Origin of the sequence: Bartonella sp. AU16XJBT (assembly GCF_028618665.1) — a bacterium.
Classification (GTDB): Bacteria; Pseudomonadota; Alphaproteobacteria; order Rhizobiales; family Rhizobiaceae; genus Bartonella.
In genome coordinates, this window is record NZ_JAQITF010000005.1 from 115,343 (window position 1) to 161,516 (window position 46,174).

Here is a 46,174-nt window from a genome sequence, read left to right on the forward strand (position 1 = left end):
ATTATTCTCAATGATTGATTATAAAATATAGGGCGTAAGGGACAGTAAGGAACCCATTGTGGAATATTGCTGATGAAGCTTTGTGTGGTTAAAATTTTAAGATTCGCTTCCTATCATCTATTTTTCATATAGTATTCTATTGCCTATGGAATTTTTTCTAAACTTGTTTTCTTCAAGGAGGGAAAAGCGCTCTATCTATAGAATGCTTTTATCCAATCAAATAAAAGAGATTGTTTTTATGATAAATGATGGATACAGCCTTAATGGCAACAGGGGAAGAAGAATTGATGATAAGGTAAAAGTTTTAGTCTAAACCGTAAATGCGATCATTTGAGATAAGAGACATCTAAAGGGGCGGTGCATGATATCGTTCACGGAGTATAATGATGAGTAAGTTGCGATTTTATAATACGCTAACACGTAGAAAAGAAAATTTTATACCAATAGATCCAACAAAAGTACGTCTTTATGTTTGTGGCCCAACAGTTTATGATTATGCGCATATAGGAAATGCACGCCCTGTCATTGTTTTTGATATTTTATTTCGCTTATTGCGTCATGTGTATGGCAATGATCATGTTCTATATGCGCGTAATATTACAGATGTTGATGATAAAATTAATGCACGAGCCGCTTGTGAATATCCAAACTTGTCACTGAATGACGCTATTCGTCAATTAACAGAACGCACATATTCTCAGTTTCAACAAGATACAATAGCTCTTGGTTGTTTATTGCCAACCAGCCAGCCGCGCGCAACCGAGCATTTAGAGGAGATGCGCGCGCTCATCGAAAGATTGCTTGAAAAGGGGCACGCTTATAAAGCGGAAAATCATATATTATTTTCTATAAGTAGCATAAAAAATCCTCCCCATTATGGGGCATTTGCAAATCGTTCTTTAGATGAAATGAGGGCAGGGGCACGTATCGATGTTGCTGCTTATAAAAGGGAGGAGATGGATTTTGTTTTATGGAAGCCTTCTGTGGAAGGAGAGCCAGGTTGGGAATCGCCGGGCGGAATTCCTGTGTTAGGTCGTCCAGGTTGGCATATTGAATGTTCTGCCATGTCAATGGCAAAGTTATTAGCACCCTATGGTGGTGGTTTAACTTGTGATGATCCGATCGCGAATATTTTTGATATCCATGGTGGTGGACTTGATTTAATTTTTCCTCACCATGAAAATGAGATTGCACAAAGTTGTTCAGCTTTTGGGACGGAGCGAATGGCTAATTTTTGGATGCATAACGGCTTTTTACAAGTTGAAGGCAAAAAGATGTCGAAAAGCTTTGGCAATTTCATAACCATTCGCTCTGTTTTAGAGAATAATTTTTTGGAATTTAATGGTGTTTTAGCCGATGAGATGAAGGAAAATTGGGCGGGTTTGTCTGCACGTTTTTCAATGCTTCAAACCCATTATCGTGAACCGTTAAATTGGACAGCGCAGCGTTTAATACAATCGAGCAGTGAACTGTATCGTTGGTATGAATTGCTTCGCAGTCAAAAGAGTATGATGGAAAACAATGAGGCGATTGATGATACGTTAATAGATGCCCTCAGTGATGATCTTAATACGCCAAAAGCATTAACTCTTTTACGAAAGTTCTATAAAGCAGGAGATGCTTTAGCTCTTGCTAATGGCATGAATTTATTAGGACTATTACGACAAGAATGGATTAAAGAAATAGACTGTCCATTATTTGTAAAAAAAACCTCTCTTGATTCAAAATTTATTGATCAGCGCATTGCCGAAAGACTGCGGCTTATCCATAATAAAGAGTGGGAAGCTGCGGATAAAATTCGCAATGAGCTTGCAGCCGAGGGGATTCTCTTAAAAGATAGTAAGGATCCGCAGAGTGGTGAGCGCATAACCGTGTGGGAAATAAAACGACTTTAATTTCTCTATTCCAGCAGTTCTCATAAATTAAAGGGAGAATATGATGGAATTTTTATATCATTACGGATATATCGCGCTTAAGCTAGCTGTAGGTCTTATTGCCTTCCTATTTATTTTAAGAACGACAGGTCGTGGGAGTCTTAGTCAGATGACACCTGTTGATTTGGTCAGCAATTTTGTTATGGGAGGTATTATTGGAGGAGTCATTTATAATCAGAATATTAGCAGTATTCAATTATTGCTTGTTTTACTGATTTGGCAAACCTTGATTACCTCTTTTAATTTTTTTGCACGCTATTCAGTTTTTTTTCGCCGTCTTATTGCAGGGCGGAATGTCACATTGGTTTTAGATGGGGTCTTTCAAATGGATAAGATTAAGAATTTAGGGATCAATGTTAATGATCTCATTGCGATGTTGCGTCTTAAAGGGTGTCACTTACATGAAGCTGCTTTTGTGCGTTTGGAAACCAATGGTGATTGCACCGTTATTAAAAAGGAAGAGGGGAAGAAATCGACGATTGTCGTAGAAAATGGTGAAGTTATTGATGATGGCCTTAAAGAGATTGGTAAAACAAAAAAGTGGCTTCAGGCAGAATTGAAAAAAAAGCATGTAAAAGTTGAAAATTTATTTGCAGCAGAGTGGTATGAGAATACAGATCAAAATAATAAACCGCATAGTGGATTATTTCTTGTTCCTTTTTCAAAAACAGTCTAACCTCGAACAACGAGTAGGTATAGCTTATTGAAAAGCGTAAGAAACTTATAAACAACCACAGGGAGATGCTTTGCCTTTTTCGTGTGGATGATAGATGAAGTAAGGGCTTTATGAAACGCAATGAAATGATAAAAACTGTATCATCCGATACAGGGAAGACTCTGCACACACTTTACAATTTATGGCCTTATATGTGGCCGGTCGATCGGCGTGATCTAAAAATACGTGTACTGTGGGCAATATTTTATCTTGTTTTATCCAAGCTCGTTCTCATATCTGTGCCGTATTTCTTTAAATATTCTACGAATGTGCTTGATACAAGCTTTCAGCTCCCTGAATGGTTTCCGTCCAGTTTGATTATCCCTATCATGCTTGTTTTGGCGTACAACGTTGCACGGATTATGCAGGCTGGATTAAATCAATTGCGCGATTCTCTTTTTGCCACTGTTGGTCAATATGCTGTTCGTCAATTAGCTTATAAAACCTTTGTACATATTCATGAGTTATCTTTGCGGTTTCATTTAGAACGCCGAACTGGTGGGCTTTCTCGCGTGATTGAGCGTGGAACAAAAGGAATTGAAGCGATCGTAAGATTTTCAATTCTCAATACTGTACCGACAATTTTAGAATTTATATTAACGGCTCTTGTATTTTACATCAACTACGGATGGCATTATCTTCTCATTGTTGTTGTAACGGTTTTATTATATACTTTTTTTACCATTAAGGCGAGTGATTGGCGTATTCGCATTCGTCAACAAATGAATACAGCGGATACTGAAGCGAATACGCGCGCTGTTGATTCTCTTTTAAATTTTGAAACGGTCAAATATTTTGGCAATGAAACTCTAGAAGCCGATCGTTTCGATGCTTCTATGGCGGGTTATGAAAAAGCCGCAACAAAGATTTGGACATCATTAAGCTGGCTTAATTTTGGTCAGGCTCTTATCTTTGGTATTGGAATGACGATCATGATGCTGATGTCAGCTTATGAAGTTTTTTATAAGACACAAACTTTAGGGGATTTTGTTTTTATTAATGCCCTTTTAATGCAACTTTCCATTCCACTGAATTTTATTGGTTCAATTTATCGTGATGTTCGACAAGGTTTAACGGATATTGAAGCGATGTTCGATCTTTTAGATGTTCAGCAGGAGATCATTGATAAATCGGATGCTAAACCGTTAGAGATAAGCGATGGGACCATTCGTTTTCATCAGGTAAAGTTTTCTTATGATTCGACGCGTCAGATTCTCAGAGATATTGATTTTGAAGTCCCTGGAGGAAAAACAGTCGCCATTGTCGGTCCATCGGGTGCAGGTAAATCAACCATTTCTCGATTACTTTTTCGCTTTTATGATGTTGAGGCTGGCTCTATCACAATTGACGGGCAGGATATTCGTGACATAACACAAAAAAGTTTGCGTGAAGCGATCGGCATGGTCCCACAAGATACGGTGTTATTTAATGATACAATTGCTTATAATATTCGCTATGGGCGCCCAAGTGCTACAGATGAAGAGGTGCACAAAGCGTCTGAAATGGCACAAATATCAAAATTTATTGAGATGTTACCGGAAGGTTTTCAGTCTATGGTAGGAGAGCGTGGTCTCAAATTATCAGGGGGTGAAAAACAACGTGTGGCTATTGCACGGACACTTTTAAAAGCCCCCCCACTTCTTATTCTAGATGAAGCAACATCGGCTCTTGATACGGCAACAGAACAGGAAATTCAACAAGCATTGGATATTGTAAGTCGTGGACGTACAACATTGATTATTGCGCATCGTCTGTCCACGGTTATCAATGCTGATGAAATTTTGGTTCTTAAAAGTGGTCGTATTATTGAAAATGGAACGCATACAGAGCTCTTACGAAAGAAAGGTCTTTATGCTTCAATGTGGAATAAGCAGCTTGAAGCATCACAAGCTGAAGAAAAATTACGTAAAATGCGTGAAGAAGATGAGACGGGTATTGTTAATCGTAAAAAATAAGGTGGGCAAAATGTAATCTATATCTTTATATGGAGCGATTGATTAAATACATAAAAAGAGACAAGAGGAACAAAAAGATTTATTGCTTGTTTAGGTTTATGATGAATAGGAAATTATATGAGTATTTTACAATCTGTCCATAATAGCTTTGTACCGATTCATAAAGAAGGTTATCCTTTTATTGTAGCGTTTTTTGTTATTTCACTCATTTTGGGTTGGATGTGGAGTCCGCTATTTTGGTGTGGTCTTATTCTTACAGTGTGGTGTATATACTTTTTTCGTGATCCAGATCGTGTGATCCCTTTGAATTCAAATTGGGTTATGTCGCCTGCAGATGGGCGTATTTCATTTGTGGAATCATGTATTCCACCTGAAGAATTAGGCTTAGGAAAAGATGAAATGATCCGTATTTCCATTTTTATGGATATCTTTTCATGCCATATCAACCGTATTCCTATCAGTGGTACAGTAGAGTCTATCGTTTATCAGCCAGGTCGGTTTACCAATGCGGAGTTTGATAAGGCTAGTCAGTTTAATGAGCGTAATGGGGTGGTCATTGATAGCAAGCATGGGAAAATTGGTATCGTACAAATAGCGGGGATGTTTGCCCGTCGGATTGTTTGTTGGTCAAAAGAAAACGATGCTGTTATCATGGGAGAGCGATTTGGATTGATTCGTTTTGGTTCTCGCCTTGATATTTATATGCCAGCTGAAATGAGATTACGTGTTGCAGTTGGGCAAACAGCAATTGCTGGGGAGACAGTTTTGGGTTCTTTTGATGATAAGAGTGCCACAACGGACTTCAGATACGATTAGGACCGTACAATGAAAAATTTTTCGCCATTTTCTTCATTCAATCCTGAGGGGCAGCATGATGATGCTGCAAATCGGCGACGTTCACCGACATCGATGCGGTATGTTATTCCCAATATTATTACTATTTTGGCAATTTGTGCAGGGATGAGCAGCATTCGTTTGGCTTTTGAGAATCGCTATGAGGCTGCTATTTTAATGGTGCTTTTGGCTGCAGTTTTAGATGGTGCTGATGGTCGCATTGCGCGTTTAATAGATGGGAGTTCATCTTTTGGGGCACAGATGGATTCTCTTGCTGATATTGTAAATTTTGGTGTTACTCCTGCACTTATTGTTTATTCCTTTATCTTGAATCAAGCATACCACATTGGTTGGGTTGCAGCTCTTGTTTATTGTGTTGCTTGTTGTTTGCGATTAGCGCGTTTTAATGTGATGTTGGATAACACTGATATACCTCAATGGCAGAAAAGTTATTTTGTTGGTGTTCCTGCACCTGCAGGAGCGTTACTCCTTTTATTTCCTACCTATTTAGGCGCTCTTGGTTTGGTCCCCAATTGGGGGTGGGCATTGTTTTTTAGTCTTTATACTGTAATTATTGCTTTTCTTTTGATTAGTCGCCTACCAGTGTGGAATGCAAAGTCCATTGATCACAATTTGAGGCGTGATATCGTTATACCTTGCATGTTGGTCATTGTTATTTATGTCGGTTTTCTTGCGACTTACACATGGAAAACTTTATTGATTACCGCTGTTAGCTATATGATTTTTCTCCCCTGTAGTTTTGTCGCTTATAATAAACGCGCTGCTTTAGAAGAGAAAAAGGCTGATGCTAAAGCTATCCAAGAATCATAAAGTGCTTCATTCTTCTGTTGAGAAGCACAGGAAAAAGAGAGAGATTCAACTATTTACGTTTCAGATGATGATCAATGAGGGATATGATAATCCACAAACTGATTTTTATGGACATTAAAGAGCTTTCCAGTTTCCTTTAAATCTGGGGATAGCAAATGGACTATTTTTTTTGCAACCTCTTGTGGTGAGGGGAGTGTTTGTGGATCTTCACCAGGCATAGCTTCAGCGCGCATGGCCGTGCGTGTGGCTCCAGGGTTGACACAATTAATCTTAATAGGGGTTTGTTTGAGTTCTTCTGCCCAACAGCGGGCAATCATTTCTAAAGCTGCTTTAGAGGCTGCATAAGCCCCCCAGAAAGGGCGTGCAACATGTGCAACGCTTGAGGATAACAGGATAGCTCGTCCAGCATCAGATTCACGTAATAAAGGCTCAACGGCTTTCATTAAGCGCCATTGGCTGAAAAGATTGATTTGAAAGACATCTTCAAATACCGCGTTTTCTATATGCGCTATTGGTGAGAGTGTTCCAAGGATTCCAGCATTTGCAACGATAATATCGAGTTTTTTCCAGCGTTTAGCAATTGAGAGTGCAAGAGCATCGATGTTTTCCATATGATGCAAGTCGAGTGGAACGAGGGTTGCATGAGCCCCTTTTTCTCGGATTTGATTGTCCAATTCAGTAAGTCCACTGACTGTTCGTGCAAGAGCAATAATATGAGCGCCGCGTGCAGCGAGTTCAAGGGCTAAATAATAGCCAATCCCCCTTGATGCACCAGTAACAAGTGCAACACACCCATGGAGACTAAAGTCACGTTTCATCATCAATTAATCTCTTGTTTTAAGAACAGATGATTGATGAATTTTGGAGAGATTTTCTTGATCAATCAGATGCGTAGGATAATATCCAGTAAAATAATGGTCAGTAAATTGAGGATTGGCATTATTTCGTTTTTCCCCTGCTACAGCAAGATATAATCCATCCGTTGAAAGAAATTCTAAAGAGTCCGCTCCAATAAAATAGCACATAGATTTCAAATCTGGATATTGATTTGCTAAAAGACTCTCAACTTTAGGTGTATCAATACCATAAAAGTCGGGATAGAAGATCATAGGGCTAGAAATGCGCATATGAACTTCTTTTGCTCCTGCATCGCGAAGCATTCGCACAATTTTAAGAGATGTTGTTCCCCGCACAATGGAGTCATCAACCAGAATAACACGTTTTCCTTCAATCACAGGACGGTTTGCAGAATGTTTTAACTTAACGCCAAAAGCGCGAATTTGTTGTGTTGGTTCGATAAAAGTGCGGCCAACATAGTGATTACGAATAATACCAAGCTCGAAGGGAATTCCAATTTCTTGCGCATAGCCAATTGCGGCAGGTGTCCCTCCATCAGGAACAGGAACCACAACATCACCCTCACAAGGGGCTTCCTGTGCTAAACGAATCCCCATATTTTTGCGTGTTGTATAAACACTCCGTCCTCCAACGATGGAGTCCGGACGGGCAAAATAAACATATTCAAACAAGCAAAGTTTTTCTGGTTTTTCATTTTCTGGTTTTATAATTTTTTTAGTAATTTCCCCATTTTTTTGTATTTCACATATGACGATTTCTCCATTTTTAACATCACGGACATATTTTGCTCCAATAATATCAAGAGCACAAGTTTCAGAACAAAAGATAGGCTTACCATCAAGTTCCCCCATCACGAGAGGTCTAATTCCTGTTGGATCGCGTGCCGCAATAAGCTTTGTACGTGTGAGCGCTAACATAGCATACCCACCTTCTACTTGCCGAATCGCATCAACAAAACGATCAGAGGACGATTCATGACGTGAGCGGGCAATAAGATGAAGAAAAACTTCTGAATCTGACGTTGATTGACAGATAGCACCAGAAGCGATGAGTTCACGGCGCAATGTAAGACCATTGGTAAGATTACCATTATGAGCAATAGCAATACCGCCAACTTTTAATTCAGCAAAAAGGGGTTGAACATTGCGTAATGCCACTTCTCCAGTTGTTGAATAACGGGTATGTCCAATAGCGCGATTTCCTGGTAAGCGTGCAAGTGTTGCAGGGTTTGTATAGTGATCACCAACAAGACCTAAATGCTTTTCTTGATGAAACATTTTATTATGGTAAGAAACAATACCAGCTGCTTCTTGTCCACGATGCTGGAGTGCGTGGAGTCCAAGAGCTGTTAATGTTGCAGCATCTTCATGCCCAAGAATGCCAAAAACCCCACATTCTTCATGAAGGGTATCATCATCTAATGAAAACTCTTGACAGGAAATATCACTTTTTATCATCATATTCTTTCAGTTGTGATAGAGGGGAATCATTAATATCACATTTTACATCATTTAGTTCTCTGTCCACATGAAAAGCTATTCTCCATTTTTTAGAAGTGTCTTTTCATGAGAGTTTTGCTTATGCGTATGTTTATCACTGTCTTTAAACAAACTTTCCGCCTTTTCGAGAACAGATCCAAGATCTTTTGGGAGTATTTCCCAAACTTTTTGTCCCAGTGAATCTAACATAGGCCTCATTTTAGCATCTTTTAACCAGTTCGCTTGGTGCTCAGGCTTAATTAAGGCATTAATCAGCAACATACCGATGACCATAATCAGTAAACCGCGAAGTGCTCCAAAAATAAAACCAATAGTGCGGTCAAGAATACCAATTCGGCTATCAATAATAAAATCAGAGATTTTCATTGTAATAATTGAAGTAATAATGAGAACAACAATAAAAATTGTGACCAATGTTGTGATCAATGCAATCATTTTATTAGAGAGATATTGTTCAAAGAAAGGTAAGACAGGCTTGAATAAAAACAGTGTCGTAACAGCTGCAACTGCCCAAGAAATCAACGATAACACTTCACGTGAAAATCCTCGAAGCATAGCAAGAAAAGCGGACAACAGGATGATTACTACGACAATTCCATCAAGGATTGTTATGATCATTTGTTTGTTCCTTATACATAAATTTGTGTTCTTTAAGTCTGTGCGCAAATATATTTTTTGTTACGCCATTTTTTATTCTTATAGCAAGGATATTTTGTATTTTATAGGTTTTTTTCTATATTATCCTGCCTATGGTGCGGACAATTTTTTACTTGCGGTAAGCGTGGCAACAAGTTCGGGAAGGTCGGAGAAAGTTTTTTGTTGAAAATTGAGCGACTTCATCATTTCGGTTGTTGTCGTGGGATGAAAGGCTCCCTGAAAGCCGAGTTTTTTTGCTTCATTGATGCGTTGGGCTGAATGTGCAACAGCGCGGGTAGCTCCTGAAAGACTGACTTCCCCAAAATATACATAATCCGTTGGCAGAGGGATATTGGCAAGAGAAGATACCAAAGCAGCCGCTACAGCTAAATCGGCAGCAGGTTCAGATATACGATATCCACCTGCCACGTTCAGATAAACATCATGCTGCCCAAAACGAATGCCACAATGGGCTTCTAAAACGGCAAGAATCATAGAAAGACGATTTCCATCCCATCCGACAACCGCACGTCGTGGTGTTCCAAGAGAAGAGGGAGCAACAAGTGCTTGAATTTCTACCAATATCGGGCGTGTTCCTTCCATGCCGGCGAAAACAGCAGCACCTGGTGCTTTTTCATTGCGTTCCCCTAGAAACAATTCGGATGGATTAATCACTTCGCGTAATCCTTTATCAGACATTTCAAAGACACCAATTTCATCTGTTGGCCCGAAGCGATTTTTTACAGTTCTAAGAATGCGATAATGATGCCCTCCTTCACCCTCAAAATAGAGAACGCCATCAACCATATGTTCAACGACCCGAGGGCCAGCAATTTGTCCATCTTTTGTAACATGACCAACAAGAACAACAGCAGCGCCTGTTTTCTTGGCAAAGCGTATCATAGCTTGAGCACCAATACGGACTTGTGTGACAGTGCCCGGTGCTGAATCTGCTGTATCTGACCATAGGGTTTGAATCGAATCGATAATCACCATATCAAGGTTTTTATGCTCGCTTAAGGTTGCTAGAATATCTTCAACATTGGTTTCAGCAGCAAGTTTCACCTCTGTATTATGAGCGCCAAGCCTTTGCGCGCGCAGACAAATCTGCGCAATAGCCTCTTCACCTGAGACATAGATGACATTATGTCCTTTGCGAGATAAAGCCGCAGCTGTTTGTGTGAGCAATGTTGATTTTCCAATACCTGGATCACCCCCAACAAGAAGTGCTGATCCACGGACAAAGCCCCCACCGGTAACACGATCAAGTTCAGCAATACCAGAATGAATACGTGGAGCATCTTGGAGATTTCCGGAAAGAGATGTTAGGGCGACGATGCGTCCTTTACGAGTATTTTGCTTAGGGCCACTTCCTATGCCACCATCTATATTTTCTTCAACAAGAGAATTCCATTCACCACAAGCGCTACATTTCCCTGCCCAACGAGAATGGATGGTTCCACAATTTTGACAGATAAATTGAACACGAGTGCGTGCCATGGTGATTTAACCAATTTGTTCTGGAAGATAATTGCTATCTGCCAGATCGCTAAAGCGCGTGAAATCAGCTTGAAAAGCAAGTTGCACAGTTCCTGTTGGACCGTGACGTTGTTTCGCAACAATAACATCAGCTTTTCCCATAATTTTATCCATTTCATCTTGCCATTTTGCATGTTCAAGACTACCGATCTTTGGTTCTTCATTTCTGAGATAATATTCTTCACGATAGATAAATAGAACGATGTCGGCATCTTGCTCAATAGAACCGGATCCACCTAAATCTAAAAGTTTTGGGCGTTTGTCTGTTCTGTTTTCAACTTGATGTGAAAGTTGTGAAAGAGCAATAATAGGGATATTTAATTCTTTAGCTAACGCTTTTAATTTTACAGTAATTTCTTGCATACGATATTCAGATGTGTATTTTAAATCACTCGTCATGAGTTGGATATAATCGATAATTAAAATATCTAAACCATGTTTTTTCTTGAGATGTCGAGCACGGGCCACCAGTTGTGAAACTGATATTCCTCCAGTTTGATCAATATAAAGGGGGGCCCTTTTGAGCTGCTTCATCGTACGAATAATTTTTGAAAATTGTTCTTCTGAAATACGACCACGTCGAATATCAGAAGAAGAGACTTCCGTTTGTTCAGAAATAATACGTGTTGCAAGCTGTTCTGAGGACATTTCAAGTGAGAAGAATCCTACAATGCCACCTTCATTTTCTTCGGTATTGCTATTGTGTTCTTCGGCATTACTATTATGATTATAAGCATTGGCAATATTAAAGGCAATGTTGGTTGCCAGAGATGTTTTCCCCATACCAGGGCGTCCGGCAAGGATAATTAAGTCGGATGGTTGTAATCCTCCTATTTTTTCATCAAGTGTTTGAATGTAAGTCGCTACCCCTGATATTTGCGAAGAGCGCTCTTTTGCAGCACTTGCTATATCAATAACTCTTTTGATAGCTTCATCAAGACTGTCAAATTTACTATCGCAGTCTTCTTTTTTTTCTAGCATAATTATATACTTTCCCTTTGTTAGATATCAATTTTTATACAATTTTATATCAAGAATATTTTGCATGTTATAGAATTGTCTCTGTACTGTAGTATTTAAAACACAGCTTGTTTTTTATATGCGGTAATGAGGGTCGTTTTTTCATACAGATTAAAAAGTATTTTTGTTATAAAGATTAGAGATTGTTTTACGAAGTAGAAATTTTCTGATATTTTACATAATAGCTTACCTTGCGCAACAGTCGCAATTATTTTTGAATTTAATAACAAGAAAATGAGTGTCTTATGAGAAGGATTTTTTTAAAAGAAGGAACAATATAGCAACATTTAAAGTAGCTATGAATTTTAGATATATGTATCCTACTTGCAATACTAAAAGATATATTATTAAGATTAATCTTATTCAAGAGCTTTTTAGATGTCAAATAATGACAGCCGAAATCATCGAAAAATAACTCTTTAATAAGAAATATCATTCTCCACAGGCGCTACATTTTCTGCCCAGCGGGAATGGACCGTTCCGCAATTTTGACAGATAAATTTAAGTCGGTTCCGTACCATGGTGATTTAACCAATTTGTTCTGGAAGATAATTGCTATCTGCCAAATCACTAAAGCGTGTGAAATCAGATTGAAAGGCAAGGGATACGATTCCTGTTGGTCCGTGACGTTGTTTTGCAACAATAACATCAGCTTTTCCCATAATTTTATCCATTTCATCTTGCCATTTTTGATGTTCCAAAGTGCCTAATTTTGGTTCTTCATTTTTGAAATAATATTCTTCACGATAGACAAATAGAACGATGTCGGCATCTTGCTCAATAGAACCAGATTCACGTAAGTCAGAGAGTTGTGGACGTTTATCTGTTCTATTTTCGACTTGACGTGAAAGTTGAGAGAGAGCGATAATAGGAACATTCAATTCTTTCGCTAATGCTTTTAACCCTGTAGTAATTTCTGTAATTTCTTGAACACGATTTTCAGATGAACGCTTTGAGCTACTTGTCATGAGTTGGATATAATCAATAAACAAGACATCCAAGCCATGTTGTCGCTTGAGACGCCGGGCACGGGCAGCCAGTTGCGTAATTGATATTCCTCCAGTTTGATCAATATAAAGGGGGGCTTTTTGGAGCTGGTTCACCGCACGGATGATTTTTGAAAATTGTTCATCTGAAATATTACCACGTCGAATATCAGAAGAAGAGACTTCTGTTTGTTCAGAAATAATACGTGTTGCAAGCTGCTCTGAGGACATTTCAAGTGAGAAGAACCCTACAACGCCGCCTTCATTGTCTTGGATATTACCATTATGATTATAAGCATTGGCAATATTAAAGGCAATGTTGGTTGCTAGTGAAGTTTTACCCATACCAGGGCGTCCCGCAAGGATAATTAAGTCAGATGCTTGTAATCCCCCCATTTTTTCATCAAGTGTTTTAATATGGGTGGCTATCCCTGATAATTGTGAAGAACGCTGTTTCGCAGCACTTGCCATATCGAGTGCTTTTTTGACAGCCTCATTAAAATTTTCAAATCCGCCTCCATATTTCCCTTTTTCTGCGAGCTCAAATAACTGATTTTCAACAGTTTCAATTTGTTGGGTAGGCGTAAGCTCTACAGGAGCATCAAAGGCCGTATTGACAACTTGAGTTCCAAGGTTAATCAAAGAACGACGGATAAAAAGGTCGTAAATAACGCGTCCATAATCTTCAGCGTTAATAATGGTGACCGCTTCTTTGGCTAAGCGAACAACATACTGGTATACAGTAATATCTCCAATTTTCTCTTCCATTTGGATATAAGGCTTGATCGTAACCGGATCTACAAGTTTTCCTGTTTTAATAAGGTGAGATAAAACAGCATAAATCTTTTGATGCAACGGTTCAAAAAAATGTTCTGGTTTTAGAAAATCCGAAACGCGGTCGAGAGAATCATTGTTGATAAAGATAGCACCAAGTAATGCCTGTTCAGCTTCAATATTATGTGGAAGTTGCCGAAAAGAAGGGGAATCTTCTTTTTTCGAAGAGCTGATATTAACAATACTAGTTTCTTCCATAATATTTTCCCACTAAAATTCCAAGTCTAGCTACTTTAGGCGATAAATTTAAAATCGTACATTAAAAGAATAGAGCTACAAAGCTTCATTTTAAGTTAAAATCATATAATTTTTAAAAACTCTCTTCTAATTGCTCATTTATCATTCGTGTATTATTAATATAACATCTATTTCGTATGTTCTATTTTTATAATATATGATTTTTAAAGTGGAGCTTTAGGCACTCTAAATTTAAGTATTTTGAAATTATGTGATTTTAAAATTCTAATACCAGTGTCAGTGGAATGACTTCTTTGTCATTGAAATCATTGTAGATCACATGAGGATATAATTAACTTACCGCTCGTACAAAACTTACCCTTAAGGAGAGAGCTTTAAATTATTTTTTCTTTTATACTGGAAAACAAAAACATTGCCTCTTAAGTGATATTATCATTTTAGGCATGCAATAGCTTTAGATAATATATTTCTAATTCTTCACAAAATTAGATTCTTTACGTATGATAGCCATAAAATACTCAGTTTTAAAGCGTGAGTATTTTATGACCAATATTTAAATGGAATAAAAGATATAAAACAGAAAGCAAAAGAAGCAATTAAACTTCTTGATGAGAATTGTTTATATCGTTGTCATTAATTTCTTCTCCCAATAATTCTTCCTGATTTTCTTCTAATATTTCTTCTTGAATATTATATATTTCTTCAGAAGAAGTAAGAGTTTCACCTTCTGCTTGGCGTTGCGCTTCACTGGTGGAACGTGCAACGTTAATAACCACAGAAATTTGAACTTCAGGATGGAGGCTAAGAGTAATCGTATGAAGACCGATCATTTTTATTGGATGATTAAGTTCAATTTGATTTCGCCCAATAGAGAATCCTTCATCTGTTATGATTTCAGCAATATCACGCGTTGACACAGATCCATAAAGTTGTCCTGTTTCACCAGCAGAACGAACAGCAATAAATGATTGACCATCAAGTTTTTCAGCAATTTTTTGTGCTTCGCTTTTGCGTTCAAGATTACGTGCTTCAAGTTGTGCACGTTGAATCTCAAAATGTTTTTTATTAGCTTCATTTGCGCGTAAAGCTTTACCTTGAGGCAAGAGAAAATTACGTGCATAACCATCTTTCACTGAGACAATATCACCCATCTGACCAAGACGAGGAATGCGCTCAAGTAGAATAATATCCATAGTTTTTTCCTTTCGAACAAATAAATTTAGGGAAGTCTTTTGCGTGATTGAAAGTTGTATTGAATAGCAGCCCAAATACCCATCAAAATCATCAAGACAGAAATAGGCGGGAAAAAAACGACAGTTAAAATAGCAATATAAACAAGAGAAAGTATAATAATCCGACCGTTGACGCCTTTTGTGATATTGTGAAGATAGGCTAGACCGCTAATTAATATGATGACAGTATAGGCAGAACTAAAGACACATGTCCCCAAATTAAGAGAACCACTCAATTCAGTCATTGATGCGATGGAAACAACAATGAAAATAACAATTCCAGAAATTGGCAGGCGAAAAGTTGTACTCCAATCATCTCGAGGTCTTTTCAGCCACTTCATGTACTGGGCTGTTATCATTGAAAAATAAAGATTACCAATGAGAAAAATCAAACTATAAACTATCAGAGCGATAGCTGCTAAAGTTGCAGCATGCGCCATTAAAAACTCACGAACATTAAGTATATTATCTTCTTTTAATAACTGCAATTGTTGTAGAGCTTGTATTATGTTTTCAATGATCCCTTGTGCAATGAGGGAGGTGTCTGTCGCAGCTTTCACATAGAGTCCAATGAAGGTGACAATAAGAGCAATAAAGTTGGTTAAATGAAAAATAACGGATGATAATGGGTACCATATCAGTGTGTTTTCCTTTTGCGCTGGTCGCGCAAGTCCAAGGAGCCAAGAGGCATAAACAGCGGGAAGAAAAGATAACAGCATAAGCCCAAGAGCAATATAGATATCCGTGGCTATGACAAGAATAACAGTCGCACTTATTAAGGCAACAAAGCTGGCAAATGTTCCTTGACCAAATGCAACAATAAAAATTGGCAATGAAAGAAAGCAGCCAAGAAGAAGAGAAAAAGCGGGAGCTATATTGGCAACACTGAAGATTGCCATGCCTATCACAACAGCAAACAATCCAGCTAAAACACCGGTTAATATCTCATAAGTACGATTTTCTTTCATTTATTGCTGTCCTGCTTTCTGCAGTTAGAGGCATATCACTACCTCAACTTTTATATTTAAGAGCTTAACATAGGATACAATAAGCTATTTTTCTAAACCATAAAAGAAAAGCAACTGGAGAATTTCTCCAATTGCTAGAATGTCTTGATTGTTTACTTTATAACGTATGGAAGTAAGCCTAAAAAGCGAGCGCGTTTGATAGCGTTAGCTAATTCACGCTGTTTTTTCTGACTAACAGCCGTAATTCGTGAAGGAACAATTTTCCCACGTTCAGAAATATAACGTTGTAACAATTTGATATCTTTATAATCAATTTTGGGCGCATTAGCCCCCGAAAAAGGACATGTTTTACGACGACGATGAAAAGGGCGACGTGCAGAGTTTTGATTCGTATCAGTCATCATTCTACCCCTTCTATAGCATTTTCACGTTGACGACGTGGGGAACGGGAGCGCTCTTCATCTTGACCACTATGCGCATTGCGATCAAGATGTGAAAGCATTGCAGATTTTTCTTTTTCGTGTTTTTCTACACGAATGGTCATGTAGCGCAAAATATCTTCATTGATTCGCATTTGACGCTCCATTTCAGCAATTGCTGCAGCTGGTGCATCAATATTGACCAATACATAATAAGCTTTACGGTTTTTACGAATACGATAAGCAAGAGGACGAAGTCCCCAATTTTCTACGCGCCCAACTTTTCCACCGTGCGTTTCAATGACACCTTTGTAAAGACTTAAAAGTTCATCAACTTGCTGCGGTGCAATGTCTTGTCGGGCAAGGAACATATGTTCATAAAGAGCCATTGTTTTGCCTTTCTTCAATTAAATCTTACCGGTTTTAGCGCAAAGCCTCTGCGACTTGTCTTTTTGGGAGATCCAAAGAAGAAAGGACGCGTTTACGATTTGAGACATCTCAGAGCGGAGACACGGGAGGCCGGAAACATTGTATTTCCTACTGATATTTTACAGCCCTCCGTTCAACCTCCAGCTAAAGTGCCGGCAACGAACATTTCATATCTACAAGTTATCTTTTAAAATAGCAAGTTTATACACATAAAAAAATAGATTTATTAAATCTTGATATATTTTCAATATATTTCCCTCTTCTATAAAGAGATAGTGCTGTAACATACAGCTAAAGGAGAGAAAAATGGATTTTTTAAACCAGATTGATGTGACACTTTTTAAGATGTTTGTCGGTAATCATCAGTCTTGGTCAATTCTAGTTTTGTTTAGTATTTTTTGTGCAAAGTTTTTAATTTACATGATTCCTCTTCATCTTTGTGTGTTGTGGTTTTGTGGTGGAGAAAGGGAACGATGTGTCGTGCTAAGCATTTGCATGAGCATTTGTACTGCTCTTTTTATAGGTTATCTCATTTCTCTCATTTATTTTCATCCACGCCCATTCGTTGTAGGGCTGACAACACCACTGATTAAACACCGTGCAACGGCTTCTTTTCCTAGTAATCATGCCTTGACCATTGCATCTTATACAGCGAGCTTTTATTTTTACCGATACAAAGGTACTTTTAAATTTGCCGTTGTGTTTTTATGCTTGATCTCTTGGGCACGCATCTTTGTGGGTGTACATTATCCCTTTGATATTTTAGCAGGTACAATTTTAGGAAGTCTCGTAAGTTTGGGCGTTATTCAGTTTATAGCCCCCTATTTTCCTAAGTTTTTATATCAAATTCCACCCTTAAAATATAATTTGAAGAGAGATATTCGTTCTAAATAAAGCACTTTATCTTGACTTTTTGCGGAAGAATAAGGTCAAAAGAAAATCATTTAATGGCACAATTGAGGAGTCGATTAATGGGTGCAGCTTTTATTTTTCCAGGGCAAGGGAGTCAACTTGTTGGGATGGGGAAGGCGCTTACAGAGCAATTTTTGGTGGCGCGAATGGTTTTCGAGGAAGTTGATGATGCTTTGGGTGAGAAATTATCAGAGATCATTTTTGAAGGTCCAGCAGATGTTTTAATGTTAACAGCCAATGCACAACCAGCATTAATGGCTGTATCCATGGCTGTCATTCGTGTGATGGAACAATTAGGGCTTCGTATAGAAGAAAAGGTAAAGTTTGTTGCCGGTCATTCTTTAGGCGAATATTCGGCTCTTTGTGCTGCTGGTGCATTGAGTCTCACCGATACGGCAAAGCTTTTGCGCATTCGTGGCAATGCCATGCAGGCTGCTGTTGCGGTTGGTGAAGGCTCTATGGCAGCACTTATCGGTTTGGAAGAGCACGTTGTGGAAGAAATTTGCAAAATTGTTTCTGGAGAAGGACTATGCCAGATTGCTAATGATAATGGTGGTGGGCAAATTGTTATTTCAGGTGAAGCAAAAGCCGTTGAGGCAGCGGTAGAGCTTGCATCAACAAAAGGTGCAAAACGTGCACTTCTCCTTCCGGTGTCTGCTCCTTTTCATTCGTCTTTAATGCAGCCTGCTGCGGATGCCATGAAGAAAGCACTTTTGACTGTTAACAAAAACGCCCCTATTGTTCCTTTGATTGCCAATGTTTCTGTTGCACCAGAAAGCGATCCTGAGCGTATTGCTACTCTTCTTGTTCAACAAGTGACTGGGAGGGTGCGGTGGCGTGAAACAATAGAATGGATCGGTGCTAATGGGGTTGATGCGCTTTTTGAAGTTGGTTCTGGAAAAGTATTAACAGGTTTAACGCGCCGTATTAACAAGGATATAAAGGGGGTAACAATTGGAACAGTTGATGAAATAGAATCAGCGCTAGGGATGCTTGGCGTTTAATCTATAAGGAGTTAAAAAAATGTTTAGATTAACAGGACGTAAAGCTCTTGTAACGGGGGCATCAGGAGGAATTGGTGAGGCAATTGCACGTTGTTTCCATGCACAAGGCGCCATTGTTGGGCTTCATGGAACACGTGAAGACAAGCTTAAAGAAGTGGCAGCAGAATTAGGACAGAATGTTTTTGTGTTTCCCGCTAATCTTTCTGAACGTCAATCGATTAAACAATTGGCTGAAGTTGCAGAAAAAGAAATGGATGGTGTTGATATTTTGGTCAACAATGCGGGAATCACCAGGGATGGTCTTTTTGTGCGTATGCAAGATAAAGACTGGGATGAAGTTTTAGAAGTTAATCTAACAGCTGCTTCTCTTTTGACGCGTGAATTAACACATTTTATGATGCGTCGTCGTTATGGAAGGATTATTAATATCACATCAGTTGTTGGTGTTGTGGGAAATCCTGGACAAACGAATTATTGTGCTGCAAAAGCAGGCTTGATAGGCTTTTCTAAAGCATTGGCACAAGAAATTGCTTCGCGAAACATTACTGTCAATTGTATTGCTCCAGGATTTATTAAATCTGCAATGACAGATAAGCTTAATGAAAAGCAAAAAGAAGCTATTATGGCTGCGATTCCAATGAAGCGTATGGGGAGTGGGCAAGAAATAGCCACTGCTGCTGTTTATCTAGCGAGCGATGAAGCGGCCTATATGACAGGTCAAACACTCCATATTAATGGTGGAATGGCAATGATTTAAGTATTTTCTTGTATTCCACATTGATTTATAAGCTGTATTATTTTAGATAGTAACGATTAAAATGAAAAGATGCGCTATTTCTTTAACTTGATCGTTGATCAATTGATGTCAGAATGTCAGATTGGTTCATTTTGTAGGGGATATCCACAGGATGTTTTAAATCATTGCTAAAATCTTTTAAAGGAATGCATCTATTGCTTGATTAGATGAGCCGATATAGTTAACCAAATTATAGGAAAATATAAATTCGAGGATTTCAATATGAGTGATACAGTAGAGCGCGTTAAAAAAATTATTGTGGAACATCTTGGGGTTAATGCTGATAAAGTCGTGGAAAATGCGAGCTTTATCGACGATCTAGGGGCTGATAGCCTTGATACCGTTGAACTCGTTATGGCTTTTGAAGAAGAATTTGGTGTAGAAATTCCAGATGAAGCTGCTGAAACGATTTTCACAGTTGGTGATGCAGTAAAGTTCATTGATAAAGCTTCTGCATAATTACCAAAGGGCAAAGGCACTCATTGCTTTTGCCTGTATTCTTCGGAGTTCTTTTGAAAAGAGAGCTTTGAGAGCTGAAGTTTAGTTCAAGGTTAGAAGTTATGAGACGTGTTGTTGTTACTGGTTTAGGATTGGTATCTCCATTGGCTGGTAATATTGAATATAGTTGGAAACGACTTCTTGAAGGGAGAAGTGGTGTTCGGCGTATTACTGAATTTGATGTGTCCGATTTGCCATGCCAGATTGCAGCGCGTATCCCTGTAGGGGACGGAACAGAGGGCACTTATAATGCTGATTTGTATATGGAACCTAAAGAGCAACGGAAGGTTGATGCATTTATTGTTTATGCAATGGCTGCTGCTAACCAAGCACTTGCAGATGCTGAATGGTTTCCTAAGAATGATGAAGATCAGATTTGTACAGGGGTATTAATTGGTTCGGGGATTGGGGGGATTGAGGGCATTGTTGAAGCTGGTTATACGCTTCGTGATAAAGGTCCGCGTCGTGTTTCTCCTTTTTTTATTCCAGGTCGTTTGATTAATCTTGCTTCTGGTTATGTGTCCATTCAATATGGTTTACGGGGGCCTAATCATTCGGTTGTGACGGCTTGTTCGACAGGAGCCCATGCGATCGGTGATGCGACACGTTTGATTATGTTCGGTGATGCAGATGTTATGGTGGCAGGGGGGGCCGAATCTCCGATAAATCGGATATCTCTCGCGGGCTTTTCTGCTTGTAGAGCTCTTTCTACTTGTCGCAATGATGATCCTGAACGGGCCTCACGTCCTTATGATGCTGATCGTGATGGTTTTGTGATGGGGGAGGGAGCGGCGGTTGTTGTTTTAGAAGAACTGGAACATGCTAAAAAACGAGGAGCACGTATTTATGCTGAGGTTATCGGCTATGGTTTATCGGGTGATGCTTACCACATTACAGCGCCTTCAGAAAGTGGTGAAGGGGCTCAGCGTAGTATGATGGCCGCTCTTAAGCGCGCACAAGTGAATGTGAGTGAACTTGATTATATTAATGCTCATGGTACATCAACGATGGCTGATTCCATAGAGCTAGCAGCTGTTGAGCGTGTTTTAGGGAATTATGCACCACAAGTTTCTATGTCATCAACCAAATCCTCTATCGGGCATTTACTTGGTGCAGCCGGTGCTGCTGAGGCTATTTTTTGTATTTTAGCTATACGGGATAACATAGCGCCAGCGACACTTAATCTTGACAACCCATCGATTGAAACGAAAATTGATCTTGTCCCGCACAAACCACGTGAACGAAAGATTGATACGATTCTTTCCAATTCTTTTGGATTTGGTGGGACAAATGCATCGTTGGTGATGCAGCGTTTTAGGGGATAATAAGTATTTTTATTTAATTTCTGCTTAAGAAGTTATAATATTGTCCTTAATCGCTTTTGAGGGGTTATGTCTGATGTGAAAAATGGAAAATCATTAAAGGACATAAGTGATTCCTCTTTGAATCATTGAGCAGATAGTTAGGCATGTTAACACATAAAAAACAAAAGAAATCATCTATCGTCCGTAATCCATTGGTCATTCTTGGTCATTTTTTTCTCATGCTGATTGTGATTATTCTTTTCGGCATAAGTATTCCTCTTTATATTGGAAAAAGTATTTTTGAAGAAAAGGGAAAAATTGAGGAAGAACAAGTTATTCTTATCAGTCCTGGCACAGGAATTCGTGAAATTGCTTCATTACTAGAAAAACGTGGTTTCATTCGATCATCAGATATTTTTGTTTATGGGGTTGGCTATCACAAAAACACAAGTCACCTGAAGGCTGGTGAATATTTAATTCCAGCCCATGCTTCAATGCAGGATATTATGGATATTCTTGTGAAAGGAAAATCCATTGAGTATGCCTTTACAGTACCGGAAGGTTTAACGGTTCAGCAAGTTTTCGATCGTTTAGCGGCAAATGAAATTTTGATTGGGGACCTTCCAAAAGTTTTGCCTCCAGAGGGCTATTTGATGACGGATACTGTTCGCTTTATTCGGGGGACAACACGTAAAGAAATTATAAACAGATTGTATGAGGGACAGAAAAAATTAATTCATGCGATATGGGCTACGCGTTCACTTGATTTACCCATTAAATCAATTGATGAATTTGTCATATTGGCCTCAATTGTTGAAAAAGAAACAGGTGTTGCAGCAGAGAGGCCAATGGTTGCTGCGGTATTTTATAACCGCCTTGCAAAGCATATGCGTCTTCAATCGGATCCAACGGTAATTTATGGTCTCTTTGGAGGAAAAGGAAAGCCATCGGGACGTGCGATTTACCGTTCAGATCTTGAGAAGGAAACACCCTATAATACTTATAAAATTAATGGTTTGCCCCCAACAGCTATTGCAAATCCAGGTCGCGATTCTTTGAAAGCGGTGGCACATCCACCAAGCAGTGATGCGCTTTATTTTGTTGCAGATGGTTCAGGAGGACATGTTTTCTCTCGAACCTTAGAAGAACATAATATGAATGTTCACAAATGGCGAGAATTAAAGGCAAGACATTGATTTATAATGATACCGCATTTTTTGACATCGTAAATGAAAGCCCCCAATATAGTAAGATTTTTCTACTTAAACTTTTGATGAGAATGATAAAAAATGATTTTCTTGTATGTTACAAGTAGGATGAGCGTATAGATACAAAATATTTAAGAGATAAATTAATATATTTCTGATAAATTATCTCAATAAAAGTGTAGAATAATATTGAGAACGGCTAAAAAAATTGATTAGGGAAAAGTTTAGATAATGTATCGTCCAAATTTTGAAGAAAAATTTATACAAAGTAGAGTGGTGTAATGACAGTCATTGAAAGTGAATTGAATACTCTAAAAACAAAACAACGCCGCGGTTTTTTATTTATTCTCTCTTCACCTTCAGGTGCTGGTAAATCAACAATTTCGAGGTTGCTTTTAAAAGATGGACACTTAGAGCTTTCTGTCAGTGTGACCACAAGGAAAAAGCGTTCCAGTGAAGTAAATGGACTCCACTATCACTTTATTTCCAAGGAAGAGTTTGACCATAAACGTGATAGAGATGAATTTATTGAATGGGCAGAAGTCCATGGGAATTATTATGGTACGTTACGTGAAACTGTTGAAAATACATTGAGTGTTGGCCGTGATATGCTATTTGATATTGATTATCAAGGCACCAAGCAGATGCAAAAAAAGATGCCAGGAGACACCGTATCTGTTTTTATTCTTCCACCATCAATGAAAGAGCTTGTTTCGCGTTTACATCGTCGAGCAGAAGATAGTCAAGATATCATCAATTTACGATTGGAAAATGCACGAACGGAGCTAACGCATTGGCGTTCTTATGATTATATTGTAATTAATGAGGATTTAGATCAGTCTTTATCTTTTATTAGGTCAATTTATTTAGCTGAAACCGCAAAACGCGAGAGATGTGCTTTTCTTGAAACTTTTATTAATGAACTTATTTTTGAAAAGATTGATTAATATTTTTATTATTTTAAAAAAGTTATACTTTTTAGGTTATCAAATTCGCTATAGTCACAAATTCAGAAATTGAAAGTGTTTCAGCACGGCGAGTCCCATCAATTCCTGCCTTTTTTAAAAGAATTTCACCTCCAAGAGTTCTGAAATTTTGGCGAAGCATTTTTCGTCTTTGTCCAAAAGCGGTTTTTGTAATAAAGCTTAGTTTTTGCGCAGAGCAGACAAGAGGTTGAGTTCGTGGAATGATATGAACAACGGAAGAAGTTATTTTAGGCGCTGGTATGAAGGCTTGAGGAGGAACATCAAAGGCAATTTTAGCCGTGGTACGCCAGCCAGTTAAAACACTAAGACGTCCATAATGAGAAGATTGAGGTTTAGCCGTAATTCGTTTGGCAACTTCACGTTGAAACATCAATGTCATTGATTCATAAAAAGGGGGCCATGGTTCCACTAATAGCCAATTTAATAAGAGTTGCGTTCCAATATTATAAGGAAGATTGGCGATAATGCGTGGTTTTTCTGGGCTCGTTTCAAAGAGTTTTGAAAAATCTTGTTTCAGTGCATCATTACAAATAAGTTTTAATTGGTTCGGATAGTGCTTTTCTATTTCTAAGAGAGCCGGTATGCAGCGCTCATCGCGCTCTATTGCTGTTACAATAGCGCCCTTTGCTAGCAAGGCGCGTGTGAGTCCTCCAGGACCTGGACCAATTTCAAGAACAGGTTTTCCTTCTATATTGCCTGCTTGACGAGCAATTTTAGATGTTAAATTCAGATCAAAAAGGAAATTTTGCCCTAAAGATTTATGGGCTTGTAATCCATATGTATCAATGATCTCACGCAGAGGAGGGAGATTATCTATTGGCATGGTATCGAATTATTTTTTGCAAGTTGATTTGCAAGTTTAAGGGCAGCAATAAAGCTTTCAGGAGAAGCTATGCCTTTATCAGCAATGTTAAAAGCAGTTCCGTGATCTGGAGATGTACGAATGAAAGGTAGACCTAACGTGATATTAACGGTGGTATCAAAATCTAATGTTTTAACAGGGATAAGAGCTTGATCATGATACATGCAAAGAGCAACATCATATGTTTTTCTTGCGCATTCATGGAACATTGTATCGGCAGGAAGCGGACCTGTAATATTGAGGCCTTTCTTTTTAAGATATTCAATAGCAGGAGTGATAACTTCAATATCTTCTTTTCCTATTGCACCTTCTTCTCCAGCATGAGGATTAAGACCAGCGACAGCCAGCCGAGGTGACGTTATTTGAAATCGTGTTTTTAAGTCGCATTCAGTAATGAAGGCCGTTTGAATGATTAAATGACGGGTCAGCTGTGAAGGAACATCTTTAAATGGAATATGAACAGTCATTGGTACCGTTTTTAATCGAGGCCCTGCTAACATCATAACTGGATGATAACATTTATGAAAAGCTTTATGGGCCAAATCGGCTAAAAATTCTGTATGACCTGGAAATTCAAATCCGGCGTCATAAAGATTCTTTTTGGCAATAGGACAAGTAACCAATGCGGAAGCATGTCCACTTTGAATCAATTGAACACCGCGCTCAATAGCCTCAATGATTCCAGCAGCATTGTTTGGAGAAGGAAAACCTAATTGATCACTTTGTTTGTTTTTTAACGGTATGAGAGGGAGAGCGTTTTGAAAATTTTTGACAGGATCGGTGGTTAAAACAGATTCCACCTCAACATCCATCTGTAAAAAACGAGCGCGTGAATGAATAACATCTGGATCGGCGATAAGCACAAAAGCCGGAACTTGGCGGGTAACACGCAAATTCCACGCTTTTAGAGCTATTTCAGGACCAATTCCGGCAGGATCCCCACCACTAACAACAAGAGCCGTCATTATTGAATACGTGCTACGCGCCGCAGTTCTTCTAAATACTTTTCGCTTAATTCTTCAAGTTTTTTCGGGCTTCTTTTTTTACTATCTTGAAGAGAAAATATCAGCCGAGCAACATAATCATCAGAAACCCTTTTTATTTTACAAACAGCAATGGCTTCGATTCCATCAGATGTTTCTTGCAATTTTGTCATTTTTCCAGCAGGTGTTGCAAGAATAGCTTGCTCCCATGCACTGGGAAGTTGAGGTTCCAGAAACTTTCCTAAATGACGGATCGTAACGTCTAAAATACCTTTTGCTTGATTGTGAGCATTTGCACATCCACGGAAATGTGCGCGGAAATTGCTCGCTTCTCTTTGACGTCTTTCCAAGATTTCTGAACGACGATGGGCAGGAATAACAAAAACAATGCGCTGTAATGTATATTCGTTGGTTGAAGGTTTAACACCACCATTTTTTAATATTCTGCGCACAGCTTCTTGTTCGCTAACCATACCCATTTGAGCTTGATAGCGTGCGCTAACAAGACGCCCCCATCCTATTTGTCCACGGATGTAATCTTTAAAATGTTGTACAGTGATATCATTTTGGATCAGAATTTGGTTGAGCTGATCAATTGTCATATTATTTTGCGTTGCAAAATTCTCAAAAGCTTTATCAACTTCATCATTGCTTATCTCAACATTACGGCGCTTTATTTCAATATTTTTTAGTTCTTCTTCGATAAGCTCTTTTTTAGCCTGAGCCACCAAATTGCCTTGTTTGTGTTGCAATCTGAGAAATGCAATGCGCCTTTGTATATCATAATTTGTGATAGGATTGCCATTAACTGTAACAACAATAGCAGTCTGAGCAAATGCCGACGGAATCAAAAATTCATTTATCAGCAGGCTGCTTACGCTCAAAGACGTAATACAAAATAAAGCAAGAACATGCTTTTTCAATTTATTCATGTAAATAAGCTTTTTATTCATGTAAATAAGCTTTCGCAATGTTTATTAATTCTCATCAATGACTTAAACTACACGTTTTCTTTCATAAAAACAATAATAAGTTAAATTACCTATACATTCTCTTTATAAATTTGAATTTATCTTTTTTCCGATATCTGCGATTGTACGCAATGAGAGAGAGAAATTAAAGTTTTGCAAGGGTGTTTTTCTCCCCGGATTCATTACTTGTTGATAACCGAATGTGAACCCGAAACATTCATCTATATAATTCAAGCTAATTCCTCGTTTTATGAATGTACCAGATACGAGATCATAACCGGCATTGCTATTAATGGACCAATAGTCTGCCAGTTTTAAGCCCGTTTGAAAAGAAACTTCTTGGCGCTCTCGTGGATATTCGTAATTCGGTTGGCTTGCGATATAAGCATATTGTACAGAGGCCCAAAAATTTTTCCACCTTTGTGATGCTTCGACTTCACTACGGCGGATTTTTCCTGTTTTTTTGTCAAAGCGTCCACGTGTTTCTAAGGAAAAACCATTTTTATGGGTTGCGCCAAACATTGCAACATAGTCTGAACGTTTTGCCTCTAAGCTAGAATGAATACCAACATTAACAAGGTCTTTTCCTACAAAAGAATTTTTTCCTGCCAGATGAAAGGATTGCCCAATGAGACCATAAAGAGACCAATTGTCATTAAAGCTTCCAGAATATCTTAGACCTATATTGGCTCTTGTACCACCTTCTACGCGATCATAACCAGAAAATTTATCTCGTTGAAAGAGAGTGGTTGCATCAAAGACAAAGCTTTGTGCATCTTCATTAGGAAGTTGTCCGATATATTTTTCGTTATTGCGTATAAAAATTTGTGCGGTTGGTTCTATAATATGTGTAGAATGAGCAGCTGTAATAAGGAAGGGATAGCGTGCTTCCAACCCTGCTGTTGCCATACTACGAATTGTTGAGCCACGAATCGCGGATAAGCTATTGTTTTCTACAGAAGCAGCATGATTTTCGTGTACATTGGTTGTAAGGATATCGGCCCGTAGAGAAAGAAGGGGGGTTAATATGAGGCCATTGTGCGTGTTAAAGCGCTTTTTCCATTGAAGCTCATTTGTTAAACGCAAACTATTTCCAGCCATGCCAGAAAGTCTTACAGTGTTGAGAGGATTTTCGTTCCAGTTGGGTGAACTGAAGTCGGCATGACGACGGTAAATTGATTGTATATTGCTATGGAAGATAAGCTCTCCATTATAAATGGGCTCATCTGGTATAAAAGAATAATCGATGCGTGGTAGAACCCATGCTTGCTGAGAGTGACGTTCATAATGAGGATCATTCAATATCGAATCTTGAATTTTAAAATGATAAAAACGCATATCAAAATAGTTTTTTCCTGCAAGACCATTCAGATAGATCTGGGAAAATTGTGTAGGATTGCTATAGTTTTCAAGCTTGTAGGCACGACTAAAATGCCGATCGGATTGTGCAAGAATATTCCATCCATAAGTCCAGTGTGAATTAATACGAAAATCCCCCTTTGTTGCCAGCATATAACGGTTTTTATGCTGTGCATCAATCGTATCATCATCAAATCTATGCGGTTTCATTTGATATATATGAGCAAAGCGAATGTTATAACTGCCCATTTTAAAACGCTGACGCCATTCCCCTTCGGTTAAAAGTCCTTGTTGAGTATAAACCGTAGAAGAAAGCGTAAAATCATAATGGGGAGCGAGATTCCAGAAATAAGAATTCTTCATCCCCATACCGAGATAATCAGTATAGAAAAAATTAGGCGTAAGCAGACCACTAGCACGCCTGACAGTTGGATCATAGAGCTCAAAATTTGGAAATTTTATAATCGGTACACCAAAAACTTCAAAACTGCTATTTTCAAAACGAATTTTTTTTACGCGATTATTCCATATGATTTTTCTGGCTTTAATTTTCCATAAGACATCTCTATCTGGTTTATAAGAGCAAGGTTCACAGGCTGTATAGCTTGCATTTTCAAAGATTGTTACCTGATTATTTTTGCGTGTAGCATTTTGAGCGGCAAAGTGCACATTGTTGGCTGTATCAATGCGTAAGGCGTTTACAAAACCCTCACCAAGATCTTTGGTCATATCAATTTGATTAGAATAAATCTTATTACCATCTTTTTGAGTAATTTCAACGTTTCCTTGTGCTATAAGTCGTCCTGTTTTTTGGTTGTAAATGATTTTTTGAGCGACAACTTTATTGCCATCATATTCAACTTGGACATTACCTTGGGCAGAAACAGTGTTTTCATCACGGTTGTAGATGAGTTCATCCGCAGAGAGCAAAAGAGGACGTTCTGGGTTTTGAATGCGACTTTGAGGAGGAGACATAAGGCTTTGGGCGTGTGCACAATAAGGCAACGCTCCTCCTAAAATAACCGCTATAACACTTCTGAAAGTGAGAGCACTTAATTTTGTTAAAATGATTTTCTTACGTGTTAATGCTTTCACTTAGCCATCCTCTTTATGAAGTAAAAAAGACATTCCCAAGAATAATGCAATAACAACAGGTGTCCAAGCGGCAATAATTGGTGGAATATATCCAGCATTACCAAAAGCTTGAACAAGTACGGAAATAACATAAAGCATAAATCCAGCTATTACGCCACCAAGAATCAACGTTCTAGATTGTCCAAAACGTGTAAAATTTAAAGATACAGTTGCTGCAATGAGAGTCATTGCCACAAGCAATGCCGGTAAGGCAATCAAAGATTGTAAATACATATCAAAATTATGAGCAGAATAGCCAAATGAACGTGCGATCATGATCTTTTTTGGCAATTGGTAAAATGGAATAGTTGCGGGGTTCACTAGACGTTCCGTTAAAAATTCAGGCTTTAGATTGGTTTTTATTTTCAACACGGTAAATTTTTCAGGAGGATGTCCTATTTTATAGATTGTTCCATTTGTTAATAGCCAAGCGCCATTGGTCAAGGTTGCTTTTGGGGTGTTAATCCAATTTTTGACGGTTGCGTCGTCTTTGTATTGTACAAAGGTTGCATCGAGAAGAGAAAGCCCTTGATCGGTGATAAATTTAGCTCCAATGGTTGTTCTACCTAAATCTGTACGCTGTGTTAACCAGTGGATACGCGTATTATGAAGAGATGTTAGGACATTATTATTGCGCCATTCAGTCATCATTTTTTCTGCTTGAGAAAATCCCCAGGCAGCGAGTGGATTGATGAGAAGAATTGAAAATAATCCCAAAAGAAAAGCTCCCAAACAAGCTGGCATAAGAAATTGCCATGCAGAAACACCGATTGAGCGCGTCACGACAAGTTCAAGTTTTTTATTAAGCGAGATAAGCGTTGTCATTGCAGAAAAGAGTGCAATAAAAGGGATAAGTTGTTGCATAATAAAAGGGATGCGTAAAACAGAGAGGAGAAATGCATCTTTTGCGGTATAATGCGGAAGGGAAGGCAGTCTACCGGAGTTTTCTGTAAAATCGATTAAAAGAGCAAGAACAAAAATACTCCCCCAAAAATAACAAGTTATTTTAAGGTAACGTATAAAAAAATAGCGTCCAAGTGTCCACCCAATCATGATATTTCATCCAGAGAATCTTGAGATTTTCGATGTTCAAATTTGTTCACTACTTTTTGAAAAGTGATTTGAAGTATTTCATTAAGTTTTGCGGGGAGTCCAATTTTATGATTCGTTAAAAGCATAAAAAAGACAAATAGACTTGTTCCTATGGGCGTAATATAGAGAAGGGGAACATATGCAAGATCGTTTTTTGCTTTTTCGGCGAAAAAATACCCTATCCAATAGACCAGAAAAGAAAGGGCAATCGCCGAAAAATTTGCGCAGTAGCGTGCTTGTCGATGGGAGCCTACGTTTCCCGCCGCTGCTAATGCAATAAGTGAAAAAACGATTGGATAGAGCCATTGTGTTAGTCGGCGGTGAAACTCAGCTTTATATTGGAGTGGTTTTCGTTGATAGTAGGGATCTTTTGGGTCAGGTTTTTGTAAATAAGAAAGAGACCGATCTTTTGGATAAAGAGTAGGTGTTTTATCACTGGGAATAAATTCCCCTAGGCTAAAGGTGTATGCGCTAAATTGAACGATTGAAACGCTATTATTTTCATGATTAACTCTTTCTATTTCACCGTTATTGAGGATTAAAAAGCGACCGTTTTGATTGCTTACGATAGAGGCCTTTGTTGCATAATAAAAAAGATCAGTTTTAGGGTCACGCTGGTCGGCAATGAAAAGACGTCCAAGTGTTCCGTTTGGATTCCGTTCGCCGATCTCTATGTAAAGGTTATTGGCGAGTTTTTGAAAGCTTCCTTCACTAATGAACAGATTAATAAGATCAAAATGGGCACTTGCTAGCATTTGTCGCATATGAAGACGCGCTTGAGGAACAACAAAATTAGCTATAGAAAAGGAGATACATGATGCAACAATAGCAAGAAGAAGAATAGGTTTCCAAACAGTACTCTTAGGAAAACCAGAGGCATTAATAACAGCAAGTTCTGAGTCTTGATTCATTGCTGAAAGGGTGGTTATAACTGCGATCATTAATGCAAATGGAATGACAAGAAAAATAACAGAAGGAACCAATGAGAATGAAAATTGCAAGACTGTGAGGAGTGTTTGTTTACTTGTTGTGAGAAAGTTTATCCGCGCAAGAATTTGCACCGTCCAACTAACGCCTACTGCTGCAATCATGACAGAACTAAACAAAACAAAGACACGTTTCAGGATGTAGAACTCAATAATACGCATAAATTGGGGAACATCCTCAGTCTTTAATTCGATAGCAAATATTTTTACTGCTTCCGGTTAAAATGCAATAAAATTAAAAAAACATCCTTCCATGAATTGGACATTTTTAGCAAATAAATAATATAAGGTTTCTCGTTAAATTCCCTTTAATTTTTTCACATATTATATTTTATTTTTAATGATAGTCTACAAAGAATCTAGAAAATAATTTAAAAAACTTTTTTATTAACGTTGAAAATAATTTTTTTTATCTTTTAAAGAGTCTTTTAAAACCACGGGCAAAAAGATAATGCATCTCAATTGAAAAAGAGGTTTATATCTTGAACCGTTTCCTTTTATATGAGGAGTATAGAAGTGTCTCTAAAAAAGATGTTAGCTTTTTTATAAAGAGTTATGAGGGCTTAAGAGGTTGGACATTTTATTCTATCATTTGACGCAGTCAACGCTGAAAGATATTTTGCCAACGCTTGTGGAGCGTGCATTGGCTCGTTTTGGTAAGGTAACAATACAATGCGTGAGTAAAGAACAACGCGATTCTATAGATATGCATTTATGGGTTTATGCTGATGAATCATTTATTGGACATGGAACGGAGTGTGATCAATATGCGAACCTTCAGCCTGTATTTCTGACGATAGGACAAGAAAATCCGAATGATTCAAAGATTCGTTTTCTCATAGAGGGAGCTGTTTGTTCGGATATTAATGCTTATCAACGGCTTGTCGTACTATTTGATGGTAGAAATGATGAGCAGTTGAATTTTGCTCGGGCGCAGTGGAAAAAATATAAAATGGAAAATCATAATTTAACCTATTGGCAACAGACTGAAGATCGTTGTTGGAAAAAACAAGTTTAATGCGCCTCGTATCTTTTGTTATGGTTTTGATAGGATTGGTAGGAATCGTAAACCCAGCCCTTTTTATTGTGGAAGGATCAGGGGGAGGGCGTTGGGTCTTTATTGTTATTTTTCTTTTAGGCATGCTCAAGATATGGCCTATAATTAAAAAAATGAAACGGCATGACGATGATGATTGATCGAATTTTGCTTGTTTTATGGGCTGTAATGCTGGCTTTTTTTTGCGTTTCGTGGTTGGGGACAACGCATATCCTATCAGGGGTATTTGCTGTTGCTGATATGAGCAATATTGCGGATTTTTTATTTTTCTTTTTGAGTGCATTGTTTGCGGGAATATTGTGGTGGAGTATACCGCAACCTATGTCTTTAAAAATGAGACTGGCGGCATTTTTTCTGCCAGTCTTTATTTTATTCTTCGTTATTATATTTTAGTTGGATATTTCATCATCTGTAAATCCGACAAAACAAATCAGTGAAATAAAAGAAGCAAAAAGCAAATAATAGCCGATATAAGACGTATCAAAATGTTGCACCAAGTATTCTGCAATATAAGGTGCGAGAGAGGCTCCTACGATACCAGATAAGTTGAAAGTAATAGAAGAGCCTGTGTATCGAATGGCTGTCGGGTATGGTGAAGCCAAAACAGCACCAAGAGGACTGTATATCATCCCCATGATAGACAAACCAATGACAGACATTGCAAGGACTCCTATAACTCCGGAATTTAAGAAATAAGGAATTGCGAAAGAATAGATACCGGTGATGATTGTAATCCAAATCATCAAAGTTCTTCGTCTAATACGATCAGCGAGTCTTCCAGTAATGATCGTAAAAATTCCGCAGAAAATAGCACCGACAATTTCGACTTGAAGAGCTTGATAATATGACAATTGCAAATGGTTTGTTGAATAGCTTAACAAATATGCAGTAACCAAGTAAAACAAAACAAATGTTGCCATACCAGAAAATATTCCAAGAAATAAAATTCGAGGACATTTTAAAAAGACATCGATGATAGGAACTTTGACACGTTCTTTACTTTCAAGATTTTTTTTGAATTGAACAGTTTCATTGATTGAAAGACGAACCCATAATCCTATAATCATAAAAACAACTGAAGCAATAAAAGGAATGCGCCATCCCCAAGCGACAAGTGCATCATGATCAAGGAAGTATAACAGACCTAAATAAACAGCAATGGATAAAAACAAACCGATTGGAACGCCCAATTGGGGAAACATTGCATACCAGCCCCGCTTTTCTGGAGGGGCATTTTCTGTTGCGAGCAAAACAGCGCCTCCCCATTCTCCCCCTAATCCCATTCCCTGTCCAATACGGCACAAGGTTAAGAGGAAGGGGGCAAACCATCCAGCGGTTTCATATGTGGGAAGAAAACCAATAATGACTGTTGAAAGACCCATTGTGAGAAGAGAGGCAATGAGTGTTGCTTTTCTTCCAATTTTATCTCCAAAATGTCCAAAGACAATTGATCCAAAGGGCCGAGCAAAAAAGGCTGCTCCAAAGATCAGAAAAGATTGTAAAATGGCAATCTGATCATTTTGTGTTGGAAAAAACACATGAGGAAATATAAGAGCTGCGGCAGTGGCAAAGACATAGAAATCAAAGAATTCAATTGTTGGGCCAATAAGGCTTGCAAACAAAATACGACGAGGGGAATTTCTGTTGCTTGTACCTTGCATTTCTAAGTTTATAGACATGAATAGAATGTCCCTTTCAGTATATGACAAATCAAATATGAATTAATCGACTATAATTATAAAAATTTCAAATCAGTGTCGAGTCGATATTATGAGGTTTCTTAATATATTAGAACAATGATGATAGACTGATGAACATCAATAAGTGTTTTTTAGATTATCAAAATTGAATAGAATAAAGAAACTGTTTTAAATGCTGTAAAAGATGGAAATATGTGGCCATAAAGACCGCTCTCATTCATAGTGCTATTTCCTTTAAAGTTTAAGGCCATTTTTATCATTGAGGGATCAATCTTATTCGTAGATCAGTGTTTTAGTGTCTCAAAAATATTAAAATTTTTTTTATGAATATAATTATAACACTTTTTAGTTGCATAAGTAAAAATTAAATCTTTTAGTTGTGCATACATTTAAAAACACATAGTGTGTATTTGATCTGTCAGAGCTTAATCATCGAATGCTTTATTATCTTAAAAAAATATGCGGTTGAGTCATTACAGAATGTTGTTTTGGTCTATGCACTTTTTTCTAAATGGGGGGGATTTAAATTTGGAATTATGGAGTGTGAATAATGCAACGCAAATTGAAATTAAGTTTTTGTGCGTTAATGACCAGTAGTTTTTTTGTCAAGATTGCGAATGCAGATGGAGTAGCAACACTAAAAGAAAAGCTGTTAACACCAGTAGGTATCAATGAACAGCTAGAAGAGACAAAAAAATTGTTATCAAAAGTGAGGGGATTAAAAGAGAAAAAAGAGGGGGCAAAAATGATAGCGCATGAAAAGACACTAGAAAGAAGGAAGTCTTCAGAAGAGGAAAAGAAGGGATTAGAAAATCTACTCTTTGAAGTTCTCACAAATTCAATAATAAGCGATGGGGTTGCTATTTATATTACGAATCGTGACTCTGAAGGTTCTGAAATAAATAGCTTTAGCTATGAAGATGCTGCCTATTCCATCAATAATACGGTTCAAGAGGGTGGAAAACTCTACATTGATGCAGCAAGTGTGAGTAGGGATACGATCATTGAGCATGGTGGGATTGAGTTTGTCCAAAGCTTGAGCAGTTCAGAATATGCTTTTGTTAAAAAAGGGGGACAACAAATTGTTGAAAGTGGTGCAAATGCTGAAGGGACTAAAATTCATGGTGGTGAGCAGATTATTTTTGGTAAGGGGATCCTTGGAGAAGGTTCGTCGCGTAAAGATAAGGAAAGCAGTGCTTATGGCACTGAAATTCATGCTGCTGATGGAATGCCAGGAATACAAAGTGTCTATAGTGGGGGGATAGCTGTTGACACAAGGGTTATGAAAGGAGGGGTTCAGAATCTTGATGGTAAAGAGAATTTTAATAACAGCTTCTCAGAAGATGCTGATACAGCCGATATAGAAGAGGAAGATTTTACAATCAATGAGGGGGCTTTTGCATTCAATACCGAACTTTTTAAAAATGGGATGCAGAATATCTTTTCGGGAGGGAATGCGAGTAAAGTTACTTTATACGATAGAGCTACTCAGAAGATATATGATTCTGGATATACGGATGATCTAACAATTAATCATCAAGCAAGGTCATGGGCTTTTGCGGGGGCAATATTAGACAAAGATACAAATGTCTATGACTTTGGCAGCCTCTATCTTTATGCTGGAAATGATGAAGCGGTTACGGAAGTAGAAAATCTTAATTTAAATGGAGAAGATACCAAACTCTATATTATTGCTTCTGAAGATAACAGAAAAAAAACTCATGTTAATATCCAGAATTTAAAAGGAAATGGTAGAGTTATTTTTACGTCTTTCGGGACTGATAAGCGTTACTCAGAGCTTAATATTGAGGATCTTTCAGGTTCTTTCCATTTCGATTTTAATGTTAATTTTGCCAAGCATCTTAGTGATTATCTTGTCATTAAAGAAAGTGGCTCTGGTTCTCACACAATAAGTGTGGCTGATTCTGGTCGTGAAATTACAAGTTCTTCTTACAAAAAGCTTAAATTAATTTCTGATCACAGTGGGAACGCTCATTTTACTCTAACAAACACTTTTGGTGAAAAAATCAGGGCTATTGATGCCGGAACCTATAGGTATCGTTTGAAACATAGAAACGATAAAGGCACCGGTAAAATTTGGTATTTAGATGCGAATTATGCTGTTGATGAGGCAAATACCTCTTTATTTTCTGATTTTAGCTTGCAACCATCTGTTATGGCTTCATTATCGAATGATCTCACAGACCTCACCATTGAAAAGGGAATGATTGTCACGATTACGGATCCTAGCTTTGATAGTAGCGGTGAAAAAGTTGAGAGCAATGGAGAAACTTCAATTAGTAATACAGTTAAAGATGGTGGAACGCTTTCCTTTTATAGCGGTGGTTTTAGCTTGTATACGACAATTCAAAGAGGAGGGACTGAGCTTATTGGAAAGCAGGGGCTTTCACAAGATAGTACAGTTAAGAGAGGGGGAACACAAAAGGTTGAAGATGGGGGGAAAGTTGAAGGGGCTAAAATTTACGGTGGTGAGCAGTTTGTTTCAGGAAAGTCTGATATTAAAGGGGCGATGGTAAGGAGCAGCGCTTATGACAGCGTTATTTCTGGTGAAAATGGAGTAATAGGATATCAGAATGTGTACGATGATGGAGAGGTTTTTAACACAAAGATCATGGCAGGAGGAGTACAAAATCTTTATGTAGAAGATAACCTAGACGATTATAGCAGTTTTGCATTTGATACAGAGGTCTTTTCTGGTGGAGAGCAACACGTTTTAGCGGGAGGAATAGCTCTTGGAGTTCTTTTACAAGGGAATGCTTTCCAAGCAATAGATTTAGGGGGCTATGTAAAAGATTTAATCATTAAGGATCAAGCACAATCATGGTTACATTCTGGGGCAACATTAGAAGGAAGCACCATGATTCATGATTCTGGACGAATTTATCTTTATGCTGGTGCTGATCGATCTCGTACTGAAGTAGAAACAATTGTTTTAAATGGCAAAGATACAAAATTGTACGCTATTGCTTCTAAGATGGATGGCGAAAGTTCTTTGATTGAGAATCTGAGTGGTGATGGCAGCGTTATTTTTACTTCTACCGTATTTAATCCACATTACTCTAAACTTGAGGTCGGTAATCTTTCAGGGAGTTTACATTTTAGACTAAATACCAATTTTGAGGAGCAACGCGGAGATTATCTCCTTATAAAAAAGGGCGATGGACATCACACAATAAGCGTGATTGATTCTGGTATTGAAATTGCCAATTCTTCTCTACAAACGCAAAATTTAGTTCTTGAACTTAATTTGATTAATGATCAAAGCGGAAAGGCTCATTTTGCTCTGACGGATTTTTCTGGTGAAAAGATTAGCACGATTGATGGTGGAGCTTATCTATATGTTCTAAAGGAAAAAGATTATAACGGTGGAAAAATATGGTATTTGGCTACACCACAAACAACTTCTATTCCTGTAATCCCCTCACCTCATGCGGAATCGCCTATAGATAAGCTTCCTGAAAAAGAAGAAAATATGGCATCTTCAAAAGATTTTAGTATCTCTGATGTCATTAATTTCAGTATTCGTGAGGGAGGAGGCATTTTACAAAACTTTTGGCTTGGTGATGGTAGCATAGTTTATATCTCTAATGATGGAGAGAAAGATGCTCTTAAAAAGTCCATTAACGCTACAGTTGCAGGATCTGGGACACTTTATGTTGAGGCTGGTGGCTTTAGTGAAAATACAACAATTGAAAATGGTGGTTTAGAGATTATCGGGGAACAGGGGATCTCAGAGTCTACGATTATTTACGAGGGCGGGCAACAAAAGGTAGAAGGAGGGGGAACAGCATTGCAGGCTAAAATCTACGGTGGTAATCAGCTGGTTTGGGGAGATAGTTATGTGAACGGTGGAATTGTTGGGAGCAGTGCTTATGATACGATAATTTATGGTCAAGGGGACATACCAGGACAGCAGAATGTGTATGATGATGGAATGGCAGTGGGAACAAAAGTGATGAGTGGAGGAATACAAACTCTTGCTAAATGGTTTCCTGGTGATGATAACTTTGCAGAAAAAGCTGGCGGTTTAGCCGTGAATACTGAGATTTTTGCAGGTGGTGTACAGAGAGTATTAGCAGGCGGAGAGGTGGATATTGTGACTTTACACCGCCATGCTGCTCAAGAAGTTCATGCTGGGAGCATTGTAAAAAATCTAACAATTGGAGAGGGCGCCAATTCACGGGTCTTTGCTGGTGCGATATTAGAAGGAGAAATAACGGTTCAGAATTTTGGTAGTCTCCATCTTTATGCTGGAGATGATCGTTTTTATACTGAAAAAAATCATCAGACGACAGTAGAAGATATCAATTTAGAGGGAGAAAATGCTAAATTGTACTCTATTTCTAATGGATATGGAAACACAGAAACGTATATTAAGAAGTTGAGCGGTGTAGGAGAGATTGTTTTTACTTCTACGGAATCCGATTTACATTACTCCAAGCTTTATGTTGATGAGCTTTCGGGTAGTCACCATTTCAATTTTAATGTCAGCCTTGCAGAAGGAGAGGGTGATTATCTCTTTATCAAAAATGGTGGTGGTTTTCACACAATAAGTGTGGTTGATTCTGGTATTGAAATTGTTGATCCTTCTTCAACAGAACTTGATTTAATTTTGGATCAAAGTGGAGGTGCATCTTTTACTCTACAAAATTTTTCTGGTGCAAAAATTCATATTGTTGATGGGGGAACCTATGTGTATGGTTTAAAACAAAGAATTGGTGAGGATGCGGAGCAAAAAGTTTGGTATTTATCTGCAGTCTTTATTGATAATTTTCCATTTCTTAATAGTTTGCCACGGAGTAGAAGCAGATCTGCGCGGCATTTAAGTCAAAATCAACCGATTTCTTCTCTTTCAACTCTTACAAATACAGAAGAGCATGCGATTAAGTTGCCACGTCGAAGAGAAAATCGCCCCAACTTAAGTCAAAAATCTCCAGCTCCAGTTTCTTCAATTGTTTCAACTCTGGGAAGTCAAACGATTGAAGGAGGACCTCCAGTCGGTCCGCATCCTCTTTCTGATGAAAAGCAAGCGGTTGTTGTTTCAGCCTCTTCTCAATCTTCAGCGGATCAAATGACTTTGCGTCCAGTTCATAAAGATCAACTTTTTCCACAATTAAGTGAGAAGCTTTCAGTTTCTGACTTTTTAACCACACCTTCTACAGATGCGGTTTTGTCTATGTCTGTAGCTCCAGCGATGGTATTTCACAACGAAATGCAAAGCGTGCGTATGGGAAGAGGAATTCTAGATAAAAGTAAAAAGAATACGGCTTTATGGACTTACGCGATTAAGTCTAAAGAAAGCATTGCGACAGAGCATATAGACTTTAAGCTCGATCAGACCGGTATCGTTTTAGGGATCAATGGTTTAAGCGAATGGGAAAATGGAGATTTTTATATCGGTGGTTTTGGCAGTTATGACCACGCACGCATTGCGCATGCACGAGGGGGTACCAGCGGTATCAATAGTTATGGCATTGGCGCTTATGTCACTTATTTAGATCATAGTGGATGGTATCTCGATGGTATTTTAAAATATAATCATTATCAAAATACTCTGAAGGCCGTTTCAACGAATGGTTTAGGGATTGAAGGAAGTTATACGCAATGGGCCGTTGGAACCTCCTTTGAAGTGGGTTATCGACTTCAAACGTCCAAGAGCAGTTGGCTGCAAGCTTATGGACAATTTACATGGTTGCAAGTTGAGGGTAAAGAAATCAAGTTATCGAATGACATGGTAGGTGATCTGCGTCCATTTACTTCATTACGCAGTGAGGTTGGCTTATCTTTAGGGTATGAATTTGGTTCTCATGAGGCTTCTTCATCCCTTGCCTATATCACAGCAGCATGGTTGCGTGAGAATAAAGATGACAATCAAACGTTGATTAATCAACACCATCCATTTACTACGGACTTGTCAGGGAATGCGGGTAAATTAGGGATAGGTTTAAGCAGTTTAGTGAGTGAGAAGTTGAAGTTCTATGGTGAGGCGCATTATGTTAAAGGGCGTAAAACAAAACAGTCTCTTCAGGGCATTATAGGGGTACGTTATAGTTTCTAATTATTAGGGGTATTTGTAAATTATCTTTAAAGGTATAATTGTTTTTAAAAATCTTTAATAAATTGTAAACAATTTTTCAGCCCATGCAGCTTTGCTTTTCATGACAGATTATATACTCTAATTTTATATTATAGTTTATTAAGTGTTACTTTTTTCTTTGATGAAAAAACTTTGAAGGAATGCAGGAATTTCCTTATATTTTCGATTAAAAATGCATCTAAGAGATTGTAAAGAACGGTTTTTGAGTAAAGTGATGGGGCTACTCAGAAGAATTATTACAATTCAAGGTTGAAAATATATTTTGTAGAGCTAGTTACGTTTGGTGTCTATGCAGACGTGAAGAGGGGGGGAGGATATGGCTACACAATATAAATGGAAACGAAATTTTTGGGTACTCATGTTGAGCAGTTGTTTTATACAGGCTGCTGCTGCAAGTGAGGGGGGGACATCGCTTTTTTGTCAATCTGCAAGTTATGAAAATAACCAAGTATTTCAGGATCAATACAATGAAGATATGAAAACAGGAAGATGTATACTTGGAGCATCGAATGATTTCATTGTAAGGAGGCACAATGAATTAGGCTTTTTAAAAAAGCCTAGCGATTTTGCTACTGTTAAGGGTGCTAGAATGTTCGCGAGTCAACAGGAGCTTGATGGCAATAGTCGCGACAATGTTGGATATAATGCACGAGAACAAAATACAGCGTTTCTTAAAAAACCTGAACTTATCTCTATTAAAGATGGGGCACTGCTTGAAAATTATGTCCTTGATAATGAAGGTAAAGCATACATTTCAAATGATGGTGAGATTGATAGTCCAGGACGATCCATCAATAACACGGTAAAAAATGGCGCAGAGCTTTATGTGTATGCAGGAGGTTTCAGTGAGAATAGTAAAATTGAACATGATGGAATTGAAAATGTTCAAGCTTTAAAGGGAAAACAAGGCTTTTCAAAAAATGCTGTCGTTAAAGAAGGTGGACAGCAAAGTGTTGGAAATGGAGGAAAAGTAGAGGGGACAAAAATTTATGGTGGGGAGCAGCTCGTTTTCGGGGAGGGGGATGTTGGAGGAGAGATTAAAGGGAGTAGCGCTTCTCATACAGTCATTTATGGTCAAGATGAAACACTAGGTCAACAAAAAGTATATGATGGGGGTAAAGTTTGGAATACAAAAGTTATGCGAGGGGGCGTACAAGAGGTTGGAAAAAACTCTGAAGGTGCAAAAAATGGTGGTTTTGCATTTGATACAGAGGTTTTTGCTGGTGGTAAACAGCGAATCTTAAAAGGCGGTCAGGCTATTGGAGTCACTTTAAATGAGAGCGCTATTCAGGAAATAGATACTGATGGATCTGTAAAAAATCTAACAATGAATGATGAAACAAAATCATGGGTACATGCTGGAGCGACATTAGAAAGCAAGACACAGGTAAATCATTCTGGTCAGCTTCATCTTTATGCTGGGAATGATCAACATCGCACCACCGTAGAAGATATTCTTTTAAATGGAAAAGATACAAAACTGTACTCACTCACTGATGAGTTTGATGGAAAAAGCTCTATGATACAAAAATTAAGTGGTGAGGGGAGTGTTATTTTTTCGTTTACGGGTTCTGATCCATATTATTCTCAGCTTCATGTGAATAATCTTTCAGGAAGTTTACATTTTGCGTTCAATACCACGATTGCCCAAAACCGTGGTGACTATCTCTTCGTTGAGAAAGGCGTAGGGAATCATACGATAAGTGTTGCTGATTCTGGCGTTGAGATCACGGACCCTTTTTCAAATAAGCGTGATTTAATTACAGATCAAAGTGGTGGAGCGCATTTTATACTGACAGATCTTAAGGGTGAAAACATTAACGCCATTGATGGTGGAACTTATATGTATGGCCTAAAAGAAAGAAAGGATGAAAATGGAAAAGTTTGGTTTTTATCTGCAGACCGCCTCAGTGGACCAGAAAACCCTATTCCAGATCCTACAAATCCGTTCGTGCCTGGTGGAACAGCAACGACACCTTCTACAGATGCCGTGTTAACGTTGTCCGTAGTTCCTGGACTTATTTTTAACAATGAGTTGCAAACTGTACGGAATGGTAGAAAAATTTGGAACAAAAATAGGAAAGATATCGAGCTATGGACTTATGGGATTAAGAGCAGAGAACGCATTGCTACAGGACATACACACTTTAAGCTTGGGCAGACAGGTTTAGTTCTTGGTGCTGATCAGTTGAATGAATTAAGGCATGGAGAGTTATATGTTGGTGGTTTTGCTAGTTATGATCAAGCACGTGTTTCTCATGCACGAGGGGGTGACAGTGATTTGAGCTCCTATAGCATTGGAACATACGCAACCTATTTTGATCATCGTGGATGGTATATGGATGGTGTTTTGAAATATAATTATTACCGAGATAATTTGAAAGCCATCTCAACGAATGGTTTAGCGATTCAAAGTCATTACAATCAGTGGGCGATAGGTGGATCATTTGAGATTGGTTGTTATTTTGAACCAGCGCAAAATACTTGGATGCAGCCTTATATCAAGCTAACAGGCCTACAGGTTGAAGGTAAAAAAATAAAACTTTCCAATGGAATGATCGGTGATCTAAGACCGTTAATTTCATTTCGTAGTGAAGTTGGCTTGACGGCGGGACATGAATTCTTTGTGAATTCAGAAACTTCATTAACAGCTTATATAATGGCAGCTTGGTTGCGTGAGAATATAAATAATAATTATACGACAATTAATAATCAGTATAAATTTATCACAGACTTATCAGGTAGTGCGGGTAAATTGGGAATTGGTTTAAACAGTTCGGTCAATGATAAACTGACACTTTATGCGGAAGCATATTACCTAAAAGGACATAAGATTAAAAATGCTCTTCAAGGTATTTTAGGGTTACGCTATAGTTTCTAAGCACACCTTTACACGGCTGATTAACTTTACAAATACTATTTGTTTTAGGAGCCTAAAAAGATAATACATCGCTATGTCTTCTCGAGAGTGTAGAGACCTTCTCAAACGGTAGGGATGCCTTTATACTCTCTTTTAAGGCAAGCTGCTAATTTATCAAGAGTGTTCATTGTTTTGCATGTTGAATGAGGAGTCCTCAATATCGTAGGATTTTCTTATTTCAAATCTGCTCCATATTGAATCAATCAAAAATATCTGCTTGCTTGTCACAAGCGGGGAAAGCCGTGTGTAGTAAAATTGTATAAGAGGACTAAAAATGCCTCTTATAAACCGCTTGAAGTGCCAAGGGGTATCGCAACATTTTAGGGCTGGAAAAGTGTGTGATGGTGCCGGCTTACTTCGTCTTAAGCGTAAAGATAGTTATACTCAATGGATTTATCATTACTATTCACTGTCGACATCGGGAAATGGGCTTGGGCGTATTGAGAGATATTTCCTTAAAACAAGCGTGTGAATGCGCAACGCCAAGGGTGTTCTGTTTTACGTGAGAGGTATGATCCCATTAAAGGGCATGAGCATTTTTTTCATCCATGATTTCAAATATGCAAATTATTCATTGAATTCAAGTCAATAGTTTGAATTTTATTCAGTTTTTTACCTTCATTTAGAGTTTTTAGTGGTTTATAAGATTACAACTTATGATTGTTTTAAATTAAAAAACACACCAAAAAATTGTATTTAGACATAAATAAAACACATTATGATACAATCTAAAATGAGCTACCTGCGTAGCCGCGGGATATTTTTCTAAATAATTGAAGAGTGGAGTGTGGATAATGCGGTATAAATACAAGTTAAGTTTTTCAGTATTGATGATCAGTAGTTGTCTTGCGCAATCTGCAAGTGCAGTAGAGAGTGGGAATAGAGGGCAAATAAGAGTAACCCATGTGAGAAATGAAGAAGAGGAACGAAAAAATTTAGAAATAATTGCTCGTCTTTTCAAAAATAATATGACGATTGGATATGGTGAGGTAGAGCTTATTGATAATGGAATAACTTCCGTGGGGTCCACTATCAAAAAAGGAGGGATGCAAATAGTTACACGTGCAGGAATTACAATAAACGCCGAAATTTTGGGAGGTCAGCAGTTTGTTCATGAAGAGCCAAATATTGATCTTACACGCAAGCCTAGACGAAGTAGTGCATATAATTCCACAGTTACGGGTGGAGATGGAGCAATAGGGCAGCAGAATGTGTATGATGGGGGAGAGACTTGGTATACGAAAGTAGGAAATAACGGAGAACAAAATCTTTATGCGGGGCAAAGAAAGGAAGGGGGGAGAGCAACGGCTACAGAAGTTTCTGATAATGGTAGACAGCACGTCTTAGCACTAGGAGAATCTGTGAAAACTACTTTGAAGGATCGAGCTGTTCAAGTTGTATATCCTGAAGGTTTGGTCGATACTTTAACAATTACGGATTCTGCTAAATCCTGGCTACATGTTGGTGTAAAAGATGTCGTTGGGGAAGTAAGGGTCAATAATCATGGAGAACTTTATTTATTTGCTGGTGGTAGGACAAATCATATTACCAAGAAAAACATTCCTCTAGAAAGAAAACCTGATGAACCAATATTTGAGGTTGGTGAACGAAAAATAGGAGAAAAACCACAGATTAAAATTAAAGATTTAGGGGGGCAGGGGGGGACTGTTATTTTTTCTTCTATTCCGTATGATCCACGTTATATTTCACTTTATGTTGAGAAACTTTCAGGGGATTTACATTTTCGATTCAATATTAGCGCTACGTGGGAGGCGAGTGATTATTTGTCGATTGGTGAGGGTGCAGGGAATCACAAAATAAATATTGCAGATTCTGGTCGTGAAATTACAGCTCCTCTCTCACAAAAGAATAGTTTGGTTACTGAGCTTCCGTTAATTACCGATAGAAGCCATAATGGAGGAGTTAATTTTACTCTGGCAGATCTTTCGGGCAAGGACATTACAGCTGTTGATGGTGGAACCTATCAGTATCGCTTAGTGAAGAGAGGAAGATGTGCTGATTCTAGTGGTAGTGCTACAATTTGGTATTTAAGTAGAGCTTCTGGAGATACGGAAGGTTCTAGTTCTGAAGTAGAGTGTGTGAATAAGAAAGCAAAGATTCCTCTTGCATTGTCTGCTGATGCGGGTACACAGTCTGATCAAGGGGCTTCTTCTGGAGGGAAAGATATCGGTCCTCGTCCACTTACTAAAAAACAGCCACCCAAGAAACGTCCGCCACGTCATTTAAGAGAAACACAGAATGTTTCTAGTGTTTCGGTATCTTCTTCTCAAGAAAAACGGACGCATGTGGTGTTCCCTCCAACAGGTTCTCGCCCTCTTTCTGATGAAAAGCAAGCGGTTGTTGTTTCAGCCTCTTCTCAATCTTCAGCGGATCAAATGACTTTGCGTCCAGTTCATAAAGATCAACTTTTTCCACAATTAAGTGAGAAGCTTTCAGTTTCTGACTTTTTAACCACACCTTCTACAGATGCGGTTTTGTCTATGTCTGTAGCTCCAGCGATGGTATTTCACAACGAAATGCAAAGCGTGCGTATGGGAAGAGGAATTCTAGATAAAAGTAAAAAGAATACGGCTTTATGGACTTACGCGATTAAGTCTAAAGAAAGCATTGCGACAGAGCATATAGACTTTAAGCTCGATCAGACCGGTATCGTTTTAGGGATCAATGGTTTAAGCGAATGGGAAAATGGAGATTTTTATATCGGTGGTTTTGGCAGTTATGACCACGCACGCATTGCGCATGCACGAGGGGGTACCAGCGGTATCAATAGTTATGGCATTGGCGCTTATGTCACTTATTTAGATCATAGTGGATGGTATCTCGATGGTATTTTAAAATATAATCATTATCAAAATACTCTGAAGGCCGTTTCAACGAATGGTTTAGGGATTGAAGGAAGTTATACGCAATGGGCCGTTGGAACCTCCTTTGAAGTGGGTTATCGACTTCAAACGTCCAAGAGCAGTTGGCTGCAAGCTTATGGACAATTTACATGGTTGCAAGTTGAGGGTAAAGAAATCAAGTTATCGAATGACATGGTAGGTGATCTGCGTCCATTTACTTCATTACGCAGTGAGGTTGGCTTATCTTTAGGGTATGAATTTGGTTCTCATGAGGCTTCTTCATCCCTTGCCTATATCACAGCAGCATGGTTGCGTGAGAATAAAGATGACAATCAAACGTTGATTAATCAACACCATCCATTTACTACGGACTTGTCAGGGAATGCGGGTAAATTAGGGATAGGTTTAAGCAGTTTAGTGAGTGAGAAGTTGAAGTTCTATGGTGAGGCGCATTATGTTAAAGGGCGTAAAACAAAACAGTCTCTTCAGGGCATTATAGGGGTACGTTATAGTTTCTAATTATTAGGGGTATT

At 38.3% G+C, this 46,174-nt stretch carries 34 protein-coding genes and 2 pseudogenes; 19 read left to right on the forward strand and 17 right to left on the reverse strand.

Going from position 1 to position 46,174, the window contains the following annotated elements; all coding sequences use genetic code 11:
• Positions 1-386 precede the first annotated feature (386 nt).
• From cysS to PVV66_RS04620, 5 genes are all read left to right on the forward strand, one after another.
• Entirely contained in the window at positions 387-1,895 is a 1,509-nt protein-coding gene (gene cysS, locus PVV66_RS04600) for a cysteine--tRNA ligase (protein ID WP_273717691.1), read from the forward strand.
• 43 nt (positions 1,896-1,938) lie between these two features.
• On the forward strand, positions 1,939-2,610 hold the full coding sequence (locus tag PVV66_RS04605; protein ID WP_273717573.1) for a DUF421 domain-containing protein: 672 nt from the start codon (positions 1,939-1,941) through the stop codon (positions 2,608-2,610).
• 110 nt (positions 2,611-2,720) lie between these two features.
• Positions 2,721-4,604, forward strand: a complete 1,884-nt coding sequence (locus tag PVV66_RS04610; protein ID WP_273717572.1) for an ABC transporter ATP-binding protein/permease — start codon at positions 2,721-2,723, stop codon at positions 4,602-4,604.
• A 117-nt stretch (positions 4,605-4,721) separates the two neighbouring features.
• Entirely contained in the window at positions 4,722-5,420 is a 699-nt protein-coding gene (locus tag PVV66_RS04615; RefSeq protein WP_273717571.1) for a phosphatidylserine decarboxylase, read from the forward strand.
• A 9-nt stretch (positions 5,421-5,429) separates the two neighbouring features.
• Entirely contained in the window at positions 5,430-6,269 is an 840-nt protein-coding gene (locus tag PVV66_RS04620; protein ID WP_273717570.1) for a phosphatidylcholine/phosphatidylserine synthase, read from the forward strand.
• Positions 6,270-6,340: 71 nt separating this feature from the next.
• On the opposite strand, the gene PVV66_RS04625 is transcribed toward PVV66_RS04620, so the two are convergent.
• The 10 genes and pseudogenes from PVV66_RS04625 to rpsF form a co-directional block, all read right to left on the reverse strand.
• On the reverse strand, positions 6,341-7,090 hold the full coding sequence (locus tag PVV66_RS04625) for an SDR family NAD(P)-dependent oxidoreductase (protein WP_273717569.1): 750 nt from the start codon (positions 7,088-7,090) through the stop codon (positions 6,341-6,343).
• Between the two features lie 3 nt (positions 7,091-7,093).
• The gene (gene purF / locus PVV66_RS04630; RefSeq protein WP_273717690.1) at positions 7,094-8,584 is read right to left on the reverse strand and encodes an amidophosphoribosyltransferase; all 1,491 of its coding nucleotides are present in this window, start codon (positions 8,582-8,584) and stop codon (positions 7,094-7,096) included.
• Positions 8,585-8,662: 78 nt separating this feature from the next.
• Positions 8,663-9,244, reverse strand: coding sequence for a CvpA family protein (locus tag PVV66_RS04635; RefSeq protein ID WP_273717568.1), 582 nt, complete (start codon positions 9,242-9,244; stop codon positions 8,663-8,665).
• Positions 9,245-9,373: 129 nt separating this feature from the next.
• Positions 9,374-10,762, reverse strand: a complete 1,389-nt coding sequence (gene radA, locus PVV66_RS04640; protein ID WP_273717567.1) for a DNA repair protein RadA — start codon at positions 10,760-10,762, stop codon at positions 9,374-9,376.
• Between the two features lie 6 nt (positions 10,763-10,768).
• A pseudogene (locus PVV66_RS04645) lies at positions 10,769-11,713 on the reverse strand (DnaB-like helicase C-terminal domain-containing protein); the annotation flags it as partial.
• 635 nt (positions 11,714-12,348) lie between these two features.
• Positions 12,349-13,839, reverse strand: coding sequence for a replicative DNA helicase (locus PVV66_RS04650; protein ID WP_273717566.1), 1,491 nt, complete (start codon positions 13,837-13,839; stop codon positions 12,349-12,351).
• Between the two features lie 596 nt (positions 13,840-14,435).
• Positions 14,436-15,032, reverse strand: coding sequence for a 50S ribosomal protein L9 (gene rplI / locus PVV66_RS04655; RefSeq protein WP_273717565.1), 597 nt, complete (start codon positions 15,030-15,032; stop codon positions 14,436-14,438).
• A gap of 26 nt (positions 15,033-15,058) precedes the next feature.
• Positions 15,059-16,039 (reverse strand): hypothetical protein, encoded by a 981-nt coding sequence (locus PVV66_RS04660; protein WP_273717564.1) that lies wholly within the window; start codon positions 16,037-16,039, stop codon positions 15,059-15,061.
• A 152-nt stretch (positions 16,040-16,191) separates the two neighbouring features.
• Entirely contained in the window at positions 16,192-16,440 is a 249-nt protein-coding gene (gene rpsR, locus PVV66_RS04665) for a 30S ribosomal protein S18 (RefSeq protein WP_005773744.1), read from the reverse strand.
• Positions 16,440-16,847, reverse strand: coding sequence for a 30S ribosomal protein S6 (gene rpsF, locus PVV66_RS04670; RefSeq protein WP_273717563.1), 408 nt, complete (start codon positions 16,845-16,847; stop codon positions 16,440-16,442). Before rpsF ends, rpsR begins: the two co-directional genes overlap by 1 nt.
• A gap of 346 nt (positions 16,848-17,193) precedes the next feature.
• Here rpsF and PVV66_RS04675 point away from each other — a divergent pair, with 346 nt between their 5' ends.
• From PVV66_RS04675 to gmk, 7 genes and pseudogenes are all read left to right on the forward strand, one after another.
• On the forward strand, positions 17,194-17,781 hold the full coding sequence (locus PVV66_RS04675; RefSeq protein WP_273717562.1) for an undecaprenyl-diphosphatase: 588 nt from the start codon (positions 17,194-17,196) through the stop codon (positions 17,779-17,781).
• 77 nt (positions 17,782-17,858) lie between these two features.
• Positions 17,859-18,803 carry an ACP S-malonyltransferase gene (fabD, locus tag PVV66_RS04680; protein ID WP_273717561.1) on the forward strand — a complete coding sequence of 315 codons (945 nt, stop codon included), beginning with the start codon at positions 17,859-17,861 and terminating at the stop codon, positions 18,801-18,803.
• Between the two features lie 19 nt (positions 18,804-18,822).
• Positions 18,823-19,560 carry a 3-oxoacyl-[acyl-carrier-protein] reductase gene (fabG, locus tag PVV66_RS04685; RefSeq protein ID WP_273717560.1) on the forward strand — a complete coding sequence of 246 codons (738 nt, stop codon included), beginning with the start codon at positions 18,823-18,825 and terminating at the stop codon, positions 19,558-19,560.
• Between the two features lie 261 nt (positions 19,561-19,821).
• Entirely contained in the window at positions 19,822-20,058 is a 237-nt protein-coding gene (locus PVV66_RS04690) for an acyl carrier protein (RefSeq protein WP_004860281.1), read from the forward strand.
• A 101-nt stretch (positions 20,059-20,159) separates the two neighbouring features.
• Positions 20,160-21,422, forward strand: a complete 1,263-nt coding sequence (gene fabF, locus PVV66_RS04695) for a beta-ketoacyl-ACP synthase II (RefSeq protein ID WP_273717559.1) — start codon at positions 20,160-20,162, stop codon at positions 21,420-21,422.
• Positions 21,423-21,488: 66 nt separating this feature from the next.
• Positions 21,489-22,597, forward strand: a pseudogene (gene mltG / locus PVV66_RS04700) (endolytic transglycosylase MltG).
• Positions 22,598-22,890: 293 nt separating this feature from the next.
• Complete coding sequence (gene gmk, locus PVV66_RS04705) at positions 22,891-23,556, forward strand: guanylate kinase (RefSeq protein ID WP_273717557.1); 666 nt, start codon at positions 22,891-22,893, stop codon at positions 23,554-23,556.
• A gap of 31 nt (positions 23,557-23,587) precedes the next feature.
• Here gmk and rsmA read toward each other — a convergent pair whose 3' ends face one another.
• The 6 genes from rsmA to lptF all read right to left on the reverse strand — a co-directional run bounded on the left by rsmA (position 23,588) and on the right by lptF (position 31,144).
• Positions 23,588-24,418: a 16S rRNA (adenine(1518)-N(6)/adenine(1519)-N(6))-dimethyltransferase RsmA gene (gene rsmA / locus PVV66_RS04710; protein ID WP_273717556.1), complete on the reverse strand. Its 831-nt coding sequence runs from the start codon at positions 24,416-24,418 to the stop codon at positions 23,588-23,590.
• A complete protein-coding gene (gene pdxA, locus PVV66_RS04715; protein WP_273717555.1) occupies positions 24,409-25,422 on the reverse strand; it encodes a 4-hydroxythreonine-4-phosphate dehydrogenase PdxA in 1,014 nt (337 codons plus the stop codon). Before pdxA ends, rsmA begins: the two co-directional genes overlap by 10 nt.
• The gene (locus PVV66_RS04720) at positions 25,422-26,372 is read right to left on the reverse strand and encodes a peptidylprolyl isomerase (RefSeq protein WP_273717554.1); all 951 of its coding nucleotides are present in this window, start codon (positions 26,370-26,372) and stop codon (positions 25,422-25,424) included. Before PVV66_RS04720 ends, pdxA begins: the two co-directional genes overlap by 1 nt.
• A 123-nt stretch (positions 26,373-26,495) precedes the next feature.
• Positions 26,496-28,865, reverse strand: a complete 2,370-nt coding sequence (locus PVV66_RS04725; protein WP_273717553.1) for an LPS-assembly protein LptD — start codon at positions 28,863-28,865, stop codon at positions 26,496-26,498.
• Positions 28,866-29,957, reverse strand: a complete 1,092-nt coding sequence (gene lptG, locus PVV66_RS04730) for an LPS export ABC transporter permease LptG (protein WP_273717552.1) — start codon at positions 29,955-29,957, stop codon at positions 28,866-28,868. It lies immediately after the preceding gene.
• Positions 29,954-31,144, reverse strand: coding sequence for an LPS export ABC transporter permease LptF (lptF, locus tag PVV66_RS04735; protein WP_273717551.1), 1,191 nt, complete (start codon positions 31,142-31,144; stop codon positions 29,954-29,956). Before lptF ends, lptG begins: the two co-directional genes overlap by 4 nt.
• 409 nt (positions 31,145-31,553) lie before the next feature.
• On the opposite strand from lptF, the gene PVV66_RS04740 reads away from it, so the two are divergent.
• From PVV66_RS04740 to PVV66_RS04750, 3 genes are read left to right on the forward strand one after another with little or no spacing between them, the layout of a single operon-like run.
• On the forward strand, positions 31,554-32,000 hold the full coding sequence (locus tag PVV66_RS04740; protein ID WP_273717550.1) for a DNA polymerase III subunit chi: 447 nt from the start codon (positions 31,554-31,556) through the stop codon (positions 31,998-32,000).
• Positions 32,000-32,179 carry a hypothetical protein gene (locus tag PVV66_RS04745; protein WP_273717689.1) on the forward strand — a complete coding sequence of 60 codons (180 nt, stop codon included), beginning with the start codon at positions 32,000-32,002 and terminating at the stop codon, positions 32,177-32,179. Before PVV66_RS04740 ends, PVV66_RS04745 begins: the two co-directional genes overlap by 1 nt.
• The gene (locus tag PVV66_RS04750) at positions 32,169-32,432 is read left to right on the forward strand and encodes a hypothetical protein (protein WP_273717688.1); all 264 of its coding nucleotides are present in this window, start codon (positions 32,169-32,171) and stop codon (positions 32,430-32,432) included. Before PVV66_RS04745 ends, PVV66_RS04750 begins: the two co-directional genes overlap by 11 nt.
• Here PVV66_RS04750 and PVV66_RS04755 read toward each other — a convergent pair.
• Positions 32,429-33,718, reverse strand: a complete 1,290-nt coding sequence (locus tag PVV66_RS04755) for an MFS transporter (protein ID WP_273717549.1) — start codon at positions 33,716-33,718, stop codon at positions 32,429-32,431. The two genes, PVV66_RS04750 and PVV66_RS04755, sit on opposite strands and share 4 nt — an antisense overlap.
• Positions 33,719-34,289: 571 nt before the next feature.
• On the opposite strand from PVV66_RS04755, the gene bafA (PVV66_RS04760) reads away from it, so the two are divergent.
• The 4 genes from bafA (PVV66_RS04760) to bafA (PVV66_RS04775) all read left to right on the forward strand — a co-directional run bounded on the left by bafA (PVV66_RS04760) (position 34,290) and on the right by bafA (PVV66_RS04775) (position 46,160).
• Entirely contained in the window at positions 34,290-39,818 is a 5,529-nt protein-coding gene (bafA, locus tag PVV66_RS04760; RefSeq protein WP_273717548.1) for a BafA family autotransporter, read from the forward strand.
• Between the two features lie 355 nt (positions 39,819-40,173).
• Complete coding sequence (gene bafA, locus PVV66_RS04765) at positions 40,174-42,738, forward strand: BafA family autotransporter (protein ID WP_273717547.1); 2,565 nt, start codon at positions 40,174-40,176, stop codon at positions 42,736-42,738.
• A gap of 313 nt (positions 42,739-43,051) precedes the next feature.
• On the forward strand, positions 43,052-43,249 hold the full coding sequence (locus PVV66_RS04770) for a hypothetical protein (RefSeq protein WP_404977234.1): 198 nt from the start codon (positions 43,052-43,054) through the stop codon (positions 43,247-43,249).
• Between the two features lie 322 nt (positions 43,250-43,571).
• On the forward strand, positions 43,572-46,160 hold the full coding sequence (bafA, locus tag PVV66_RS04775) for a BafA family autotransporter (RefSeq protein ID WP_273717546.1): 2,589 nt from the start codon (positions 43,572-43,574) through the stop codon (positions 46,158-46,160).
• Positions 46,161-46,174: the final 14 nt, after the last annotated feature.

Coding starts and splice junctions, on each gene's coding strand:
- PVV66_RS04675 (WP_273717562.1), top strand. CDS start 17,194: ATGGATTTTTTAAACCAGATTGATGTGACACTTTTTAAGATGTTTGTC.
- PVV66_RS04605 (WP_273717573.1), top strand. CDS start 1,939: ATGGAATTTTTATATCATTACGGATATATCGCGCTTAAGCTAGCTGTA.
- PVV66_RS04610 (WP_273717572.1), top strand. CDS start 2,721: ATGAAACGCAATGAAATGATAAAAACTGTATCATCCGATACAGGGAAG.
- PVV66_RS04635 (WP_273717568.1), bottom strand. CDS start 9,244: ATGATCATAACAATCCTTGATGGAATTGTCGTAGTAATCATCCTGTTG.
- pdxA (WP_273717555.1), bottom strand. CDS start 25,422: ATGACGGCTCTTGTTGTTAGTGGTGGGGATCCTGCCGGAATTGGTCCT.
- rpsF (WP_273717563.1), bottom strand. CDS start 16,847: ATGGCTCTTTATGAACATATGTTCCTTGCCCGACAAGACATTGCACCG.
- PVV66_RS04625 (WP_273717569.1), bottom strand. CDS start 7,090: ATGATGAAACGTGACTTTAGTCTCCATGGGTGTGTTGCACTTGTTACT.
- rplI (WP_273717565.1), bottom strand. CDS start 15,032: ATGGATATTATTCTACTTGAGCGCATTCCTCGTCTTGGTCAGATGGGT.
- PVV66_RS04690 (WP_004860281.1), top strand. CDS start 19,822: ATGAGTGATACAGTAGAGCGCGTTAAAAAAATTATTGTGGAACATCTT.
- lptG (WP_273717552.1), bottom strand. CDS start 29,957: ATGATTGGGTGGACACTTGGACGCTATTTTTTTATACGTTACCTTAAA.
- fabD (WP_273717561.1), top strand. CDS start 17,859: ATGGGTGCAGCTTTTATTTTTCCAGGGCAAGGGAGTCAACTTGTTGGG.
- bafA (WP_273717547.1), top strand. CDS start 40,174: ATGGCTACACAATATAAATGGAAACGAAATTTTTGGGTACTCATGTTG.
- PVV66_RS04660 (WP_273717564.1), bottom strand. CDS start 16,039: ATGAAAGAAAATCGTACTTATGAGATATTAACCGGTGTTTTAGCTGGA.
- rpsR (WP_005773744.1), bottom strand. CDS start 16,440: ATGACTGATACGAATCAAAACTCTGCACGTCGCCCTTTTCATCGTCGT.
- PVV66_RS04720 (WP_273717554.1), bottom strand. CDS start 26,372: ATGAATAAATTGAAAAAGCATGTTCTTGCTTTATTTTGTATTACGTCT.
- cysS (WP_273717691.1), top strand. CDS start 387: ATGAGTAAGTTGCGATTTTATAATACGCTAACACGTAGAAAAGAAAAT.
- bafA (WP_273717548.1), top strand. CDS start 34,290: ATGCAACGCAAATTGAAATTAAGTTTTTGTGCGTTAATGACCAGTAGT.
- PVV66_RS04620 (WP_273717570.1), top strand. CDS start 5,430: ATGAAAAATTTTTCGCCATTTTCTTCATTCAATCCTGAGGGGCAGCAT.
- PVV66_RS04770 (WP_404977234.1), top strand. CDS start 43,052: ATGCCTCTTATAAACCGCTTGAAGTGCCAAGGGGTATCGCAACATTTT.
- radA (WP_273717567.1), bottom strand. CDS start 10,762: ATGGCACGCACTCGTGTTCAATTTATCTGTCAAAATTGTGGAACCATC.
- bafA (WP_273717546.1), top strand. CDS start 43,572: ATGCGGTATAAATACAAGTTAAGTTTTTCAGTATTGATGATCAGTAGT.
- fabF (WP_273717559.1), top strand. CDS start 20,160: ATGAGACGTGTTGTTGTTACTGGTTTAGGATTGGTATCTCCATTGGCT.
- PVV66_RS04755 (WP_273717549.1), bottom strand. CDS start 33,718: ATGTCTATAAACTTAGAAATGCAAGGTACAAGCAACAGAAATTCCCCT.
- PVV66_RS04615 (WP_273717571.1), top strand. CDS start 4,722: ATGAGTATTTTACAATCTGTCCATAATAGCTTTGTACCGATTCATAAA.
- gmk (WP_273717557.1), top strand. CDS start 22,891: ATGACAGTCATTGAAAGTGAATTGAATACTCTAAAAACAAAACAACGC.
- purF (WP_273717690.1), bottom strand. CDS start 8,584: ATGATAAAAAGTGATATTTCCTGTCAAGAGTTTTCATTAGATGATGAT.
- fabG (WP_273717560.1), top strand. CDS start 18,823: ATGTTTAGATTAACAGGACGTAAAGCTCTTGTAACGGGGGCATCAGGA.
- PVV66_RS04750 (WP_273717688.1), top strand. CDS start 32,169: ATGATGATTGATCGAATTTTGCTTGTTTTATGGGCTGTAATGCTGGCT.
- PVV66_RS04745 (WP_273717689.1), top strand. CDS start 32,000: ATGCGCCTCGTATCTTTTGTTATGGTTTTGATAGGATTGGTAGGAATC.
- PVV66_RS04650 (WP_273717566.1), bottom strand. CDS start 13,839: ATGGAAGAAACTAGTATTGTTAATATCAGCTCTTCGAAAAAAGAAGAT.
- lptF (WP_273717551.1), bottom strand. CDS start 31,144: ATGCGTATTATTGAGTTCTACATCCTGAAACGTGTCTTTGTTTTGTTT.
- rsmA (WP_273717556.1), bottom strand. CDS start 24,418: ATGCCAATAGATAATCTCCCTCCTCTGCGTGAGATCATTGATACATAT.